The organism is Bacillus sp. PK3_68, from assembly GCF_003600835.1.
Classification (GTDB): Bacteria; Bacillota; Bacilli; order Bacillales; family Domibacillaceae; genus Pseudobacillus.
The window spans coordinates 1,630,001-1,685,751 of the sequence record NZ_NQYC01000001.1 but is presented as its reverse complement, the minus strand read 5'-3'; the positions used below and the strand labels follow the sequence as shown (position 1 = coordinate 1,685,751).

At 38.8% G+C, this 55,751-nt stretch carries 72 protein-coding genes, 1 rRNA gene and 1 pseudogene (1 of these 74 cut by a window edge); 66 read left to right on the top strand and 8 right to left on the bottom strand.

The features are described 5' to 3' along the window. The 4 genes from CJ483_RS08840 to CJ483_RS25410 all read right to left on the bottom strand — a co-directional run. On the bottom strand, positions 1-335 hold the 5' portion of the coding sequence (locus tag CJ483_RS08840; RefSeq protein ID WP_120034103.1) for a helix-turn-helix domain-containing protein. 49 nt of this gene lie to the left of the window's left edge; 335 of the gene's 384 nt are visible here — the first part of the coding sequence; the start codon lies at positions 333-335; its stop codon lies beyond the left edge, outside the window. Positions 336-352: 17 nt separating this feature from the next. Beyond that, entirely contained in the window at positions 353-898 is a 546-nt protein-coding gene (locus CJ483_RS08835) for an ImmA/IrrE family metallo-endopeptidase (RefSeq protein WP_120034101.1), read from the bottom strand. A 73-nt stretch (positions 899-971) separates the two neighbouring features. Next, complete coding sequence (locus tag CJ483_RS08830; RefSeq protein WP_120034099.1) at positions 972-1,616, bottom strand: DUF3862 domain-containing protein; 645 nt, start codon at positions 1,614-1,616, stop codon at positions 972-974. Between the two features lie 126 nt (positions 1,617-1,742). Continuing rightward, a complete protein-coding gene (locus CJ483_RS25410; RefSeq protein ID WP_120034097.1) occupies positions 1,743-2,090 on the bottom strand; it encodes a helix-turn-helix domain-containing protein in 348 nt (115 codons plus the stop codon). A gap of 154 nt (positions 2,091-2,244) precedes the next feature. On the opposite strand from CJ483_RS25410, the gene CJ483_RS08820 reads away from it, so the two are divergent. Together CJ483_RS08820 and CJ483_RS08815 are read left to right on the top strand one after the other, a co-directional pair. Further along, on the top strand, positions 2,245-2,478 hold the full coding sequence (locus CJ483_RS08820) for a helix-turn-helix transcriptional regulator (RefSeq protein WP_120034095.1): 234 nt from the start codon (positions 2,245-2,247) through the stop codon (positions 2,476-2,478). Between the two features lie 12 nt (positions 2,479-2,490). After that, the gene (locus CJ483_RS08815) at positions 2,491-2,763 is read left to right on the top strand and encodes a hypothetical protein (RefSeq protein ID WP_120034093.1); all 273 of its coding nucleotides are present in this window, start codon (positions 2,491-2,493) and stop codon (positions 2,761-2,763) included. Here the strand turns inward: CJ483_RS08815 and CJ483_RS25715 are convergent. Continuing rightward, the gene (locus CJ483_RS25715) at positions 2,756-2,950 is read right to left on the bottom strand and encodes a double zinc ribbon domain-containing protein (protein WP_120034091.1); all 195 of its coding nucleotides are present in this window, start codon (positions 2,948-2,950) and stop codon (positions 2,756-2,758) included. The genes CJ483_RS08815 and CJ483_RS25715 overlap by 8 nt on opposite strands. 65 nt (positions 2,951-3,015) lie before the next feature. On the opposite strand from CJ483_RS25715, the gene CJ483_RS08805 reads away from it, so the two are divergent. The 17 genes from CJ483_RS08805 to CJ483_RS25010 all read left to right on the top strand — a co-directional run bounded on the left by CJ483_RS08805 (position 3,016) and on the right by CJ483_RS25010 (position 10,506). Beyond that, positions 3,016-3,195: a helix-turn-helix domain-containing protein gene (locus CJ483_RS08805; RefSeq protein WP_120034089.1), complete on the top strand. Its 180-nt coding sequence runs from the start codon at positions 3,016-3,018 to the stop codon at positions 3,193-3,195. 69 nt (positions 3,196-3,264) lie between these two features. Beyond that, on the top strand, positions 3,265-3,792 hold the full coding sequence (locus tag CJ483_RS08800; RefSeq protein ID WP_120034087.1) for a helix-turn-helix domain-containing protein: 528 nt from the start codon (positions 3,265-3,267) through the stop codon (positions 3,790-3,792). After that, the gene (locus tag CJ483_RS08795; protein ID WP_120034085.1) at positions 3,793-4,029 is read left to right on the top strand and encodes a hypothetical protein; all 237 of its coding nucleotides are present in this window, start codon (positions 3,793-3,795) and stop codon (positions 4,027-4,029) included. Positions 4,030-4,316: 287 nt separating this feature from the next. Beyond that, positions 4,317-4,523 carry a YqaI family protein gene (locus CJ483_RS08790; protein WP_120034083.1) on the top strand — a complete coding sequence of 69 codons (207 nt, stop codon included), beginning with the start codon at positions 4,317-4,319 and terminating at the stop codon, positions 4,521-4,523. A 98-nt stretch (positions 4,524-4,621) separates the two neighbouring features. Beyond that, positions 4,622-4,816 (top strand): hypothetical protein, encoded by a 195-nt coding sequence (locus CJ483_RS08785; RefSeq protein WP_120034081.1) that lies wholly within the window; start codon positions 4,622-4,624, stop codon positions 4,814-4,816. Further along, entirely contained in the window at positions 4,816-5,742 is a 927-nt protein-coding gene (locus CJ483_RS08780; RefSeq protein WP_120034079.1) for a hypothetical protein, read from the top strand. Before CJ483_RS08785 ends, CJ483_RS08780 begins: the two co-directional genes overlap by 1 nt. Beyond that, complete coding sequence (locus CJ483_RS08775) at positions 5,684-6,493, top strand: PD-(D/E)XK nuclease-like domain-containing protein (protein WP_259455596.1); 810 nt, start codon at positions 5,684-5,686, stop codon at positions 6,491-6,493. The genes CJ483_RS08780 and CJ483_RS08775 overlap by 59 nt, the downstream gene beginning before the upstream one ends. Then, positions 6,490-6,651, top strand: a complete 162-nt coding sequence (locus tag CJ483_RS24475) for a hypothetical protein (RefSeq protein WP_182917006.1) — start codon at positions 6,490-6,492, stop codon at positions 6,649-6,651. Before CJ483_RS08775 ends, CJ483_RS24475 begins: the two co-directional genes overlap by 4 nt. A gap of 8 nt (positions 6,652-6,659) precedes the next feature. Then, positions 6,660-7,088, top strand: a complete 429-nt coding sequence (locus CJ483_RS08770; protein WP_120034075.1) for a winged helix-turn-helix transcriptional regulator — start codon at positions 6,660-6,662, stop codon at positions 7,086-7,088. A gap of 68 nt (positions 7,089-7,156) precedes the next feature. After that, the gene (locus CJ483_RS24470; protein WP_182917005.1) at positions 7,157-7,594 is read left to right on the top strand and encodes a hypothetical protein; all 438 of its coding nucleotides are present in this window, start codon (positions 7,157-7,159) and stop codon (positions 7,592-7,594) included. Next, on the top strand, positions 7,479-8,384 hold the full coding sequence (locus CJ483_RS08765) for an ATP-binding protein (RefSeq protein WP_259455595.1): 906 nt from the start codon (positions 7,479-7,481) through the stop codon (positions 8,382-8,384). Before CJ483_RS24470 ends, CJ483_RS08765 begins: the two co-directional genes overlap by 116 nt. Then, positions 8,384-8,569 (top strand): hypothetical protein, encoded by a 186-nt coding sequence (locus CJ483_RS08760; protein ID WP_120034073.1) that lies wholly within the window; start codon positions 8,384-8,386, stop codon positions 8,567-8,569. Before CJ483_RS08765 ends, CJ483_RS08760 begins: the two co-directional genes overlap by 1 nt. After that, positions 8,569-8,736 (top strand): hypothetical protein, encoded by a 168-nt coding sequence (locus CJ483_RS24465; RefSeq protein WP_182917004.1) that lies wholly within the window; start codon positions 8,569-8,571, stop codon positions 8,734-8,736. The genes CJ483_RS08760 and CJ483_RS24465 overlap by 1 nt, the downstream gene beginning before the upstream one ends. Before the next feature lie 2 nt (positions 8,737-8,738). Continuing rightward, positions 8,739-9,437, top strand: coding sequence for a dUTP diphosphatase (locus tag CJ483_RS08755; RefSeq protein WP_120034064.1), 699 nt, complete (start codon positions 8,739-8,741; stop codon positions 9,435-9,437). After that, positions 9,437-9,889 (top strand): DUF1064 domain-containing protein, encoded by a 453-nt coding sequence (locus CJ483_RS08750; RefSeq protein WP_120034062.1) that lies wholly within the window; start codon positions 9,437-9,439, stop codon positions 9,887-9,889. Before CJ483_RS08755 ends, CJ483_RS08750 begins: the two co-directional genes overlap by 1 nt. Beyond that, positions 9,867-10,343, top strand: a complete 477-nt coding sequence (locus CJ483_RS08745) for a hypothetical protein (protein ID WP_120034060.1) — start codon at positions 9,867-9,869, stop codon at positions 10,341-10,343. The genes CJ483_RS08750 and CJ483_RS08745 overlap by 23 nt, the downstream gene beginning before the upstream one ends. 34 nt (positions 10,344-10,377) lie before the next feature. Beyond that, positions 10,378-10,506, top strand: a complete 129-nt coding sequence (locus CJ483_RS25010; RefSeq protein ID WP_259455594.1) for a hypothetical protein — start codon at positions 10,378-10,380, stop codon at positions 10,504-10,506. A gap of 54 nt (positions 10,507-10,560) precedes the next feature. On the opposite strand, the gene CJ483_RS08740 is transcribed toward CJ483_RS25010, so the two are convergent. Continuing rightward, the gene (locus CJ483_RS08740) at positions 10,561-11,010 is read right to left on the bottom strand and encodes a CBO0543 family protein (RefSeq protein ID WP_120034058.1); all 450 of its coding nucleotides are present in this window, start codon (positions 11,008-11,010) and stop codon (positions 10,561-10,563) included. Positions 11,011-11,555: 545 nt separating this feature from the next. Beyond that, entirely contained in the window at positions 11,556-11,750 is a 195-nt protein-coding gene (locus CJ483_RS08735; RefSeq protein ID WP_259455593.1) for a hypothetical protein, read from the bottom strand. Between the two features lie 126 nt (positions 11,751-11,876). Between CJ483_RS08735 and CJ483_RS08730 the strand changes: the two genes are divergently transcribed. The 41 genes and pseudogenes from CJ483_RS08730 (at position 11,877) to CJ483_RS08525 (ending at position 47,720) form a co-directional block, all read left to right on the top strand. After that, positions 11,877-12,059 carry a hypothetical protein gene (locus tag CJ483_RS08730; RefSeq protein ID WP_120034056.1) on the top strand — a complete coding sequence of 61 codons (183 nt, stop codon included), beginning with the start codon at positions 11,877-11,879 and terminating at the stop codon, positions 12,057-12,059. 177 nt (positions 12,060-12,236) lie between these two features. Continuing rightward, complete coding sequence (locus tag CJ483_RS08725; protein WP_065410758.1) at positions 12,237-12,434, top strand: XtrA/YqaO family protein; 198 nt, start codon at positions 12,237-12,239, stop codon at positions 12,432-12,434. Then, positions 12,431-12,796, top strand: coding sequence for a hypothetical protein (locus CJ483_RS08720; RefSeq protein ID WP_120034054.1), 366 nt, complete (start codon positions 12,431-12,433; stop codon positions 12,794-12,796). Before CJ483_RS08725 ends, CJ483_RS08720 begins: the two co-directional genes overlap by 4 nt. A gap of 154 nt (positions 12,797-12,950) precedes the next feature. Next, complete coding sequence (locus CJ483_RS08715; protein WP_120034052.1) at positions 12,951-13,151, top strand: XtrA/YqaO family protein; 201 nt, start codon at positions 12,951-12,953, stop codon at positions 13,149-13,151. Positions 13,152-13,170: 19 nt separating this feature from the next. After that, positions 13,171-14,523, top strand: a complete 1,353-nt coding sequence (locus CJ483_RS08710; protein ID WP_120034049.1) for a hypothetical protein — start codon at positions 13,171-13,173, stop codon at positions 14,521-14,523. A 322-nt stretch (positions 14,524-14,845) separates the two neighbouring features. Further along, the gene (locus CJ483_RS08700; protein WP_120034045.1) at positions 14,846-15,352 is read left to right on the top strand and encodes a sigma factor-like helix-turn-helix DNA-binding protein; all 507 of its coding nucleotides are present in this window, start codon (positions 14,846-14,848) and stop codon (positions 15,350-15,352) included. Between the two features lie 80 nt (positions 15,353-15,432). After that, the gene (locus CJ483_RS08695; protein ID WP_120034043.1) at positions 15,433-16,380 is read left to right on the top strand and encodes an AlbA family DNA-binding domain-containing protein; all 948 of its coding nucleotides are present in this window, start codon (positions 15,433-15,435) and stop codon (positions 16,378-16,380) included. A 122-nt stretch (positions 16,381-16,502) separates the two neighbouring features. Then, positions 16,503-16,697 carry a hypothetical protein gene (locus CJ483_RS08690; protein WP_120034040.1) on the top strand — a complete coding sequence of 65 codons (195 nt, stop codon included), beginning with the start codon at positions 16,503-16,505 and terminating at the stop codon, positions 16,695-16,697. Between the two features lie 83 nt (positions 16,698-16,780). Then, positions 16,781-17,941 carry a HEPN domain-containing protein gene (locus CJ483_RS08685; RefSeq protein ID WP_120034038.1) on the top strand — a complete coding sequence of 387 codons (1,161 nt, stop codon included), beginning with the start codon at positions 16,781-16,783 and terminating at the stop codon, positions 17,939-17,941. A 141-nt stretch (positions 17,942-18,082) separates the two neighbouring features. Then, a complete protein-coding gene (locus CJ483_RS08680) occupies positions 18,083-18,451 on the top strand; it encodes a hypothetical protein (RefSeq protein WP_182917003.1) in 369 nt (122 codons plus the stop codon). Positions 18,452-18,529: 78 nt separating this feature from the next. Further along, positions 18,530-19,312: a phage terminase small subunit gene (terS, locus tag CJ483_RS08675; RefSeq protein ID WP_120034036.1), complete on the top strand. Its 783-nt coding sequence runs from the start codon at positions 18,530-18,532 to the stop codon at positions 19,310-19,312. After that, positions 19,305-20,599 (top strand): annotated as a pseudogene (locus CJ483_RS08670) (PBSX family phage terminase large subunit). The gene terS and the pseudogene CJ483_RS08670 overlap by 8 nt, the downstream one beginning before the upstream one ends. Before the next feature lie 56 nt (positions 20,600-20,655). Beyond that, on the top strand, positions 20,656-22,680 hold the full coding sequence (locus tag CJ483_RS08665) for a phage portal protein (RefSeq protein ID WP_182917002.1): 2,025 nt from the start codon (positions 20,656-20,658) through the stop codon (positions 22,678-22,680). Between the two features lie 4 nt (positions 22,681-22,684). Beyond that, positions 22,685-23,020 (top strand): hypothetical protein, encoded by a 336-nt coding sequence (locus CJ483_RS08660; protein ID WP_120034032.1) that lies wholly within the window; start codon positions 22,685-22,687, stop codon positions 23,018-23,020. Beyond that, positions 22,977-23,738, top strand: a complete 762-nt coding sequence (locus CJ483_RS08655) for an HK97 family phage prohead protease (protein WP_182917001.1) — start codon at positions 22,977-22,979, stop codon at positions 23,736-23,738. The genes CJ483_RS08660 and CJ483_RS08655 overlap by 44 nt, the downstream gene beginning before the upstream one ends. Before the next feature lies 1 nt (position 23,739). After that, positions 23,740-23,967, top strand: coding sequence for a hypothetical protein (locus CJ483_RS08650; RefSeq protein ID WP_120034027.1), 228 nt, complete (start codon positions 23,740-23,742; stop codon positions 23,965-23,967). A gap of 111 nt (positions 23,968-24,078) precedes the next feature. Then, positions 24,079-25,329: a phage major capsid protein gene (locus CJ483_RS08645; protein ID WP_120034025.1), complete on the top strand. Its 1,251-nt coding sequence runs from the start codon at positions 24,079-24,081 to the stop codon at positions 25,327-25,329. A gap of 46 nt (positions 25,330-25,375) precedes the next feature. Beyond that, positions 25,376-25,615, top strand: a complete 240-nt coding sequence (locus CJ483_RS08640; protein ID WP_142927220.1) for a hypothetical protein — start codon at positions 25,376-25,378, stop codon at positions 25,613-25,615. Between the two features lie 29 nt (positions 25,616-25,644). Next, positions 25,645-26,214: a hypothetical protein gene (locus tag CJ483_RS08635; RefSeq protein WP_120034021.1), complete on the top strand. Its 570-nt coding sequence runs from the start codon at positions 25,645-25,647 to the stop codon at positions 26,212-26,214. Beyond that, positions 26,211-26,654, top strand: coding sequence for a hypothetical protein (locus CJ483_RS08630; protein WP_120034019.1), 444 nt, complete (start codon positions 26,211-26,213; stop codon positions 26,652-26,654). The genes CJ483_RS08635 and CJ483_RS08630 overlap by 4 nt, the downstream gene beginning before the upstream one ends. 4 nt (positions 26,655-26,658) lie before the next feature. Further along, positions 26,659-27,177 carry a hypothetical protein gene (locus CJ483_RS08625; RefSeq protein WP_120034016.1) on the top strand — a complete coding sequence of 173 codons (519 nt, stop codon included), beginning with the start codon at positions 26,659-26,661 and terminating at the stop codon, positions 27,175-27,177. Next, entirely contained in the window at positions 27,177-27,620 is a 444-nt protein-coding gene (locus CJ483_RS08620; protein WP_120034014.1) for a gp17 family tail completion protein, read from the top strand. The genes CJ483_RS08625 and CJ483_RS08620 overlap by 1 nt, the downstream gene beginning before the upstream one ends. A gap of 20 nt (positions 27,621-27,640) precedes the next feature. Beyond that, complete coding sequence (locus tag CJ483_RS08615; RefSeq protein ID WP_259455592.1) at positions 27,641-28,471, top strand: chitobiase/beta-hexosaminidase C-terminal domain-containing protein; 831 nt, start codon at positions 27,641-27,643, stop codon at positions 28,469-28,471. 53 nt (positions 28,472-28,524) lie between these two features. Beyond that, a complete protein-coding gene (locus CJ483_RS08610; RefSeq protein WP_120034012.1) occupies positions 28,525-29,004 on the top strand; it encodes a hypothetical protein in 480 nt (159 codons plus the stop codon). A 44-nt stretch (positions 29,005-29,048) separates the two neighbouring features. After that, entirely contained in the window at positions 29,049-29,369 is a 321-nt protein-coding gene (locus CJ483_RS08605; RefSeq protein WP_120034010.1) for a hypothetical protein, read from the top strand. A gap of 19 nt (positions 29,370-29,388) precedes the next feature. Beyond that, positions 29,389-30,111 carry a hypothetical protein gene (locus CJ483_RS08600; protein ID WP_120034008.1) on the top strand — a complete coding sequence of 241 codons (723 nt, stop codon included), beginning with the start codon at positions 29,389-29,391 and terminating at the stop codon, positions 30,109-30,111. Positions 30,112-30,182: 71 nt separating this feature from the next. Next, positions 30,183-34,556 (top strand): hypothetical protein, encoded by a 4,374-nt coding sequence (locus CJ483_RS08595; RefSeq protein WP_120034005.1) that lies wholly within the window; start codon positions 30,183-30,185, stop codon positions 34,554-34,556. Positions 34,557-34,565: 9 nt separating this feature from the next. Next, the gene (locus tag CJ483_RS08590) at positions 34,566-35,255 is read left to right on the top strand and encodes a hypothetical protein (protein WP_120034003.1); all 690 of its coding nucleotides are present in this window, start codon (positions 34,566-34,568) and stop codon (positions 35,253-35,255) included. Then, on the top strand, positions 35,252-36,823 hold the full coding sequence (locus tag CJ483_RS08585) for a hypothetical protein (RefSeq protein ID WP_120034001.1): 1,572 nt from the start codon (positions 35,252-35,254) through the stop codon (positions 36,821-36,823). Before CJ483_RS08590 ends, CJ483_RS08585 begins: the two co-directional genes overlap by 4 nt. Next, on the top strand, positions 36,823-37,209 hold the full coding sequence (locus CJ483_RS08580; RefSeq protein WP_120033999.1) for a hypothetical protein: 387 nt from the start codon (positions 36,823-36,825) through the stop codon (positions 37,207-37,209). Before CJ483_RS08585 ends, CJ483_RS08580 begins: the two co-directional genes overlap by 1 nt. 12 nt (positions 37,210-37,221) lie before the next feature. Next, on the top strand, positions 37,222-37,611 hold the full coding sequence (locus tag CJ483_RS08575) for a Low copy number virion structural protein (RefSeq protein WP_120033997.1): 390 nt from the start codon (positions 37,222-37,224) through the stop codon (positions 37,609-37,611). 12 nt (positions 37,612-37,623) lie between these two features. Next, a complete protein-coding gene (locus tag CJ483_RS08570; RefSeq protein ID WP_120033995.1) occupies positions 37,624-39,000 on the top strand; it encodes a hypothetical protein in 1,377 nt (458 codons plus the stop codon). Between the two features lie 3 nt (positions 39,001-39,003). Then, on the top strand, positions 39,004-40,725 hold the full coding sequence (locus CJ483_RS08565; protein WP_120033992.1) for a hypothetical protein: 1,722 nt from the start codon (positions 39,004-39,006) through the stop codon (positions 40,723-40,725). Positions 40,726-40,733: 8 nt separating this feature from the next. Beyond that, the gene (locus tag CJ483_RS08560; protein WP_142927219.1) at positions 40,734-43,040 is read left to right on the top strand and encodes a hypothetical protein; all 2,307 of its coding nucleotides are present in this window, start codon (positions 40,734-40,736) and stop codon (positions 43,038-43,040) included. Between the two features lie 10 nt (positions 43,041-43,050). Continuing rightward, positions 43,051-44,106: a hypothetical protein gene (locus CJ483_RS08555; protein WP_120033988.1), complete on the top strand. Its 1,056-nt coding sequence runs from the start codon at positions 43,051-43,053 to the stop codon at positions 44,104-44,106. Between the two features lie 4 nt (positions 44,107-44,110). Continuing rightward, entirely contained in the window at positions 44,111-44,668 is a 558-nt protein-coding gene (locus tag CJ483_RS08550) for a hypothetical protein (protein ID WP_120033986.1), read from the top strand. 51 nt (positions 44,669-44,719) lie between these two features. Beyond that, positions 44,720-45,955, top strand: a complete 1,236-nt coding sequence (locus tag CJ483_RS08545; RefSeq protein WP_120033984.1) for an SPRY domain-containing protein — start codon at positions 44,720-44,722, stop codon at positions 45,953-45,955. Between the two features lie 33 nt (positions 45,956-45,988). Then, on the top strand, positions 45,989-46,219 hold the full coding sequence (locus tag CJ483_RS08540; protein WP_120033982.1) for a hypothetical protein: 231 nt from the start codon (positions 45,989-45,991) through the stop codon (positions 46,217-46,219). 56 nt (positions 46,220-46,275) lie between these two features. Further along, positions 46,276-46,623, top strand: a complete 348-nt coding sequence (locus tag CJ483_RS08535) for a hypothetical protein (RefSeq protein ID WP_120033980.1) — start codon at positions 46,276-46,278, stop codon at positions 46,621-46,623. 4 nt (positions 46,624-46,627) lie between these two features. Further along, positions 46,628-46,906 carry a phage holin gene (locus tag CJ483_RS08530; protein ID WP_182917000.1) on the top strand — a complete coding sequence of 93 codons (279 nt, stop codon included), beginning with the start codon at positions 46,628-46,630 and terminating at the stop codon, positions 46,904-46,906. A gap of 4 nt (positions 46,907-46,910) precedes the next feature. After that, a complete protein-coding gene (locus CJ483_RS08525; RefSeq protein WP_120033978.1) occupies positions 46,911-47,720 on the top strand; it encodes a glycoside hydrolase family 25 protein in 810 nt (269 codons plus the stop codon). A gap of 51 nt (positions 47,721-47,771) precedes the next feature. Here CJ483_RS08525 and CJ483_RS08520 read toward each other — a convergent pair whose 3' ends face one another. Continuing rightward, entirely contained in the window at positions 47,772-48,116 is a 345-nt protein-coding gene (locus tag CJ483_RS08520; RefSeq protein ID WP_120033976.1) for a DUF3889 domain-containing protein, read from the bottom strand. 629 nt (positions 48,117-48,745) lie between these two features. On the opposite strand from CJ483_RS08520, the gene CJ483_RS08515 reads away from it, so the two are divergent. The 6 genes from CJ483_RS08515 (at position 48,746) to CJ483_RS08490 (ending at position 55,720) form a co-directional block, all read left to right on the top strand. Beyond that, positions 48,746-48,991 carry a helix-turn-helix domain-containing protein gene (locus CJ483_RS08515; RefSeq protein ID WP_120033974.1) on the top strand — a complete coding sequence of 82 codons (246 nt, stop codon included), beginning with the start codon at positions 48,746-48,748 and terminating at the stop codon, positions 48,989-48,991. 112 nt (positions 48,992-49,103) lie between these two features. Then, positions 49,104-49,358, top strand: a complete 255-nt coding sequence (locus tag CJ483_RS08510) for a hypothetical protein (protein ID WP_120033972.1) — start codon at positions 49,104-49,106, stop codon at positions 49,356-49,358. Between the two features lie 384 nt (positions 49,359-49,742). Beyond that, complete coding sequence (locus CJ483_RS08505; protein ID WP_120033970.1) at positions 49,743-50,810, top strand: nucleoid-associated protein; 1,068 nt, start codon at positions 49,743-49,745, stop codon at positions 50,808-50,810. Between the two features lie 6 nt (positions 50,811-50,816). Then, positions 50,817-52,313 carry a hypothetical protein gene (locus tag CJ483_RS08500; RefSeq protein ID WP_120033968.1) on the top strand — a complete coding sequence of 499 codons (1,497 nt, stop codon included), beginning with the start codon at positions 50,817-50,819 and terminating at the stop codon, positions 52,311-52,313. 589 nt (positions 52,314-52,902) lie between these two features. Next, positions 52,903-53,817 carry a DMT family transporter gene (locus CJ483_RS08495; protein ID WP_120033966.1) on the top strand — a complete coding sequence of 305 codons (915 nt, stop codon included), beginning with the start codon at positions 52,903-52,905 and terminating at the stop codon, positions 53,815-53,817. Between the two features lie 349 nt (positions 53,818-54,166). Beyond that, a 16S ribosomal RNA gene (locus CJ483_RS08490) occupies positions 54,167-55,720 on the top strand. Positions 55,721-55,751 lie beyond the last annotated feature (31 nt).

The window sequence follows — 55,751 nt, the reverse complement described above, 5'->3', positions numbered from 1 at the left end:
TACCATTCCATATAAAGAGAGTCATCGCTGGCTATAAGAGAAATTTTCTTTATTTCTTCTTCTGATAAATCTTGAATTCCATTGATATGAAAGCTTTCAAATTCATTAGAAATGTCAATGATTTCAGTTGGATTGTCTGTTTTGCCTATGAGGTAGCATAAAGAAACATTAAAAAACTCTTTCAACTTAAATACTTGCGAAAGGTCAGGAATTCTTTTGCCTTGTTCATAGGCTTCCAAAGCATCCCGGCTCAGGTTCACTTTACGGGAAAGTTCTATCAATGAAAGGTTTTTTTGTAGTCTTAAATCTTTTAAACGTTTTGCAAAAATAGTCATTTTAAAACACCTCTAGATTATTTTTTTTGATTGATAGCTTCGACTTGGTAATGCCAAATGGGGTCAAAGATTCTCTCATAGAATAAAGAGCTCTCTTTCTGCAATATCCAACGTTCAAGCCTTTGAGCAGCAAATTCATATTCAACATTGAAGGTCTTTGAAATCAACTCAATAACTTCGCTTTTTCTCCAAGGAAAGGATAATAGCTCCAACATAAAAGTAGGTATGCAAAAGTGATACATAAAATTAGTTGCTTGCCTCTCTTGTAGTAGCCGGAAAGAAGAAGGGATACCATACTGCTCTCCAACATGCCTTAAGATATGGCAAAGTTCATGGCCGAAATCTTGCCATTGCTGCTGTGGTGTTAATCTTTCATCAAGTATAATTCTGCTACGTCCAGCATACACAGAAGCTTCGCTTGGCATATCCTCGTAGTAGATACGAATTCTTAGTTTTTCGGCGATTAACTTTAAATCAAGTTGTTCAGGCCGATAAATCGACAGTGAATAATATAAATCTTTTACATAAGTTTCTAATGGTGTGTAAGAATAGCAATTTTCCATTGGCCTCACCTCTTGAAGAGAATATATGTTCGGTTGTGAGTTAAAAGAAAGCCCCACAGAAGTGGGGATGATATTATTTTAAGCCCATTTGAGCTTTATTCATTAATTTTCCGCCTTGGAAAGTAAAGTTGGCATTTGCTCCAAGTCCACCTTCTCCATTATAGCTATAAATAACAGTATGGAATTCAGAACCTTCCTCGCCAGATTCAGATAGCTTTTCTCCTTCTCCGCCTATGATTTGCGTTACTTCATCATAAGACATTCCATTTTCAATTTTACCAAATTCATCTAAAGAAACAGTCACATCTGAGTCTCCACCGAGTCCCATTTGAGCTTTATTTATTAACTTGCCACCTTGGAAAGTCATATTTGCGCTAGAAAGAAAGCCATCTGTTTCAAACTCATACATTTGAGTGTGAAACTCTGTTCCTGAATCTCCAGTTTCAGATAGAAGAGTTCCTTCGCTACCTACAATTTTAACAACTTCATCATAAGACATTCCATCTTTAATTTGTTCAAATTTTTCTTTTGTGAGTTTGGTAGTTTCTTTTTTTGATTCTTCAGCAGGCTTTGGATCAGCAGCTGTAGTTTGTGCATCTTCATTACTGTTGTCTGATGTTTGTGTAGTAAAATCTCCACCAATCATTACTATCCCAATAATCGCTAATACAATTAGTCCTACAAAGCCCAGACAACCAAATGCAAAAAACTTCTTCATTTTCTATCCCCTCTTTGTGCATATTTATAACAAGTACATTTCTACTATTTGCAGAAAGTACTATTTACCTCTTAAAATACTAAATTTTACCGTAAAAAAGTTAAATAAATACACGCACAAGGCGTGTTATTCTTCATCCTTAATGATCTCCCATAGTTTCTTTAATTTACGTAAACGATCCTCTGGGCTTTTTGGAAGCTCTTTATACCAGTGTTGAAGTTCTGGATCATTTGTAAAAGCAATGAAGGCAGGATCGCTTAAGCCATCTAGATCAGGGTTGTCACTTCTACCAAGAAGGTAGTCTGTGGATACCATATAGTAATCCGCTATCTTACGAAGTGTTTCATAATCTGGTTGGCGTGTTCCCCGTTCATAAGCTGTATATGCGGGTCTGGTTATCCCTAAAAAATCCGCTATTTGTTGTTGTGTTTTTTTGTTTTCTTTTCTTAATTTTATAAGCCTTTCTGGCAGCAAAGGTTTCACGCCCTTTCAAAGACCATTCTACTGTAACAGATAGTTACTTTAAACTATATGTAACAAAAAGAAACTTTTTTTGCGTATTAGCTTGACTATGTAACATATCGATACTATAATAAATGTAACGAAACGATACAAAGGGGGTGGCAAATTGAGAGTTTGGCTTAAAGAACTTAGGCTTCAAAGAGGCTTTACACATAATGATGTAGCCGAAGAATCAAATGTAAAACGTGCCTACTATACAATGATTGAATCAGGAAGTAGAAATCCTAGTGTAAATGTAGCAAAACGAATCGCTAAAACTTTAGGTTTCGAGTGGACAATTTTTTTTGAAAACAAATGTAACGAAATGAAACATAAAAGCGGTTCAAAAGAAGTCAGCTAAGGAGAAACCAAGTTGAATCAGGAACAAAAACGCCTCATTGAAGATACTATATCCACATTGTGCGTTTGGATTAATCGAACAATTGAAGCGCCCACCAGCGAGAAATTGGGCGCTCTGCCGGAGGTCATTAAAGCTACTGCTGAATTGATTAATGTTACAAGGGAAGCCACCGCGGCAACGGCGGCTAAAAATAAAGTGAATTGTCAGTCATGTGAAAGAGAAATTCCTCAGATCGGTAAACCAGCAAAATTTTGCGTATATTGTGGGACGAAGCTAACTATTTGACATATTTCTCGCCGCAATGAGGGCAGAACTTCTGATTTAGTTTATCAATCGTTTCATTGCATTTTGGACAAGATTTTACTAGTTTAGCTCCATCTTCTGGACAAAACTCAACTGTGGAAGGATAGGAACCCTGAAAGCCGATTCCGTAATTTTTTTCACAACTTGAACAAATATAGTAGTAACCCATTTTTACACCTCCCTTCCTATGAAAATATTACCGCAGGAAGGGGAGTCAGGTAAGGAGGTGAGCTAATGTCCACTCAACGTCTTACACCACAGCAAATGGCAGAATATCTTGGTGTCACTAGAGAAACGGTTTATCGCATGGTGAGAAAAAATGAAATTCCTCATTTTAAAATCCGAAGCCGGATCTTCTTTTCTAAAGAGACTATTGACGCTTGGATTCGCAAACAGGAGCAACAAGCTATTTAACTATAAATCTAGCATACTACCAATTTATGTATTGCGAAATTAACAATTAAATACAAAGGGGGACGGATCATGATAAAGAAATCAGCCGATGTTGGAAGTGCAGTAACTAGTTTGTTAGAGGAAGAGGGAATGACGAATGGTCAAATGGCATTTGATTTGAACGTTTCTCCTCAACTGATCAGCCACTATAAAACTGACAGACGGCCTATGCAACAGGATATTGCTAAACAATCCATTGAGGTTTATGGCGACAGTCCAGAATTTAGAAGCGAGTTACTTTATGAATTTAGTAACGGTTACACATCACCAGTACTTAAAGGACCAACTATTGAGCGTCACCGGCTGGCAATGGAAGCCAATGCAGAAAGAGAAATCAAAGAAGCTTTACAGAAGATCGAGGAGGTTTGTCTTGCTAAACCTCCCGGTGTTACTACAGCAGAGGAGCGAGAGAACATTGAAAAACTAGTGGATGAACTAGTCGAAGCAAGAGCATTTATTGACAACCTAGTTATGATGCTTGAAAGAGAATATAACATTCCAATCATGAAGCGAATTCAGCGGTTACTACCTAAATGGAAAGCGAAAGGGTGGATTTGAATGTCAACAGAAATGAAGGAAAAACAATGTGCACATACCTGTCTTTATCGTATCGAGGAAAGCTTAGTAAATGGAGATTTAAAAGAAGCAGAAAGAACAGCAATTGATCTTTTAAAATCTCTTAGGGAATTGCAAAGACTTGAAGAAGAAAGAGCAGATCAAGCGCAGTTAGAAAAAATGGTACAACGTTTGAAAGAGAAAGGGATTCCAGCAGAACTAATAGCCAGAGTTGGTTAGGAGGATGAAAAGTGGATATAGCGTTAATTATTTTGATGTCATTTGCAGGTGGATACTACTGGTGTTTAGCAACAGAGGACTTGAAAAAAGAACAAAAATAAAAGCGGCAAGCTCTAGGAAAGCCTACCGCCAAAGGTAATTAGACAACTTCATTATAACACATTTTCCCTCTGATGGGCACTTATTTAGGTGCTCATCGTCAGCGGCCGGAACGGGCTTCTCCCCTGTGCCTGATCAGTTCGGGCTGCTGACGATGGACATCATCCGTCAGAAAGAAGGTGAAAGAAATGGAACATCCAGCAATTACTCAGACAATGAAAACGGGTTATGCAAATATGATCAGTCAGCCAGAACACGTTGGCATTGATGCTATGGGTGATGAAATTCTTGTAGGGGATGAAATCATCGAAATTAACGGCGAAATCATTCTGGAAAGTAACTTGGAGGATTATCTAATTGAATGTTGCGGAGCGCAGTATAAAACAGCGGAATGAAAAAAGACTCGCTTTGCAGAGCGAGTCAGGGCTTAAAAAATATTTGATACGTCAATTTTATCGAACTATGAAAATTAAATCAAGGGGAGTGAATCCAAATGAACATCTGTTTAGAGGCTAACTTTACCAAGGTAAAGCGGACTTTCCCGGATATGGACGATAAGAGAGCATTGGATTCCGTGTATATAGGTGTAAGCCAAGCCGTTGCTGGAGTGGGGACACACGAGGATTTGAAGGAACTGGTGAAGCAATATAACGATTTACTATCAACAGTTACTAAGGAGGCCATTTAATGAATCAGTTAACTGAACAATTTAATCAGCAGCAACAGCCAAGCGTACTTGGACAGGCATCATCTTCCCGTGAAATGGAAGAAGTAAAGGGTCAGATTTTCATGGCCCGCCAATTCCCCAGAAATGTCTTTCAGTCTGAACAGCGCATTTTAGATGCATGCAAGCGTCCTTCATTAGCACAAACAGCTATTTATAGATATCCAAGAGGAGGGGCAATGGTTGAAGGGCCGTCTATTCGACTAGCAGAAGTTTTAGCCCAGAATTGGGGGAATCTCGCTTTTGGAGTTAAAGAACTTGAACAGCGCGAAGGCGAGTCGGTTGCTATGGCCTATGCTTGGGACTTAGAAACAAATGTGCGGCAAGAAAAGGTGTTTACGGTTAAACATTCTCGTAAAGCAAAAGGGAAGATTAATAAGCTGGACGATCCGCGAGATATTTATGAATTGGTCGCTAATAACGGGGCTAGAAGACTCCGAGCATGCATACTCGGCATCATTCCTGGAGACATAGTTGAAACGGCGGTAGAAGAGTGCAACAAGACACTGGCAGGAAATAATAAAGGACCGTTAAAAGATCGTATCGCCAATGCACTGACAGCTTTTAAAAATCAATATAAGGTAACTCAGGAAATGATAGAAACTCGGTTTGGGTATAACGCCGATGCTTTCACAGAAGTTGATTATGTAGATCTAATTAAGATCTTCAATTCGTTGAAAGACGGGATGAGCAAAGTGGAAGACTGGTTCGATAAGGGTGCTTCTAAAAAGAACAAGCAAAGTGATCTGGCTAAGTCGTTCGAAAGCGAGAACAAGGAAACAGCTGCTTCTGAAAAAGAAGAGGCTAAACCAGAAAAAGAGGTGAAGCCAAGTGCCGAAGACACAGCAATGGACTTTGACCAAGGAGAACTATCATTCGAACAAAGCTGATCAGGAATTTTTCTCCGTTTCACAATTTAAAAACTTTATAGAGTGTGAAGCAAAAACAATGGCAAAACTGAGTGGGGCTTATACAGAGCCCTACTCCAACGCCTTATTAGTTGGCTCCTATGTTCATGCAGCTTTTGAGAGTAATGAGGCATTTGAAAAATTTCTTGAAGAAAACAATGGAGCAATCTTCAAGGCACGCGGCGGCAAGTATTCCGACTTTGAAACAGCTGATCGAATGATTGAAACGTTAAAAGCAGATCCCTTTGCCATGTTTGCTATGGAAGGTGACAAAGAAGAGATTTATACAGCTCATTTATTCGGAACAGATTGGAAAATCAAAGTGGACAGCATTCATCATGGCCGCCGGACATTTAGTGATTTGAAAACGACACAGGACCTTTATAAGCGTCACTGGTCAGTTAAATACGATAACTGGGTTTCTTTTGTGGAAGCTTGGGATTATGTGCTCCAGATGGCGCTGTATAGACGTGTTTTACAGGAGGTCACAGGAAACACTTATACACCTTATATCGTTGCTGTGACAAAGGAAAACCCGCCGAATAAAGCAGTGTTGCACTTCGATGCAACACGCTTCGATTTCGAATATGAATACATCGAAATGAAAATAGAACGGATGCTTGAAGTGAAATCAGGGAAAGCAAAGCCAATCCGGTGCGAGAAATGTGATTACTGCCGAATGACTAAGCAACTCAACGACACCATAGAGATTGGAGAGTTGATCTGGCAATGATCGTACAAACCCGCGTTCTTCTTCCTCAACGATTATGGAAAGAAGCTCAAAATAAGGAGCAGCTGAAACAATTAATCTTGCAATATATGAAGACTTGCTATCCAGACTACATGATTAAACGAGTAGAAAACGGATTTGCTGTTTGTGAAAGGAAGTAGGTGATACGATGCCCAGCAGCTTTTACTTTCCTGTATTTTCTGGACTATTAACAGCGGAACACAGAAAAAAGATAGGACCAGCTTTGTGGGAGTTCCTTTGGTGTATCAGTACAACAACGAAAGAAGTAATGGAGGACGGTGAGCTTTTGGGCATCGTTCTCGGTGGAAAGCCGGTTTCATATAACGATGTAGCCAAAGAAATGGGTGGCAGCAAATCAACCGTTAAACGGAACTTTGAGAAGCTCGAAGAAGAAGGATATATCTTAATGACCCGAACACCATACGGGCACATTATCAAAGTGAGGAATTCAAAGAAATTCAAAAAGAGTGCCGAAAATGACACGGGTGCTAAATATGGCACGGGTGCCGAAAATGAATACAGGGGTGCCATATTTGGTAGGGGGGTGCCGAAAATGGTCACTCTAATAAAGATATAGAACTTGATATAAAACAAGATATAAATACTGCTTCTGCTGATAATGCGCGCGAAGAACCAACTGGCGGGGTGCCTACAACCGAAATCGTTCAGCTGCCCAATGGGAGTGTGGGACAAATACCAGGTAATTCTCCGAAAAGCGATTATGAGCGAATACGTAATTATTACATGGAGTTAGCAGGGATTGGCGGCTTTGATGTCAATGTGAAAGACCAGCAAAGCATCCGTGAGCTTTTAAGCTATGGAGTCAATGTAGATAAAGCATTGGAATGGATTAAATTATGCTTTGACAGCTATGCTCCTAAACATCCTAGAGACAAGATTAATAGCTTTAGTTATTGCCTTCCCAAAATTTTAGACAGGCATTTTGCAGAAAAGGAGGCTAACACCGATGGCCAGAAAGTTTACCAGCATCGCAGAAGTTATGGCGGATCTACAAGCAAAGGCAAATCAACGGATGATGTCTATCGAGAGCTCGAAGAAGCCAGAAGAGCTTGGGGCGGATGAATATGAATGTCCCATTTGTAAGGATACAGAGCTAGTTTATTACCAAAAGAACGCAACTAATGACTTGTTATATGACTATTCTAAGCCTTGTGAATGTCGGGAGAGAAAAGCTTGGAGACGACGATTTAAACAGTCTATGATCCCAGAGGAATTTACACAAGCGAACTTTGAAAACTATGAAACTGCCTCACCCATTCAGAAGAAAATGTTGGAGTTAACAAAGGAGTATCGAGCACTTTTTAAGATCATCAAAGACGGTGACAAGAAAGAGAAAGTGATTCCGCCTGATAACTTTGGTCTAGTCGCCGTTTTTGGAGAACAGAGATTGAAAGAAATGCCTGCTGCAGAACGAGCCGCATTGAAACAAAAACACAACAATTACGGAATTGGTAAAACTCATTTGCAAATTGCTTTGGCTAAACAACTGATCAAAGAAGGGTTTAATGTGCTGACAGTATCGGATGTAACCTTCATGGAAGAGCTTATGCAAGCAAAGCAAATGGATGACGGTGGAGAAACGTACAACCGCCTTTTAAACGGTGCTTTATCAGCAGATGTACTCATTTGGGATGATATTGGAAAAATCAATTGGACTGAGCCGCGAGAGCGAATGTACTACACGATTATCAATGAGCGATACCGGAGACGAAAACCCATTGTGTTTAACAGTAATGAAGATCGCGGCACTCTCGCTGACAAGATTGGACATGCAGGGGGCAGCCGACTAATCGGGGAATGTGGGAAATATCTGCTGGATGCAGAAGGAATTGACTGGAGGTTGAAAAGATAATGTGTGAATTGTGCGAAGGTACTTATGTTGATAAAGGTGGTAGCGGCTCTTTGAGTTTTGTACAACCTTGCCCGAAATGCGGACCAATGCCGAAAGAAATTTGGGAGAAAAATTGGGCGGATTTTAAAAAGAAATTTCAGGAAGTTAAACGTCAAGCTGACCTTGCTAAGAAGGAAGTGAGCTGATGAGAACTAAAGAAAAAGTAACTGTTCAGAAATTGAAACGACAGTCTGTCATTGAACAATTACAAGACATGGGGATCAGTCAAAGTGAGGATGTTTCTATCTACGAAATGAGATACATCGAACTACGGCGATTACTTACGGTAGCGGTATTAAAAAGGGGGATTTGATTATGAATTTAGAAAAGTTGGTTGCTATGCAGCAAGAGTTGGATGCGCATATCACTAAAGAAAAGGGGCTTGAAGAAACAGGTAACACCTCGTGGAAAACACTTGCTTTGGTTACTGAAATCGGAGAACTAGCAAACAATTGGCGTGGCTTTAAGAAATGGAGTAATGATCAGGAGCCGAGAACCGAAGAAGATGTTACTTGTTCTTTATGTAACGGAACCGGTGATTTGAATTATGAAACAGTACAAGAAGATGCCGAAGGGAATGGCGTTCATGAGTATATTGATTGCCCAGAGTGTGAATGTGGCGGGATAAGTGATGTAAGAAATCCACTCTTAGAAGAATATGCAGACTGTCTCAGCTTCTTCTTATCTATCGCCAATGAAAAAGGCTGGCAAGAATCCCTTTATATTCACCAAGAAGCAGTACTGGATATTCAACGTGAAGGATTCCAAGGTGGATTGACAGGTGCATTTAATGAAATGACTTACCTTCTTCTAAAGTCGTACATGGAAATTGATCGAGACAAAAAGATCGAACAGTATTTTGCTATTACAAAGCAAGAATTTAACTTCAAAAGTGCTTGGTTCCTATTCGTTGCAATCGGGTTGGTTGGCTTTAAATTCACAGAAGGGCAGATCGAAGAAGCGTACATGAATAAGAATGCCGTGAACCATGCCAGACAGGAGAACGGATATTGATGGCGGTTAATCAAAAATCCAAGTATGGAAATAAAAAGGTGGAGCGAGACGGTCATGTTTTTGATAGTCTCGCAGAAGCTAAATACTATGATCAATTGAAATGGTTGCAAGCAAATAAGCAAATTCTTTCCTTTCATATCCAGCCGAGGTACTTGCTGCAGGAAGCTTTTAAAAAGAACGGTGTAACACATCGGAAAATTGAATATGTAGCAGATTTTGAAGTGCATAAGAAGGACGGAAGCATTGAAGTAGTGGACATTAAGGGAGTCGAAACCGAAGCCTTCAAGATAAAGAAAAAGCTGTTTGAGTTTAAATATCCTCACACATTGAGCCTGCTTACATACAGCCAGGACCACAAGGGCTTTTTACCAACGAAAGAGTATCAGGCTTACAAAAGAAAGAAAACGGCGCTGAGAGGGGGAAGAAAGCGTGCTACAAGGAAGGTGCGTTGATCTGGAGCTGTCCGGTGAGTTTCCTAAAACCGTTTATCTTTTTCCAAACGGACCGTTAAATTATTATGTTTCTCGCTTTCCAAACAAAGAGGCTCACATGGGATGCTTTCAGGCTGATAAATTCCAGGTTGCTGAAGAGTGGCCGCCTGAGCCGGATGCTGCTGATCTTCCCTCATTAGAGCCAGGTAAGATGTACAGCGCGCAGTTTATCTGGAAGCCGGAGAAACAGTTTACGTATCACATACTAAAGAATCGGTATTTTATCCTTCCGAAAGCCAATCAGAAAAACGCCATTTTTTATAAAGATCGGGAACGGAAGCAGCTGGGTGGATGTTTCCCTCTTCATTGGTTTACTGATTTTCAACTGATTGAAGAGGAAGCATTGGAAGAATCTTTTGAGGTAGAGCTTGTTGAGGAAAAGGCAGCTAATTTTGAGCAGATGTCGTTGTTTTAATAAATAGTCTCTGAAAATAAGGGAGGGCTCACTGATGGGGAAGGAAGTCCGGGAATATACCAATTTAACAATAGTGGACTTAGCAGAATTGAAACAGCTCTGCATCAATATGGCACGGGATATGAATAACTGGGAATGGACAAAAGAATTAAGGAGAATGTGATGAGTAACTAATGCATCTGTTAGTGGGAAATATCTAATTCTAGGGGCTACTTACTTATAAAATTTTGAGCTTTATTAATAAGCGATAATAGAAAAAGACCATTATGTAAGCAAGTAAATAACTACAAGCAGTCAAAAAAATATTCCACCCATTTCTATAAATAACTTTATTTTGTAATACAGAAATAAACTCAAATAGTGTCGTACCTAATATAAACAAAAGAAAGGCAGTTCTTAAATTTAACTTTTTATAGTGAATGGCAGTTATAAATAAACAAAATAAAATTGGATAAATTCCTAAATCATAAGGGATTGTAGTGATGAAGGTGGCTTTAAAAGAAGGCTTTAATTCCCAAAAGTGATTAAGGCCCAGATCATTAAATAAAAATGCTATTGCTGAACCCACTGGGAGGAAAAGAGCCGTTAACTTTGTGTGTTTTTTGCATAAATAAACTCCTGCAATTGTCCATGGGAGAACAAATCCTAAAATAATGTGATAAATCATTTTTTATTTCTCCTATTTTTGACATTAATCTTATCATTCTCGATAGTAACTTGTTTAATACCTCTTTCACGAAAGAGAACGCTGATTGTAAGTAGTCAGAAATGCTGGTGGGCATCGTTCCAATGAAGGCGTGCCCTCAGTGCGAATACCTTATGGAAGCTGTGAGTATGAAGAGTGATCTTTTAGAACCATTTAGATAAAAACGTGTCGTAGATTACAAAGCCTAGCAGACACAAATACACCGCAAACCCAATGGCTAGTGCTATATATTTTAAAACTTTCACAAGAGTCACCTGTTTTATTTTTTTGATAGCTATTCTTTAGTGTTTCGTAAATTTTGAGGAATATACAAAATTTTCAAGGAGGCTCATCATGATCTTAGATGGCTATGTATGTAGCTGTGGCAATAAGTTCGCTGTACAAGACAGAAAAAGCCTGCCAGTTATCTGTTCTATAGCGAGCAGGACATGGAGTTTAGTCATGAGTTTAGGGAGCTGTACAAAAACAGAACTAACCTTTTACATCTAAAAGGTTAGTTCAGCCTCCTACTCTGAAACTTCACTCCAGATAATGGTCAACAAAACGAATAAAATGCGTATTAAACGATCTTTTGTAACAGTATTTAAAAGAACGACAAGAACAGTTTTTAAAATTTGATGGTCTTTACTTTGAATAATTACCAGTATATCTAACAAGGAAATAACAGTATCAATAACATAATCCTTGTGATGATTATCCATTATGACTTTCCCCTTTTTTATATAAAGTATGACTTTACTGTAAAAATAGTGTGGGGCTTTGAATATAGGGAATTTCAATTAAAAAGTTATTGTAAAGAACGCTAAAAATGCAAAGGAGGATTTTAAATGAGCATTTTACTAGAATCGCAGATTAAGAGTCTTCAGACTGAAGGGCTGCTTCTCCTGGTGGAAGATGCAAAAAGGCGTATTGGTTCCCATGTTGCCGGTGATGACCCAGTTGAAGAATATATGCAGCATCAGCGCTACATACTGGATTTGGTTCAGGAAGAATTGAAAAGAAGACAATAAAAAAGCCAGGAAAACTCCTGGCAGACTTATTAACCTGTATATGTTCTGGGGGAACGAACAGGTGACTCTCTAAACAGTGTTTCCAATTTGCGCAAAAATATACAAAAAAGCCAGGAAAGCTCCCGGCCTTTTAAAAAGTATCGACACTACTATTTTAACAGATCGGGAGGTTTTTTTGTGAGATTAACAGATTTAATAATTGATCCTAGTACAATGCGACTAGAGTTGGATATAATGGAATTAAATAACAAGGCTATTGTCATTTGTGATGGCAAAGTCAAAGTTGCTGATTTACCACAGCATGGCGAGACGAAAATTATTACGCACCAGGGGAAAGTAAAACGGGTGAAGTGGGACGAGGGGGAAGAGTTTTGACAAGCAATCACAAATTAATTTCATCATTAGCAGCCTTTATATTTTTTTTAGCACTTTTAAGGTTGAGTACACCTCTTCACCCGAAAGTTATGTTGAGCTGCTCTATATTTGCTTTTATTATGGTATTAGTAGATTTTTTAAAGTTAATTTCTGACGCCCCGATTAACCCGGAAAAATACGTTGGAATTCAAAAGTTAATTCAAAAAGTCAGCTACGAGGCAAGAGATTATATACTCATGGCCTCTTTCCCACTGACAGCAGTAATTACATTAAGTGTAGATGGAAACGTTCAAATGATTGCTGATATAACGACGCTTTTTGCATTAAGCGCAACTTTGTTTGTTATTTCAATAAGAGAATAGCTTAGTTCTACCAGCAAACTGGAGGACACCAAAACTTTAGAGCAGTATTGTAGCTGCTTTATTGTTTGGTGTCCTCTTTTATTTTTATAGGGGGGTAAGAGATATGAATTAAAGAAGCAGAACATCTTTATTTAAAAAATTGGGAGGGGTTTTTGTGAGATTAACAGAGATAGAAATTGACTCTAGTAAAATAGTGCTAGTGTTGGATATAATGGAAATGAAGGAAAATTTTGTGGTACTGGTCTGTGACGGGAAAGTGAAAGTTGCTGATTTACCGCAGCATGGTAAGACGAAAATTATCACGCATCAGGAAAAAGTGAAGCGTGTGAAGTGGGATGAGGGAGAGGACTTCTAGTGAATGGAGTGACAAGGGGATGTCAAAAGTATTTATCTCTAAAAAGCAAAGAAACCTATTATTGAATAGTAGCGTTATTTCAAAAAAAGAGTTTACGAATATTAAATTGTTTCTTGAGGAAAACCAGAAAATATCCTATGAACTGATTGAAGGTTCACCAATAGGCCAGTCTCTTCAAACTATTTTACCTAGTCTTCTTCCTGTAGCACAAAGTGAATGGATAGAGGATGAAGATTCTCCAGTCATAGATCTAGGGAATGAGTATAAATCACTTGGACAAGCTTGTTCATTATGTGGAAAAAAGCCGTTGAGATGGAAGTGCCCCATAAAAAACCAATACAATGGCATTACTCTCATCGTAGGTAGTGAGTGTGCTAAAGAGTTTGGAGAAGTGATGCATTTACGCTTCAAACATTATATGAAAGAGGCAGAAAGAGCAGCTCGAATCAAGAGATTGAATGAAGAGTTTCCTGGTATTAGTAAAAAGATCGAAAATTGGAATAAAAAAATTGATGATTTCCCAATCGTGATTGCTGAAGAGCTTGATTTAAAATGGAGAGAAATTGGTCGGAGGTTAGCGTTAATTTATCAGGATTTTTTGAATGGAAAAAATAAAAAAGGGACATATAAAAATATATCTGAACTAATACAAAAAAGTGATAAGTTACTCATTGAGATAGAAGAGTTTGTCAAAACTAATCAATCAAAATTATTTATTACTTCAAGAGAACTCGCTACATGGTTAATTGCTAATCAAAAGAAGTCAGTTCTAGAACTTATTAAAAAAGATAGCGGAATGATTACATGGAAAACAGCTCACCGTATTACAGAGGAAACTTTTATGTCTGATTTAGCTCAAAAGTTTAATCATTATTTAAAATCTAGTGGTCTAAGGATAGATAGACTAGATAAAAGAGGGAAAATAGACTATATTTTTTCAATGCTCGATTTTAATTTCAAACACATTAAATTTACTTATAGTTATTCCGAATTTGTTTTAAATTATGGAGGACTTATATTCAAAGAAGAACTAGATATGCCAGTAAGTCTATACGAAGTGTTTATGGGAGGGAATTTATATGGGCGGAACTCATATGAAGCAGTTCTTGAACAGGTATCGGAACTCATTACTTCGTACAACTTAGTATTTAAGTCACTTTCTGACAATGAAATTATTTTTGAAAATAATGGAGAGTACCTGCTTGTTTCATATAAAGAAATAGCAGAAAAATTCAAATCATTAGTTCTGCAACAAAACATTAATGAACAGGATATAACCCATTATCTGGAGACCTCTTCTAAGAAAATGAATAAACGTGTATATAATTTACACCGTGAAGCTAAGCAAGTTGCTCGGGAAGAAACAAGATAATAAATTATTTATGAAGTTCTACCAGAAAACTGGAGGACACCAAAACTTTAAGACAGTTCAGAGCTGTTTTATCGTTTGGTGTCCTCTTTTTTATTTTCATAAAGGGGGTAAGAGATATGAATTTAAGTATGAGGGGTCAGTTGCAACAATGGAAGCGGAAAAATCAGGTAGTTAAAAAGAAAGGGCAGTCGAAAAAGAGGCCGTTAAAGAGAAAAGAACAGCCTGCCAGAAAACCACACCCTTTGTCTGATAGCGATTTGCGGTACTTGATGAGGATCAACATGCAGACGTTGAAAAGGGGACGAGGAGGCGCATATAAGCGATGAAAGATATTAATATGAGAACTCTTATTTTTGAATACAAGCAATCTCTTCGTGCATTAAAAGAAATGAAAGCGACTATTGAAGTAAAGGAAGAATTAACAGAGTTAGATTTACAGGATAAAACACTAATTAATAGCATGATTAATGAAATGGAATTTGTGATTCAGTGGATGGTATCGGGCCGTTATCCAGATGCAAGACGTGGAGCGGACAGGAGTGGTGCCTATACATTGGACCCAAAGTTACTTGAAGCTGTCGTTCCTAATCGAGCGGTTATTGAAGATCGGAAACTGACTACAGATGAACAGTGGCTGTTGGAAGATGTGCTTGGGGATCTAACAAAGAGAGAGAGGGATGTATTTACATTAATCAGAGCGGAAGGATTGTCCTATGAGTACACAGCAGAATTATTAGGTATCACTAAATCTTCAGTGCAAACGTATTTAGAACGGGCAGAACTTAAAATTGAAGATCGTAAAAACGGTAGTCTCTTTCTAGTTTCATGAAAGGGACTCTTTTTTTGAAAGGATTAACTTAAATTGGTGTATAATTGTAACAAAATGGATCATTTTCCAAGGAGGCAAGTATGTCTAAAGAAATTTATATTGAAGAAGAGAGTTTTGATGTGGAATATAAGTTAAGTATAAAGGGTCTAGATGCGGAAGATTTAGTTTCTTTTGCGAATTCACGACTAGGGGGTTGCATTTATTTAGGGGTTGAAGAAGCGAAAGATAAAGAAGGAAAACAAGTTGGCCGAGTAGTCGGATGTAAAATTAATGACGGTATCAAGTTATCCATATTAGATAAGGCGCAGAGTTGCATACCGCCAGTCAATGTAAATGTAGAAGTAGTCCAATTTTCTGACAAAGAAGTGTATAAGATATATATACCAACAGGGATATTTAAACCTTACTGTACGAAGAGTGGAACTTATAAAGTCAGAGGAGATGGTCAAAACCAGTCGCTAACACCAAACCAGCTTCTTAGCTTATTCATGGAGAATGAAAGAGAGAAATTTATTGAGAAGTTTAAAGAAGCTACAATTGAATTAGAGGATATATTGTTAAATCTAAAAAATGATATCAGTATCCAAACCAAAAAAATAGCACAAGATATTAAAGATCTCGAATCTGACTTAAAGTACCAGATGGATTTAGTGGGAGACACCGCGGATAATGTTGAATCCAATTCAAGTAATATAGAGAGTACTGTAGATGATATTAAATCGACTGTCGATGAGATATGGGAGTTTATTAGTAATACAGTTCATCGAATTCCAAGGATTGAGTCAAAGGTAAATAATTTAATGGGAAACTTCGGCGTAGTAGATACATATGAAGAACGTAAAACAGAGATATTAAGCGAAATTATTTACGATCTCCTAAATACCTCCCCCAAAAAAACCTATCTTAATGAAAGAATATTAAATAGTAGAGTTATAGCTTTGAAAAAGTCATTTCCAACTATGAAAAAAAGTGAGATAAAAGAAGTCTTTCAAGAAATTATTAGAAAAGAAAAAGCATTTTTTGAATAATTTTTTGTCGTGCATAAGATATATATATGAGAAATACAATTTCGTCATTCGTACGGTGATGTTTTTATTTGCAGGTAAATGCCTCGGTTTTTTTGAAATATAGGACAAAAGGAGGTATTAAAATGGTATATAAAGTAATGTTTTGGGATGGCAGCAAGCGAACAGCGGATATTGAAGCTGTCTTAGTAGATGTTAAAACTGGGTATTCTGAAGATAGAGAAAAAGAATTTGAAAGAGAAGTAATTGAGGCTGTTTCATCCGCCACAGGTATTTTCACACAACATGTTAGGTTAGATTCTTATTCTTTATATAGATAGCGAGCATCCCTCGGGATGCTTTTTTCTTTGGAGGAAAATATCTCCTTTTGTCGAATTGATATTTAGCAGAAGGAGCGGATTTCATGAATGATAAATTAATTATGGAACAAAAAATTAAAGAGTACTTAGAAGTACTTTCTAAAATTCAATCAATCCACTATGTAACCAAAATTAAAGTAGACGAGGATGGTTCAATTACAGAACTGAATCCAACCCCAATGATAAATATGGAGTTGCCAGGTTATGTACAGCCATTCTTAGAGAACTGTCTTAAAGATATTGATAAAGAAACTTTGATGTTTTTAAAAGCTTATTTGATTAAAGTGAAAAAGTATGAGTTTGTCCAAAAAGACTTCGATGAACTTTATCTAGAGTACCTTAAGGGTAGTGAAGAAAATGTATACGTAAATAGAACCTTAACTCTTCTGCATGGATATAAATTAATTGGAGGAGCCTCGGTTGAAGTTGATGGGTTAGTAATAAAAAACTTAGACAGTGAATCAGCGGAATACTACTACAATCATGTTTACGAAGGCAAAATGGCACTTTCATACAATATTAACGATATCTCTAGTATAATTAATCCTAAACCTACTTTGGTTATTGAATATAAAAGTCATTGCGAAGAAGAAGTAAAAACTAAAGTCCGAGGTAAGATTTTAAATTTAGGAAAGGCTATAATCCTCTCAAACGGAGTTATAAATAAACTCGGTTTCTCACCGGCCATCACATATTCCTATTTTACAAACATATATGCTAAGTCGTTTTTTCCAGAATTTCCAACAGTGGGCTTTAAAAAAAACGTAGAACTTGAAAACATCGAGGTAATTAAGCGAATTTATAAAAAGTTAGATAAATTAGACCCAGGCTTAAAGTTTATTCCCATTGATAGGATATATTCTGCACATAATAAAAATGATTTAGAAGATAAGTTTATTGATCTAATGATAGCTTTAGAAGCTTCTTACCCATCTGTTAAAGCTGAAGTAACATACCGCATTTCTCTATATACAACTAAATTGTTAAATGGGGATAAAACTCTTTTTAACAAAGTCAAAAAACTATATAATTTGCGATCTGACATTGTTCACGGCAATAAAATAGCTAAAGAAAAAATGTTAAGAAGTCTTTCGGAATTAGAAAGTATTGTTTTGCAAGTTGCATTAACTGGTTTAGATTACATTGCTAATAATAAGACCTTAGAGGATATGGAGGAAGACATAAACAAGAAAATATTTGGCTAATTGTGCATCTCACTAGAGGTGCTTTTTCTATTTTTAAAAATCATCTACCTATATAGCTAAATGTGTAAATTTTTGTCGAATTATTTATGGTTAAAAATACCTATTTTTTATGTATAATTTAGTAGAAAAGGAGGTGTTATTGTGTTGATTGTTACACATATGAATTTTTTACAGGCTGACTTAGAAAAGAATCCAATTGTTCAACTTAGCGTATCACCTGATATACCTGCACAAGATGAGACTATTAATCATAAAGTTTTAAAGTATGAAGTCTTGGATACTAAAACAGGTTCTTTATTGTTACTGCAATTACGCAATCTGGAAACAGGAGAGGAATATACATATTCTTTTCCTGATATCAAATACGTAGAGCAAATAAATAATAATAAATATTATTTACATTGCCTGAATCGAAATAAAATAGATGAATTTAATCAAACAAAGAAGATTACGGATTCTGATTTCTTCGAATCAGCACCGACTTTCATTTATCGTATTTTAATCTTTTAATGTATAAGGCACCTTAACAGGTGCTTTTTTCTTTGCTCCAAAACAAACACAAATATAGGAGGTGGCAGGTGATGTAGTATGGCTGAAAAATACGTATTGGCAGAAAAAGATTATGTCAAAGGCATGAAATATAAAGACATTGCGGCAAAGTATGAGGTATCGATTAACACGGTAAAGTCCTGGAAAAAACGCTACGGATGGAACCGTGATAGGGGTGCACCCTCTGAAAAAAGTGTGCACACAAAAAAGCGTGGTGCGCCAAAAGGAAATATCAATGCTAAAGGTAATAAAGGCGGCGCCGCTCCAAAAGGAAATCAGAATGCTGTTACTCACGGCTTTTTTTCTAAATTCCTTCCAGCAGAAACACTGGAGATTATGAACAGCCTCAATGAACGGTCACCCGCTGATTTAATATGGGATCAAATTCAAATACAGTATGCTGCTATTATTCGAGCTCAAAGAATTATGTTTGTTGAATCGAAAGAGGAAATGATCAAGGAACTCAAAAAGGCAAAGTACGATCACTTTGAGAAACCAAAAGATCAAGGTGGTGAGCTTGAAAAAGCGGTTACCGAAGAAGAGTACGAATTCCAGTTTGCTTGGGACCGACATGCTACTTTTTTAACTGCTCAGTCGAGAGCAATGGGTGAGCTTCGCAGTTTAATCAAGCAGTTCGATGAGCTGGCTTATATCGATGATGAACGCCGCTTGAAACTTGAACAAGTGAAGTTAGGAATTGAAAAGACTAAAGCAGAAATTGCGAAGATTCGCGGTGATGATGACAGTGAATATGAAGATGATGGATTTATAGAAGCTTTGGAAAATAAGGCGGAAGATATTTGGAGTGAGGAAGATGATTAAGAAAAAGAAACCTGCTCCCTTTAAATTTCAACCTTTTTCAAAGAAGCAGCTACAAGTATTAACGTGGTGGCGTAGTGCATCGCCACATGCTAATAAAGACGGCATCATTTGTGATGGTTCTGTTCGTGCCGGAAAAACAGTTGTTATGTCCCTGTCATTCGTCATGTGGGCTATGGAAACCTTTGAGGATGAAAACCTTGGGATGGCTGGAAAAACGATTGGAGCGCTACGCAGGAACGTTATTAAGCCGCTCAAAAGAATGCTAAAGTCTCGCGGCTATAAAGTGAAAGATCATCGAGCTGATAACATGCTAGCCATATCATTCCGAGGAGTAACCAATTATTTTTATATCTTCGGTGGTAAAGATGAAAGCTCACAGGACTTGATCCAGGGGATCACGCTTGCCGGCATGTTTTTTGATGAGGTTGCCTTAATGCCAGAAAGCTTTGTATCACAGGCGACTGCTCGTTGTTCAGTCAAAGGAGCTAAGTTCTGGTTTAACTGCAACCCGGCTGGACCATATCACTGGTTTAAAGAGAAGTGGCTGGATCAATTAGAAGAAAAGGCAATGTTACATATTCATTTTACAATGGATGACAACCTTTCTTTGGATGAAGAAACAAAACAGCGATACTACCGAATGTACAGCGGTGTTTTCTTTAAACGGTATATTCTCGGATTATGGGTGCTGGCTGAGGGAGTCATTTACGATATGTTTGATGAGGACACTCATGGCATCGATAAATGGCCGGAGAACATACGTGAATTTCAAGTAGTAATTGACTATGGAACAAAAACCCGACAGCATTCATTTTACAAGGAATCTCCTACGATCAGGAAGGCAGACGACTATACTATGATTTAAAAGAGTATTATTATGACGGCCGTAAAGAAGGGCGCCAGAAAACGGATGAGCAATATTACAGAGACTTGTTGGAGTTTTGCGGGAAATACACAACAAAAGTGATCGTTGATCCGTCTGCTGCTTCTTTGATTGCTCTGATTGAACAAAAAGGAAAATTAAGCGTAACACCTGCTAACAACAGTGTTGTTGATGGAATACGAACGGTAGCTGCCACTTTATCCGAGGGGCGGCATTTTGTGCATCGTTCTTGCAAAAACTTATTACGAGAATTTAGTTCTTATGTATGGGATGAAAAAGCAGCTCAACGTGGTGAAGATAAACCCATTAAAGAATATGATCATGCGCTGGATGCTATCCGTTATGGTGTTTATACACTAGAAGTAGAAGCTGCACCAAATATTCGTGATCCATTCAATGATTAAAGGAGGTGAACAATATAAATAAGAATATCCTGCTAAACATGCAATACAAGGCGTCAATGATTTCTAGTGCTATCATGATGCTTTACAATGGTCAGCCTGCTCAAACTCCAGCTAGTTTTGACAAATTAGCTAAAGAGGGGTTTGAAAGGAATGTATGGGTTTATCGTTGTGTCATGGCAGTTGCTCGCTCAGCTGCTTCCGTTCCTATTATTTTGTATCAAAAAAAGGGAAAAGAGCTTGTTGAAATTGAGCAGCATCCACTTTTGGATTTATTAAATAAACCGAATGAACATGAATCTGCAATTGACTTTAGAGAAAAGTTAATTGCTTTTTTGTTGTTATCGGGAAACACGTATCAGGAAATGAATGGGCCAAATCGAGGCGCACCAACTGAGCTATGGACCTGGCGGCCTGACCGGGTAACAATTATACCGGGCGGCGATTATATCAAAGCATTCAGATATTCAGTAAGCGGTAAAGATGTGGATGTGCCTTATGAGAAAATCATTCATAGCAAGTTCTTTTCTCCTTTAGATGATTTTTACGGATTGGGCCCGATCCAAGTGGCTAGGCAAACCGTAGATATGGACAATGCTACAGCAGAATGGAATACATCATTAACGCAAAATTATGCTGCTCCAAGTGGTTTTTTAAAGACACCTAATTCATTATCAGATCCTCAATACAATCGTTTTAAAGCAGCAATTCGTAAAATGTTTGGTGGCACTAAAAATGCGGGGAAGCCACAGTTGTTAGAAGGCGGAATGGAATGGCAGCAACTCGGTCTGTCTCCAAAGGATATGGATTTTATCGATAGCCGCAAAATGACCCGGGAAGAAATTTGCGCTGTCTTTGGGGTACCGCCTCAGATTGTTGGGATTCAAGACAGCTCAACGTATAACAATTACAAGGAAGCGAGGGCAGCATTTTACATGGAAACTGTGCTGCCTACGCTTGATAAAGTCATTAGTGGTTGGAATCACAAGTTAGTTCCTTTATTTGGTGAAAATTTAGTAGTTGGTTATGACACTGATCAAATCGAAGCGTTGCAGGAAAACTCCGACAAAAAGTGGACTCGACTCAGTGAAATGAAAGATGTACTAACAGTCAATGAAATCCGACAGGCTTTAGGGTATGAAGACATTGAAAATGGTAATGTACGCTACGTACCGTTAAATGTTTATCCAGAAGGCGAGGATGCAAAAGGGAATACCCAGATTCAAGAAGAGCCTAATACTGATGATGATCCGCTAAAGAAAGCACAGGCTTTTTTTATGAAAGCCGCTGCTGACATTGAACACAAGTCATTAGATGATGAGTATATAGCTGAGTTTGAAAAACAGCGTGCGGGATATGAAAAATCCGGTGAGCGACTTATCCGTAAACGATTTGAAGAAGAGGGCAAAGCAGTAGTGGCAGCTTACTTAAAAGATGGAGAAAAGGGCTTATTAAAAGAGCTTAAATCACAGGAAAAAGAATGGGTAAAGACCATGACTGCTGTTTATTACGGAACAATGGAGCATTTCGGGCAATGGAATTATGACCGCTTAAAAGCGGAATATGAAGGCAAAGGTACTTTCCCGGGTGAAAAGAAATTCTTTCAAAGCCTTTTTACAATGGCCAAGAGGAGAATCCAGAAGTTCATTGGAGAGACAGCTGTTTTTCTTGTAACTAAAATCAGTGAATTTACCCGCGAAACACTACGCATGGAGATTAGCGAAGGTGTAGAGAATGGGGAATCACTTCAACAAATCGCCAAACGTATTGAGAATATATACGGTGACGATTTTGGACCTAAACGTGCGATGAATATTGCTCGTACAGAGGTCGTTTCTGCATCAAATGCTGGTGCAAGAGAAGGGGCTATTGCTACAGGATTGGATCTCGAAAAACAATGGGTAACCACTATTGATGGCCGAGAAAGGGGAAGCCATTCTGAGTGCAATGGTCAAACTCGTGATATGGATGAGCCATATGATGTTGGCGGTAGTGAAGGGATGTTTCCTGGTGATCCCAAATTACCAGCTAAAGAGCGTATTAAATGCAGGTGCGCAGAAAAACACATACCAAAGGGATGGTGAGTAAGTGGAGACTGAATTAGAGCGATTTATCAAAGTTAGCATTCTTGAAAAGGTTTCTAAAGTTGCTGGGACTGAAATCTTTGATGAGGAACTGAGGATAAAAAAATTAGAAGAAGAACTTAAAGATGCAAGAAAAAGCCTCGCTGATAAACACGAGTTTGTGAAAGAAGCATGTGAGAGATATGGATTTGTTTTAACTGAGAATAAAATTAATCTTAAAAAAGGACACTGTGAAAAGTATCTATTCTTTGAATCGGCAGAAGTATATCGAAATCTTAAGGAAAGGTATGGATACGATGACAAAATCATTTATTGCAGAGCCTCAGATTTCACCGATTGAATTAAAATCTGTAGCTGCTCCAATCGATGTGGAGAAAAAAGCACTGAGCTTTGAAATTAAAGCTGTGGATGATGAAACAAACATTATTGAAGGCTATGCCAGTACGTTTGGCGGTGAACCTGATGCTTATGATGATGTGATTGTAAAAGGCGCCTTTGCTAAAACGATTCAAGAGCGTGGCGATCGTGTTAAATATTTATGGCAGCATGACTGGAATCAGCCTATTGGTAAAGTTATTGAACTTCGTGAGGACGAAATAGGCCTTTATTTTAAAGCGAAGATAAGTGAGACACCAAAAGGGCAAGAAGCCATGCAGTTGATGAAGGATAAAGTCATTGATCGGGTATCCATTGGCTACAACACAATCAAGGCTGAATATGACAGTGAGACCGGGATTCGATACCTGAAAGAAATTCGTTTATTTGAAATCAGTGCGGTTACATTCCCTGCTAATGACCGGGCTATTATCACATCAGCCAAACATGCACCGGAACAAAAGGCAGGTCGTGTACTGTCAAAGCAAAGTGAAAAAGCTGTGCGAAGTGCGGTTCAGGCCATGAAAGCAGCTGTCGAATCACTTGAATCATTATTATCTGCTGTAGAGCCTGATGATCCAGAAGAAGATAACGAAGGTAAAGGCTTTACAGAAGATGAGCAAAAAGAGATTGCTAGTCTTGTTGAAGAAATAAAGAAATTTGCAATGGAGGCTGCTGATTAATATGGAATTGAATACAATTCAAGAGCTTGAAAACATAACTAAGCAATGTATAGAAAGGGGAGTAGGGTTAGGGTTATTTGTAGAAATGCCAGGATTTGAACAACCTGAGTTGATTACTAATCCGCCTGCTAATTTGTCTAAAAAGCTGGACTACTATAAAGCAACGTATGATGAAAAATTAAATCATAAACATGCTGAAGGAGTTCGCATCATCGGATATACATTTTAAGTCGCTCAGTTGAGGGGCTATTTTTTATGCACTCATTGCTAGTAACTGAGCTGCAGTAATGTACTTGGTGAACGATTGAGCCGCAAAATTATTTAAATCTAGGAGGATAACATGGAAAAAATCAAAATGATTCAATCAAAACAGGAACTTTTACGCTTAAACATTCAATTCTTTGCTGGTGGAGATGATCCCAAAGGTTTAGCTGCACAAATTCAATCAGGATTTGAAGAGCTTAAAAAAGTTGCTACCAAACAAGAAGATGAAATTAAAAAGTACGGTAAAGCAACAGAAGAAACGAAAACAGAGCTTCAAAATATTAACGAGGCCATGAATGAAGCGAAAAAGCGTCTGGATGAGCTAGAGGCAAAAGCCAACCGCGCCTATCAAGCTGGACAGGGAAATGGAGAACTAGACAAAGAGGCGAAAGCAAAGAATGCTGCTTTCTATGAATTCATGCGCAAAGGCCGTGCGGATATGAATCCAGATCAGCGTAAAGCACTTGTTGCTGATCAAGACGGACAAATCCTTATTCCAGAAGAACTCGACCGGGAAATCCAACGTCAACTGCCTGAGACAGCTATTTTCCGTTCTCTTGTAAATACACGAAATACGTCAGCTGATCGTATCCGTAAACGCCGTATGAATGAAGTAACAGTCGGATGGGGGAAAATCGAAGTCAACGCCAAAACTCTAGCTAACTATGAATCAGAATTAAATCCAACTGATTACTATATCTACATTGAAAACCTAAATGGATTGACAAAGATCGGTACAGATGAGCTCGAAGATACTGACATTCAGTTGCAACAATACCTTTCCTCTTCATTTGCTCAGGCTGCTGCAGAAGAAGAAGATAAAGCGGTACTCGTTGGGCGTGGCCACACACAAGAAGAACCAGAGGGCATCTTAACTGCTGCTAATGTTGAACGGGTTATGTCTGCCAATGTAGGAGCGGTTGAAGCAGATGACTTAATCAGGTTAATGTATGCTCTTAAATCAGCACATCGGAAAAATGGTGTCTGGGTAATGCCTTCTTTCATGGAAATGACTATTCGTACATTTAAAAACAGCAATGGAGATTACATTTGGCAGCCAGCATTAACAGCAGGAACACCAAACCAGTTATTAGGCTTTGCGACTTACACTCAGGACGACTTCCCTGATTTTGCAGCTGGTGCTGATCAGGTTGTATTTGGTGACTTTAAACGAGGCTATACAATTGCTGATCGCTCTGGTTCTACTATTCAACGCTTAAATGAACTTTACATTGAAGAGGATTTAATTGGTTTCAAATTTAAGAAGCGTGTCGGTGGTGGTGTGGATCGTCCAGAAGCATTTAAAGTATTGAAAGTTAAATCCTAATTTGAAGGGAGGAAGCGGTATCTAGAAGTGGATGCCGCGTATTTACATGAAAGTGAAAATGCTACGTAGTGTTGGCAGTGCCAAGGGTGTTCATCAGCCCGGGCACATTGTTGATCTGGAAGAAAAAATGGCAGTCGCTTGGATTGAGGCAGGGTTAGCTGAAGAAGTAAGCAAAAAAGAATCAAAAATAAAGTCCTCACATGAAACGAAAGTGGTGGCACCCGAGGAAAAGAAAACGGGCAGCCGTTCTGCAAAAAAGAAAACAGATAAGGATGTTACTGAATAACAGTTTTCCTTATTTCATGAGGTGAATCTATGCTGGCAGATAATGCATTAACAACAGTTGAACAGGCACGAAAAACATTAGAGTTAGCCAGTGAAGATAAAGACAGATATGTTATTGGTGCCATAAACATGGCTAGTGCCATTATTGAGCGTTACTGCAACCGTCAGTTTAAACGTGACGAATATACTGATTTGATTATTGAATCAACAGATGAGATTATTCTGTCTCAATTTCCCGTACACCGCATTATTAGTGTGAACGGTAAGAGCATTAAACCTTGTTTATTAGACGAAGAGGCAGGCGTACTGTATCGGTACATCTCCAGTCGTTCTAAAATCGTTTTTGAAGCAGGCTATACTTTGCCCAAAGACGCTACAATAGATTCGCCAAGAACTCTTCCTTTGGACATAGAAAGGGCGTGTTTAAAGCTTGTACGTCACTTATATGAAGATGATGAACAAGTAGCTGCTATTGATATGGCTGGCCTTAAATCTGTTGATATGGGAGATATGAAGGTTCAACTCGCTGAAGCGTCCGTCGAGTCAATTCCGGCAGATATACAGCAGCTGCTTATCTCCTATAGGAAGATGAATCTATGAATTCAATGTTAAGAAAGAAACTAAAGCAAATCGCCCGAGCAAACATAAAAGATGATGTGATGGTTTTTCGTAACAAACGTGTGCGTGTGGGATTTGAGTGGAAAGAGTGCTTTATTCTTGTTGCAACGGGTAAGGCGCACTTTTATATGGTGGATTCCTCTGATACGAAGCTTCAGCTCATTGAGAGTGGGAAAGAGAGTTCAGAACCTATCATGAAAGGGATGTTTCTAGATAACATTGTGAAAAATGGTGACCGCCTTGTTCCTGTGATTGATGGGAAAGCCGGTGGCTTGGAGGGTGATATGCTTGTAGAAGTTATGGCTAAACCCTTATCACCTTCCATGAAAGGAATCCATTATGAAGCCCCACTGAAAGCTATGGATCTTTCCTATAAAATCGTGGATCGTGAAGGTTCAACCTATTTGGAAATAAAGGAGTGAGAGCATGTTCAGAAGTGAGGTGCGGTTCAAGTCTAATTTGCCTGAAGTAATGGCAGAACTTCGAGCACGGTCTCAGCGAAATGTACAAGCAGCCACGCTCCATATGAGAAATGAGCTTATTGATAAGGTCAACAGTGTCGGAACTGGTCAAGAATATCCCATACGGCCAGAAACGGGGCGTGTTGAGGAAGTGGAAGTCATTAATAAATTAGGTCAACGCCAAACAGTACGAAAGATTGTAGGTGCCACAGTTCATAAGGCGTCGAGTCCTGGTGATCCGCCGGCTGTTCTTCGGGCTCAGTTGAAAACCTCCTTTCAGGTTGAATTTGAAGAGGAGGGAGATACGTACCGAGGCTATGTTGGTCCTGTAAACGTTCCTTATGCTAAAGCCCTCGAATTTGGTTTTGTGGGCAAAGACAGGAATGGAAAGCAGCACAATCTATTGCCGCGCCCTTATATGTTTCCGACTTATCATGAGCAACGTGAAAACTTGATAGACATTTTGAAAAGAGGAAAGGTTTAATGAGTGCTGAACCGTTGGATATTATTCAGCAGATTATTGAGGCTAATTCGAGTATCACAAGCCTATTAGGGTCTACTGCATCAGGAGATGGAAAGGTTTATCCCAATGTGGCACAAGAGGACGTTCCAGATGACATGGAGCGTCCTTATATTGTTTTACGCCTTGAATCTGATGGAATGGAACAAAATGATTTGCTGGGGAGTGCCCTCGTCTCAGCAGATATTTTTACGGAGGGTGATAGAACATTGGCAAGGCAGATTGCGCGGAACTTAGAGAGAGCAGTTCACAACAAGGCTTACACACTTGGTAACGAGCAGGTGACAGGGGAAGCAGTGCAAACATTTCGTCGTTTCAAATATGAGCCGCCTCAACCTGATCCGAGTGTGAAATGTGTGAACGTTAAAATCTTCCTACGTTATTACCGCGACGATTTACTTGAATAATTTATGAAGGAGGAAACAGCATGTACCAAATGCTAAACGGCGCGCGTCCTGGATCATCTAGAAACTTAATGATTGGCCCGGGGCTTATTACAAAAAACTTTGATTTATCCGTTTTTAAACCGGAAGATCGTTCTACCTGGGGGGAATTGCTGGGAGCAACCAAAGGGGGAAATGAAGTATCAGTCGATACAGAGTGGCATAAAGTAGACGTTGACGGAGCTCTTGGAAGCGTTGAAGGGATGGAATGGCTAACTAAAGCAGAGGCTAAGTTATCAACGAATATTCTTGAAATGACGCCTGAGAATCTACAGTTGAAATTGCCGGCATTTGATATTGCGAGCCACGATGAGAATTACAATATAATTCGTCACACAGGTTCTATTGCACCAACCGGTTCTACCACTCTAGCACTCTTTGGAGCGATCACAGGCAAGTCTATCCCTGTTGTCATCGTGCTTGAAAATGCAAGATGCACAGATTCGTTCAACTTACCTTTTGGAAATGGAAAAGACGATGTGGTGTTAAAGGCAGAATTTGAGGCGAGATATGCTGAAGATGAAATGACACGTATTCCGTTTTATATTCTGTATCCGAAGGGTGGTTCAAATGTGTTAGCTCCAGCAGCTTCACCGGCACCAGGCACTTATGATGCTCCGCAAAGTGTTGTATTAACAGCAACAGCCGGACACGATATTTACTACACAATGGACGGTTCTTATCCAACGCCTATCAACGGAACGAAATACACAGGTCCAATTAGTGTGGATGCGACTGTCACAATTAAAGCGGTGGCTGTAAAAGGACAGGATACATCGGCTCCTGTTTCATTTGCTTATACAATTAATCCGTAATTGATCCCCCTAACAAGGGGGTTTTTTATTTTATCTTTTAGGAGGAATTATACATGGAAGCACTTATTCGTGATGAAAAGAAAGTTGTTGTTAATGGAGAAGAAATTAAGGTCAAATCTCTAGGGCTACAGCATTTATTTAAATTTATTAAGATTCTAAAGCGTGCTGGAGTTGTCAGCTATTTCTTAAAGCTTATGCGAGATTTTCAGGAGGAAGAGCCGACGGAAGGGACAGAAACGGATCAGGAGACAAAAGCTGAGGAAAGACAAGGAAAGATGCTGGGCATTGTCTTTGATCTGGTATTTTCCCTCGTAGAATCAGAAACAGAAATTTATGATCTGATTGCTACGTTAATAGGTAAAGATGAACAAGTGGTAAAAGACCTTCCTCTAGATTCATTTGTAGACATTGTGGAAATGATCTTCACTTCGAAGGACTTAAAGGCTTTTTTCAAGGCAGTCCAGAGAATTCTGGGCAAACAAGATCAAGTAATCAAAGAAGCAGCAGCACCAATGGCCAACCCAATTCAATAAATCCGTTAGAGGACGAAGCAGGATTCTATAAAGCTATTGATCGTGTGCAGCGTCGTTATGGCTGGACGGATGAATATATTCTTCAATTGCCGTATATGCGGTTGAAACAATTAATGATCGATTCAGCTCAGTGGGAAGCGGATGAAAACCGTGAGTCCTTTCGCCAACATGCTTTTGTTGCTTGGCATCATTCAAATTCTATCAATGGTGTGTTTGGTGGAGGAAAAACGGAACCTCCTACTTTTATTGAATTTCTTGATGCTGTGGGATTGGGTGAAGGCACAACTGAAGAGCCTGACTTCGAAACGGCAGATGAAGTGGTTGAGTACATTGATAGCCTATTTGGGAACCAATCAGAAGAATGATAGAGAAAGGAGGTAGAACATGGCTAGTAACGACATTTTGGAGTTATTTGAAATGGTAGGAACTATTGCTGTAGATGTGGCTAAATCGCTTCAAGATTTAAGTATTTTGGAACGTAAAGGGCAGGAAACGGCTGATTCACTTCAGAACAAATTTGAAAGAGCCTTTCAAGCAATTGACAGAATGAGCATAGAGCCGGATATTTCGGTTAATAGTGATCAAGCACTTCGAGATGTACGAGAATTTAAGCAAATATTTTCATCTATGCTAAATGACTTGAAAGCAAATGCTCAAATTGATTTTGATACAGATCCCGCTGCACAAGAATTACGCGAGTTAAGCAGGCAAGCTGAGTCCCTTGAACGGGCTTTCTCTGGCTCAGAAGGTTCTTTAGAAGTAGATGGAGAGGCTGCCAGACAAACGCTTTTAGAAATGAATCAAAGAGCTTTAAATCTCCGGTCTACCTTATCCGGCCAACAATACAAAGTGAACATAGAAACAGGACAAGCTCAGGCAGCTTTGCAAAAGCTACTTGATATGATTGAACGAGCAGGTCAGTCATTAGAAAATCTATCAAGACGCTTTGGAAATCTTCATCTTACCCAAACGCTAGATTCTGTAGTGAATCGAGTGATTCGAACCACTTATGACAATGTGGGGGCTAATGGAACGATGGGGCCACAACATACGCCAAGTGGTGACGCTCAATCTAATGGCCCTCCCCCACTGGCGGTGATTTTCTAACAGAAGCTTCAGCCTTTGCAAGTGCGGGACTAGGAGCAGTTGGGGCAGCTGGGTATCAAGCTGGTCGAAGGGTGAACTTATTTGGACATGATCTTAACCGCACTCAAAAAGCTTTAGAATCCTATCATCGTCGGATGATGCAATATGCGATGCGGTTGAATCCTCAAAACGTCTTGCAGCGTGCGACGATGCGCTTAGACTTTTCCAATCAAATGTTCCCTCACTTTCTTGATTCAAAAAATATGTTTCAACTGCAAGCGAGTTTTTCAGCCATTGAATCTGGAATCAAGAATGCTAGAACTCAATTGTCTCAACTAGGATTCGGTCGAACTAAAGCAGAGATTAAGGCCATTGAAGGACAGATGCACTCAATGGCCAATATTCGATTAGATACTTTGAAAGACCAGATCAAGCTAACTGAAAAAGCCTTATCGGATATGAAGAAAAGTGCCAATGCTGATGAATTTAAAGATGAAATGAAGGAAATGGAAGAGGCACTTGCTAGGTATAAGAATGAGTTAGCTAAAAGTAATCCAGTAGATACAATTGCAAAAGCGAACGGTTATAAGGCTGACAAACTATTCGGTAAGGATGTCATCTATAAACCCTTTTCTAATGCATTAGATAAAGTAGGCGGTCGAATAGTTGAATTTACAAACAAGGACTTAGCCTACTTGCAAAACAAGACGTATGAAGCATTAGATAAAGCAGCAAAAGCAATTATCGGGCCACAAACGAGCAAAGCAGAGGAAAAAGCTAAGATCGGCCAGCTAATGACCAAATATCAAACATTTGGCACTATGTTAACTGGAACTCTTACACCTGCTGTTCTAGGTTTAGCGGCAGCTTTTGGAATGGTAGGGGCGAGTGCTGAAAAAGGTTGGGGGAAATTTGAGGCTCAGACGCTGCAGGCGAATGAGTCAATGGGTGAGTTCAAAAACCTCATGGCTGATACAGCAGCAGAAACAGGCACATCCATTGATGAAGTCGGGGATCTATTTTCTGTCCTTCATAACCAAATGGGACGAACGAAAGACAATATTCAAGAATCTGCTACGCTCGGTTTAAACTTTGCTAAAGTTTGGGGCGTCGATGCAGTAGATGCTGTTAGTACAGTAGATGAGATTTCTAAAAAGCTTGGTGTATCACAAAAAGAGGCGGCTGATATTTTAGCCTTATCCTTAAAGAAACATCAAGGAGACATTCAGGCAGCGACCAAAGACGTTATGTCTAACGAGCAGGCATGGAAAAAGCAATCTAAAACCATGGTTGATGGCATGTCAGCTTATGAAAAAATGGTTGACGGTATGGAAAATAACGGGGTGGCGAAGTCTGAAAGAGCTTTCCGTAAATTAGGAAATTCCCTATTAGAATTGTGGAAAGCAATAGAACCGACCGTGATTAAAGTGGCTGATGCTATTTCTAGTGCAGCAGACAAAATGACAGCATTTCTTCGAAATAATCCCGGGATGGCTAAATTTGTGGCTCACTTTGGAGCCTTCGCTGTTATTGTGCTCGGTTTATTGGGTCCTTTGTCGGCGGTAGCTGGTTTTCTATTGATGAACCGGAACTTGTTTCAAGCGTTAGGACAAGCCATAGGTTTTGCTGGCAGAGGTATGGTTGTTATGTCTCCGGCAGCACGGGCACTATATGATAATTTGATGCTAACTCGTAACGCTGTGGCGGGGTTACCGCGTATGTTTCGCTCATTTGTTCCGGCAATTTTATCTTTCTTACGCGGATTGCCGGGCATGGTAAGTGGGTTTATTGTTCAATTTGTTAAAATGAATCCTATTCTTACAGGGATTGCTGCCATATCATGGGTCATCTATAAAAATTGGGATCGATTTGAACCTGTTCTTAAACGTATTTGGAACAGTTTGAAACGGATTGGAAACTCAATTCTTGAAGCTTTTGTAGGACCAGGTAAAACAGGAGCAGAGGGCTTTGGTTTATTAATGGATAAGGTGGCGAAAATAGCGGGAGATGTGCTTTTACCTGCTTTCGAAGCCCTAGCGGATATTCTTGAAGTAGTTGCAGGGGCTATGGAAGGCGGTGGTGGAAAGTTCATCGCTTATGCTGTGGCGGCCACTTTTGCACTCTCAGTAATAGGAAAGCTTATTCCTAGCCTTGGCATCGTCGGAAATCTCTTTGGATTAGTAGGTGGTCGAGCAAAAAAAGGAGGCGCCTTAGTTAAAGGATTTGGCTTGGTTTTTGGTGGTTTACCAGGGATGATTTCTAAAGCTGGTCCTTCTATCGCGCGGGCAACAACAGGACTCTTTGGTTTTATTCCTCGTTTGTTTAGGGGGCTAGGAGGCACGATTGCTCGTTTTGGTGCTATGTTGGTTCCTTTGCTTAGCAATCCCTTTGTTCTGCTAGGAGCAGCCATTGTAGCAGCCCTTGCAGGCGTAGGTTACCTTATTTATAGCCAATGGGATAAAATTGAATCTTTCTTTAAAAAGATTGATTGGAGTGGCATTGGCAAGGGGATCATTGAAGGATTAATCAAAGGGCTGGAATTTATATTTAATTGGTCGCCGATCGGATTGATTTGGAACTATCTAGTTAAGCCGATTATGGAACTCTTAGAAATTAACAGTCCTTCTAAACTGTTTATCCGTTTTGGACAATGGCTGTTAGAAGGTCTTGCTATTGGTGTTAAAAATGGCTTTAAATTTCTAACAGGCATATTTGATCCACTTGTCGATTTATTCAAGGGAGATTTTGATTCCTTATTGTCTAAAGTTGCCAATCCTAAGAAGCTAGCAGGGCTTGCTGATGCTTTTTCTGGATTAACAGGTGGCTTTTCAAATAAGAAGGGCAAGAAGGATAGCGGGGATGATGAAGCCGAAGATTCAGCTAGTTCGCTTGGTGTACTCGGCAATGCAATAGGTATGTTTGTTCCTCAGCTAGACGGATTAGGTGACAAGTTTGATGAAGTGATGGAAGTAGTAGGGACTTCTAAAGAAGTATTTGATCAAACGAAAGAAAAGCTCCAGCAATATCCGGGCGTAATGAACAAAGTCTCAACAGCAACGGATAAAGTGAAGGGGTCAATGGATAAGACAAAAACAAAAGTCTCTTCGCTTGGAGGAGTTATCAAGTCACTGTCATCCCGTATATTAAGGTCAATTCCACAGTTATTTAGTGGGATCGGCGGGTTAATGGCTCGTCTAGGCCCTATGCTCATTCCATTACTAACAAATCCATTTGTTTTAGCAGGTGCAGCTATTGTAGCGGCTATCGTTGGAATTGGCTATTTGATTTATAAAAATTGGGATTCCATAAAAAATGGGACAGTTCGGGCGATTAAACGAGTGGGATCAGCAATTCAATCAGGAATAAAAGTAATTGGCTCGGGGTTCAAAAGTGCAGGGCGTATAATCGGGAATGTTTTATCTTCAATAGGTCGAGTAGTCACTGGGAGTTTAGCGAGAATTCGCCGATCCTTTAGCTCAGCGGGAGCTTTTATTCGTCAAGTCGCTGTTAGGATATTTGGTTCTATAGGACGAACAATTGCTAATTCTATGAATAGGGCGGCTCGTTTCGTTTCCTCTGCTTGGGCGAAAATTCGTCAGGCATTCAATGCAGGAGCAAATTTTATCAGGCAAAAGGTGGCCAGTTCTTTTCGGGCAATTTGGCAAAGCATCTCTACACGGATGAGGCAAGCTGCCAATCTTATCTCTTCAATTTGGGCCAGAATTAAGAGGATTTTTTCTTCCACTCTTCAATACCTTTGGAGAATTGTATCTTCGACGTTCACAAGAATTTACAACAAAATAAAAACAACGCTAACCAATGCCTACATCTTTATCAAGAATATCTTTGGAAAAATCGGCAGGTTCTTTGCTGGACTAGCCAAAAAAGCATGGAGCTGGGGAGCGAATGTTGTAGACGGTATTGTTAATGGGATTAAAGATAAAGCAGATGATGCCATTGCCATGATTAAAAAATTGGGCAACGATATTGCCGATGCCTTCCAAAAGGCGATGGCTATTTTCTCTCCTTCTAGACGTATGAGAGCTATCGCAAAATGGATTCCAGTTGGAGCAGCGGTAGGGATTGATGATGGAAGGAAGGACGTTGTAAAGGCGACTCATAATATGGCCGATGCCATTGAAGATGAATTTAATCCTACTTTAGACGATCTTTCTGCCAATAGCACCTTATTCTACGATACAAAAATAAATGAAGATCCATTGGATTCTATGCGTCAAGTGATGCAAACATCTTTGCAGCCGGCTTTTGATATAGCACCAGTATTTAGGGGTGGAGATGCACGGACAACGATTGATAAAAGCAATAAAGCACAAATTACGAAAATTGACAAAGTTGAGGTTCATGTACAAAAGCTGCAAAGTGATCAAGATTTTGAAAACATGGAGCAAAGGCTGCAAAATATCGCAACAGATAAATTCTTTACACGAGCAACACAAATGGAGTAGGTGATATGAATGGCAAAGTTATATAGGCGTGGGACTAACTTTTATACACAGAGTGGCTCAGTTTTAGTTGGTCCCGGTCCTAATCAATCGTATACTGTTAGGCAAATTTTTGAGCGGCCCGGATGGGTCGCTTTTGACTTTCTTACTAACGTTGCTTTTACAAGCTATGGGGAAATTGGAATGGGAAAGTTCGTTGTAGAAATAAACGGTAAAGCACGATTTAGTGCTCGGGCCTCTTACACTTGGACACGCCACTATATCTTTGTAGATGAAGGAGAAAATATAATTACCTTCAAAACGGATGAAAACTATCAAAGTGGCGATACAGCTTATATACGGCACTTAGTCTGTACAGTTTTTCATGAGCAAAGTTACATTGATGGTATTGGAAGCATTACACCGCCAAAGCCTTTGCAGGAGATTCAAAGTTTTAATGTTCTTGACGGTTATACACGTTATCAACGGACAGGGCCTTCTGGTTCAACCATTGAATTTGAGGTTGTTTTAACAAAAACTCAATCGTTTAATCAATTTATGGCGGACATTGATAATTTTACTATTATAAAATATAGCGCTGGTGTTTTTGGTGGGGTTATCATCCCGCAAGACACAGAACCAACAAGGAAAGGGCCACTTTATATTGTAAGATGCCGCATGCATAGTTCAGAAAGGTCAGGGGTAGGAGTAAACGGCATATGAGGTACATCAGTGATAGGCTATTTCAAGCGATAACAAACCAATTTCAGATTGATTCTCACGGCCGACAACCGATGCAATATGTTATGGTTAAAAATCGCTTTTGGGGGCAACCTACTCCGCCTAATAGTGATTTTAACATTGAGTGGGCTCGGCTGCCGAATGTTATATCTATTGAGCTAGATGAAACAGTTGAAAGTCCAGCTAAATCATTTTCTATTACCTTAGAAAATAAGGATGGCTTATTTGCTCCTGATTATGCAAAAAACAAACGACCTACTAGCTTTGTTTGGCGTGGGAATGCTGATAGTTCATGGTTTAGGCAATTATATCCTAATACAGAAATCCAAATTCATTTAGGATATGGTGATGACATTCAAAAGGTTCTTACAGGCTACATTGACAATGTTAGAATCAATGCTGAAGCACAAACAATCACAATTACTGGACGCTCTAAATATAAAAAAGCAATTACGAATACTATTTTCCCGCCAAAAGGCAGGGAGTTTTTTATAGAAAGAAAAGACATCAATATTTATCATGCTGTGAAAGCCCTCTTGGAGGATGCTGGATTAGAAGTAGAAGGAGCGCCAGTACGCGTTCCGATTACCGGTGAACTGTATGAAACAGGAGTGAAGCTGGGGAAACGCACGCAAACCTACGATGAAGTTGTGCGAGAAGTAGTTAATAGTTTGTTCCATACGTTAACTGAGAATGCTCATGGCGTGATCCGGTTTCGCCATTTGCCGCAATACTCCCGTTCAGATCCAGCCGACTTTATTGTTGATGATTTTCTGCATATCAAAGAATTAGAATATGAGTTAGATGATGTGGAGCTTTATGGCAGAGCCCTTGTTAAATATGATAAATACGCTAGTTCTTTTATTTCGGGCTATATTGAGCGAGATATTTTGCTTGGACAAAGAAGGGAAATAGAAATTGAAGTTCCTTGGGCTAATACTCCTTCAAAAAGACATTTGGCAGCTAAAACACATTTCACTCAGATGTTATATAAGTGGCGCCGGTCATCAATTGCTATTCCTGCTAATCCAGCCATTGAGCTATGGGATATTGTAGGAATACGAGAGAAGATTTCAACAGCTACACAAAATTATCATGTGCGAGCTATCAGAACCAGCTTTTCAGAAGCTGGTTTTTTTCAGATTTTAGAGGTGTCATCTAACATTGGCTTTTCACCGCAGAAAACACCGCCGCCGCCCTCTGATTATCCTGTGATTACTAGGAAGGCCGGCACCGGTTACTTTACTGTGAGTGGCACAGTTGGAGACCGTATTGCTTTAATTATCAACGGTCAACGGACAGATGAAATTAAACTAGGTACGAGCTTTAATATACCTGCTAACCTTAAGATGGGAACAAACATTATTATCGTTGAAGGGATCTCAGCAGGCCCTAAAGATGGGGTGTCAGCTAATATACGTTTCACAGATTCGGCAGGAACGACCACAACAGTACAAACCGTTAAATACGAGCGCGAAGAGGTGGATGAACCAACAGGGTTTTATAGGGTTAGGCCACGTTCAACATGGGTGATTGAAGGGGTGTCTTGATGAGTGGAGTCATTGTACGTAATTTATATGATCCTGTCCTTTACATGCTTAAACGTCAAAAGCGACGCATTACCGGTGGTGCTGGAATCGGCGGAGACATTAATTTAATTAAACAAGATAATGTTAAAGAAGGCGGACAACTGATCCGGCAAGGAAATTTTCTTGTTGCAGTGGAGGGCGATGAAGTATATAGATATGAGCTTTACTACAATGAGAAAGGGATCTTGCATTACTTTATTGTGATTAATCGAAAAACAGGAAGAATTGAGAAGTGGTCGCTTGAATGGACACCGAATTTTACAATGTTAGTAAGGTACAACTACGATTTAATCTATGATGGGAATGATTCCCCTGATATTGATGAGGATATAGATGACGGTTTATAAAGGAGAGGGCCTATGTCACAAGGTTTTCAGGTTAATTATATAGGTGGGGGGCGGCTTGATGCTCCTTTTTTTCCAACCAAAACAAATCCTTATATCAAAGGAATTCGTGTAGAAGTGACAGCTGGTTTGCCGGCTGCTATTCATACACACATAATTGACCGTGAGTCCGAATTAATCAGTATTTCTATTGCTTGTTCTAAATATGATGATCTGGACAATTGGGATTTACTCATCAATGGCCAAGAGATCGTTGAATCAGTGTATACAAAAGAGCTCCCAGAGGGGCTTTTTTTGATGGTTGCACATCAATTATTAGTTGGTGATCAAATCGAATTACGCTACAAAAATGAGTCTGGACGGTCAAAGAGTGTATGGGTGAATTATCAATTTTTAACGGATTAAAGGAGGGTTTTTATGCCATATGTAAAAACAACATTTACAGAAGAAACGATGTTAGACGACTTTGTTAACTTAGCAGTAGAGAATGGATGGACACTTGCTAAAAAATTTCGTAAAGCTTCTTATAAATTTACTGGTATTTTTTATGGAACACCGTGGGGAAGTGAACAAATAAAGCAGCCTTTCCCCCTGAAAATAGCCGAGCATGCTATTTTGAAAAACAGGACAGGAGATTTATATGGGATTGCGCGCGTGTGTGAAAAACCTTTAACAGTGGGAGACATTCCAGATAAGTTCAAGCTCAATGAATTACCAGATCAAGTAAAGCTAGAATCAGATGATATACTACGCAAAGAATTGCATGATTGGATGCATGAACAGTGGGATTCGGTCATGATCGATACATCGAAAATATATTTTTATATGCTGGATAAAGAGCCAAACATTACAGCTGAAGCAAAAATTATTTATCCTTCTGCTAATGCAAATGTTCGTGATGTGTTGGATATTGAATTGATTGACTATGTGCCACGCAAAGCACTTAACACTCCAGGATATGAGTTTTTGCCAACTGATGAGCAAGCAATTATTAAACAATCACCTATGGTTCCAGTTTCAACAAGAGACGTAGGCGGCGATGATAATGGATGGTTAACCAATTGGTGGCCAGATTCTAAATTAAAGGTGGAAGGGTTTATTAACAATGAAACTCTTACTCTTATTATTCGTGCCGATGCAACCGCAGCTTATGATGCTAACCAGGTTCCGTCCTTTCCCGTGTATTTTGGTCGTCTTGTGCCACTAGATCCAACAGATACGCAAAATGCTTCTTTGTTTGCTGGGAGTGCGGTACCGAGTGGATCGTATAAATATGATGGAACAACACCATTTATCCCGAGCTCATCTATTCTAATGCCAACAAATAAAGCTTACCCGCAAAACCCGGGCAATGGGATTGATAACGTTATTGTTAAACGTGCCGAGCAAGGAGCTTATTATCAAGCATATTATCTAACTGGCTATATGGGGCCTGAAAAAATGCCGCCAGATCGTCAGGATGATTCAGGACGACAATTCCCATCAGCTTGGAAAAATGAAGCAAATGATGAGTACACGTATCCTCCTGTGAGCTCTTACAGCAACAAAGCAGCAGTCAGCAGGGCAATGGTGATGCATCCAGAGGAAAGACAGCGCGGCTATTTGAAAAATATTATTCTAGCTGAATCTGTTGGCCCGCGAAATAATACGCGCCTAAAAGTTAAAAAAGCAGCTTGCCCTGATGTATTCGAGTTTTATAAATATTTTGTTGTGGATGCAGTATCGCCAGTCACCAAGAAACCTGCTGTTGCTTATAGGCCCATGGCGATTGGCATTTTTGAGAAGGAGGAATAATCAATGACAACACAGTGGATTGACGAAAAGATGATGCTGCAACGTTTCCCTAATACCATTTCACGTATTATAGAAAGTGCAGGTTGGGAAGAGTTTGCGAAATACCGAGCGAAAAATGGTCAGAAGGCTGCTGAGGTTCGTTTGTTTCAAGCGATTGGATCGGACAAAGTAAAACGGAAATTCGGTTTGATTCATGCATATGACTTAGCTAATCCAACTTTTCCAGATAATCGATATGTGCCTGATACTTCTAATCTGGCAGTCATTGGCGTGGGAAATGGAACTCAGAAAGTGTTTGATTTTCCGGCTGAATATATGCTTCCCGGCACTGAATCAGTAACTATTGATGGCGCACCAGTTGAGAAAAGTGAATATAATATTGATCCAAAAGGACAAAGCATTTCATTTAATACAGCACCAAGCGGGTTAATTAAATCATCCTATTATTTATCATCTAAAGCGTTCGAACCAGCAAATGCGTTCGGCGTTTTTTTATTTGATGAGGTATCTTTTGACTTAAAAGAAACAGCGGTCCTTATAGGGGCTGGAGATGGTAGCACAACGGTTTTTAATATTGATCAGACGAATCTTAAGCCTGGTTCAGTGACCGTTTATGTGGATGGTAGGGAAGTAGATGAGTTTGATTATATTGTTGATCATGCTGCTGGCATTGTAACCTTTCATTCAGCTCCAGCTTTAGGTAATATCACGGCTGATTTCTCTTATTCACGCACACCTATTGACGGAATAGATTATGGGGATTTAGCTACTACAGGGGATGGAGGAATCAATTCGGCTGAAGGAATGGGAAACCTCGCTTACGGAGCTGCCACATTCTTAAGACCGTCCATTCCTACAGTAATGACGCTAACGAATGAAGATAATTTCAATTTATCTTTTAGCAGAGATTCGTTGCTGCAAGTATGGGGATCAATCAACAAAGATAGATTAGCAATCTTTTTCCGTGTTGATGCTGCCTCTAATCCTGATGATGTGTATTATGTGCCTCTTTATTTAGGGCGTATTAACAATAGTGGAAAAAAGCCACGGCAAAACACTGTATTGATCGGCGGGGCAAAAGAGGGAGTAACTGGTCAATGGCAAAGTAAAAAGAAGCTTGGCGGTACACTAGTCGATTATGGAGAACACACATCCAATGGAAATGATTTTGTTTCTTTGCAGCAATCTATTGGTGGATCTTATTATCAAAAACATTACTTGGCCTTTATTACACATGATCGCTTAGTAGATAAGCATGAGGCTGGTGATGGGCCTTCTGTTTATTCGGACAAATATCATCATTCTTTCATGTATATAAAACATCCATTTGATAAAGAGGTTGGGGTGCTAGATGGAATCTATGCTGTGCATCCTAAAGGTTTAGAGCAAGATGCAGAACTGGAAGTAGAAAAGACAGTGGTCCATGATTTAATCGGCATCGGGGATGGAGAAACAAAGATATTCCACTTATATCATCGATGCAAAGAAGTGAAGCCGAAGATTTATCTAAATTGTAATGAACAAACGGCATTTACTTATGATAACGATTATAAAGTTGTTGAATTTGATACTGCTCCAGCAAGCGGGGTGGAAATAACATCTTCTTATACCGTGAATGAATTGTATCAATTCAACGTGCCAAGTACACCAAGGACACCAATGAGAAGGGAAGAAGCTTCTCCATATGCTCCCATTGGCTGGGGCATCTATAAAGAAATTTTGTGAGGTGATTAATGATGAGAACATACGCCTTTTCTGTGACGGTCACTGACCAAGGTGATTCGCCTGTAGCGGAGAAACTTGGGGAAAGTAGCTATGATTCGCAAGTACAGCTGCCAAGTATCACAGGGCGTATGTATCCATTTGTCACTGAACCTGAAAAGTGGAAAGAAAAATATTATCCGGTTGTTGTTCATAATCAAATCAAACGGCCGGCAGTCACATATCCATTTGAAGTTATAGCAGATGATATTTATGACGCCATAATGATGCCGATTGATCTTGGCCAAGAAATGCAAGTGACATTGACCGTAGTCGATGTGACCACTGAATATATTGCACAAGAGACAATTATTAATGCGTACTGGTATAAGGAAGATAGCTTTATTCAAAATGATGTAATTAAAGCTGAGGTTATCCATGAAAAGGCTCTTTTCTCAGAAAAGTTACACCAAGCGTTAGTTATTAATGAAGAGACGTTTACTTCTAAATCAATAAAAATGGTTGAGCTTAATAAAAGTGAGGCTATATATGTGTGTGAACGGCCTGAATATGTTGAGTTTATCTTAGAAACAACAGAACAAAAAAGAAATCTCATCATAGAAGCTGATGAATTCATTACAGGTCGAAGTGAGTTACAACCGGCATTTCTTTCTGCTGAGTTAGCTGCTATTCAATCAACAGAAGGGCGGCTGAATACTTATGAGGCAAGCCGAATTGATTTAGAGAAAGAAGAAGCTATACCAGCAACTGTAAGCAGCCATATAATTAATATTGCGAACTCAACAGATGTAAGAGTGGTTCATATTGAGCAAATAGAGCAGCAACCAGCCTTAGAGTCTTTTCAATTACTTGATACAAAGCTTTTAGTTCCAGACGAGTTAGAGTTGTATGCAACAGAAGCAAAAGAAATCCTAGATGACATGTCCAATTTTTCATTCATAATGAGTACTGGAGATCATCTGGTTGATCATTTTGTTACACCAGATAGTTATGAAACAGAAGCTTTTGTGCTGTTACAAGATGGATCAAGTCAATCTGATGCTATTTTAATGAGCAATTTAGAAAAAGAATCTTTGTTAGAAAAAGAAACTGTTTTGATTTTAGCAGAGAACCTTATACCTGATGAATCAATATCAATGGCCACTACTATAGACATTGAACAGGCTTCTCAATCTATGTTTATTCTAGGTTTCTCTGATGTATCAGCTGTAGTTGAAAGGTTTGATAAACAGGTATCTCATGATTTATTTGTCGAATCTTTTGAAATACAAAATGATAGGACAGAGGCCGTTACAATTATTGATGCAGATAAATATTCAACTGATACGGCTTTCAGTTCTGTAAAAGAGGAGCTTTTCACTTTTGTCGAATCGGATTATTTAGAGAGTGGAACAGAACCACTTGAAACTATAGTGATAACTGACAGTCAACATAGCAAAGAAGTTTCAATGAAAGAAGCTATGGTAATAACTGACGACCAACATAGCAAAGAAGCTTTGATGAAAGAATCCATGTTTGTGGTGGAAGATCATTTCTACCCAGAAGAAGAGGAATCAAAAGAAGCAATATTAATCAAAGAGACTTTATTTGATGAGAGAGAAACAGAGATCAAAGGCAGCTTAACTGAACTGGACGGAAATCAACAATATGCACTTCTGGTTGAGGAAATTAAATTTGAAGGTATGAGTCCTCAAATAACTCAATATGAGATTCAGGAAATAGTAGAGGCTTCAATTAAAAGCACAGCTAACGAAATTAATTCCGTTGGTGTAATGGGTGAAGAAATTTCAGGCCAAGACAACACGTACTTAGTCGAAAATACTTCTTTTGAACAACTAACCTTTGATGATGTAATAGAACTAAATCAAACTTCACCTGATTTATTTGGGTCATCCAATACGCTTACCGTTCATATTTCAGAAGCAGATAATCAATTAACAGAAACTATGATTGATATACTCATAAACCAGGATGATACCATTCGGAATGAAATAGAACTTGATACAGTTGTAACGGTACCGGACGATGTAACATCGAATCCGGTTATTTCAGTTTCATTTAGCAGCATGGATAACTTTGCAAAGAACACCGTATTTTCTGTATCTAGTATTGAAGAAGATCATATAACATTTAAACCGATTATTGCTGCAGAAGCAGTCCAGTTAACAGAGGCCGAATGGCTAAGTGATGTACCGGCAGATGTAGTTGACATTGGCAATGGCGACGAATTTGAAGAGATAAACAGGAAAAAGAAAATATGGCTCATTCCTGCTCGAGCAAATTGGTATAGCAAATGGTTTACTAAGAAAACAAGATAGGGGGCTTCCAGTGCGTATTCATAAATATTCTGGTGGGCTGGTTTTCGATGAAAAATTTGATGCAATCGGCCCAGAATGGAGCACTTCTGATCCAGCTAATATAAAAATTGAAAACAATGCACTTAAACTAACACATTCTTCTTTACGGGATGTGTTTATTTTGCGTGATATACCGGCATCAGCAGGCGCATTTGAGGCAGATATAACCTATAATCCAACAGCTATAAATGACCGAGGAGGATTATTGCTGTTCAATGCCACAAATGAAACAGCAGAATTGTTGGAAAGCGAGGATGCTGCACTTTCAGCGCTTGAAAACATTAAGGTTATTCGAAATAATGATACATTCAATTTTTATATGCAACGGAACGGGTTATTTGAATTGATTGATTCCGTATCCTATCCGTTTAGCAAAATAGGGTTTGTATTGAAGCAGGGAGATGCAGCAGAATTTGTACCTCTTTATGTTGAACGCTTTATTGCTACGAAAAGCAATTGTTTGCAGGTAAAGAATTTGATGAGTGGATATAAAGTGGAATTGATAAGCGGTATGGATATAATCACCGGAATGTCTGATGTTAGTGGTGTGGTTGAATTAACATTGCCTCATTTAATTATGACGGGAACATTGAGAATCTATGATGAAACAAACAAGTTGATTGACGAAAAAACAGCCGATTTTGCCGGTGGGGATATTTACTATTGTGGAACATTTCTTGAAATTAGAAAAGAGGGAACGCCATTAAATGAGGCAAATCCTAATGGGTTGGGCCGGATGGAAAATGGTGTTTTGGAAGTAAAGTTAGATGTTTATAATCCAACAAGCATTATAGCTAATAACATTCAATTAGCTGTTCAACAATATAGCGGACAGTTTGGCTATGAGTGGGCAGATATAGCAGCAGATATTGAAGGAGTACCGGGCATATATCAAGACACTTTGCATATTCCAAGCATTGAGGGGAACAGTATGGTTTCCTTCTGGATAAAGGTTGAAAAGGTCGATACAAGCATAGATAGTGACTCTGTATCTTTCGCTATAAGTATGGAACATGCCACGGGGTGATTAGATGACAAAAGCTCGTATGCATTTGAATTTGCCGAATTTAGATAAAGTTACCTTTGTAGAAAGCCGTTACTTGTTGCCAGCTATTGGACAGTCAAACACAATTTATGTGGTAAAAGAAGATGAAACAAATGGGAGAATGCCAACGCTTTATTATTTTAATGGTAACGAATATATCATGCTCAATAGCGGCTCAGGTGGCGGCGGAATGCAAAGCTATCAACAACTGACAAAACTAGGTGTGACGGCTAACCCTTCAATGCCGCGTACTTATAATATTCCTATTGAATACACCACAACTTTTCTGAGAGCACCTGTAGAAATTTTGAAATTCACTGCTGGGGTACAAGACATAGTTAAGACTGAAATTTCCTTCGATAATGCAGATGCCTCAGATTTTACTACATCGGACTATATCAGATTTGATGGAGCAATGAGCTTGAAAACGAATTATACGGAGACAATGACGCAGGAGGCTTCATGGACAGATACTGGTTCGCTTTTAAGAAAATCTATCAATCTAGATCATTTCAAGAAGATAAATACAATTGGAGTAGGGTGAAAAATATATTAGAGTGAAGCTCAAATTTCGTTGATATAAGAAGGTGAAAAAATGGCAGGGGTAACATGGGACTATGCGAATAAAGGTATGGGCACGATTGAACCGGATGGGCTAAAGGCGACTGTTCCAAGTCATTCTGTTGCTATCCGAGCATCCGAAGGAAAAGAAATAGGTAAGTGGTATTGGGAAATAGATTTAATTAATACAGGACACAGTGCCATAATCGGAGTTTATGATGCTACTTTGCCACTTCCATCCAGTATTTATACTAACAAAAAGTCTCGCTTGGTATGGGGATATGTAGGATCGAAATGGAACGGCACTAGTGCTCCTTATGGCCAGCCGTTTACAGATGGTGATACGTTAGGAATAGCCTTAGACATGGATATAGGAACCATTGAATTTTATAAGAATGGAGTTAATCAAGGTGTAGCTTTTTCCGATTTAAAAACGCTTGGAAAAGTTTTTCCTGTATTCTCTTCTGGAAGTTCAAGCGTTCCTGTTACAGTTAGAGCAAATTTCGGAGCCACTCCCTTTAAATACCCTGTTCCATTAGGGTTTCAACCATACCAACTTTTAATTAAAACGCTTATTTCATCAAATGATAAATATTTAAAGTGGAATGACGCTGTTAAAGCTTGGGAAACCGTTTCTGTTGGTTTACCGTCAAAATCACAATTTGAGCAGGAAGGCATGGAAGACTTATCCGTGCTGAATAGGGTAAATGGATACTCTCCTTTAGATGAACTCACAGGGGAAATAGAAATTGTTGTATGGACAGAGGAGATCAATGCACAAAAAAACTTAAATATGGCTGCTATTCCGCAGGATCAACTTGTTTTGCCAACGAAGGATATTAATATTCGTTCAGTTGAAAATATTGATTCATTTATATTGAATGTGACACAAGCAGGACAAGGGGCAATCAAAACAGTTGTGTCATTTGATAAGGGAACAACTTGGTACACACGCTCTTCTGGTTCATGGATTGAGACAGATTTAGCCAATATAAAGACAGAAGGAATAACGCCTGCTGCATTGAATACAATCACATCAAGTGAATGGGCTGCTTTGCGCGGAACAAGCAATACAGTGCGGTTTGCATATCATCTTTCAATAGAAGAGATAACAGATATTGCAACAGTAAATGATCTAATCAGTCAGATGGATATGAAAGGCACTTGGAAAAAAGCCGTGCACGGTATTGACTATGATTATGAGTATCCAAATAATGATCAATTGTCTGTAACCATTTACCAGAATGGGGATTATAAGATAAACTATTAACAATAGTTCAATAGTTGTTAGTAGGAGGGGCCTATGAAAATTGTTTCGGGAGCATTATGGGTGACGCTTATCTGTATAGGACTAGATATTTTAATTTATGGTGCGATGTCCGGCATAGCAGCAGCTACAGGGGAGAAATACTGGGAAGATCTTTTCTTTAAATTAGGCGTAGACTTGGGAGTGTTTTTTACTTTCGTTGCCATGGCTATAGCGATTGTTTGGGGAATTATGAAAATAACTTTAAAGAGAGCTAGAGACCTATAATGATAGGTCTCTTTTTTATATAAGAAAAGGGATATAAGTTGTGAGGAGGGATCAGTGTGGAGGCGGAAAACACAATGGCAGACCGGATTGATAATCATGAAATGCGTATCAGCCAACTAGAGACAAATTACGGAGAAGTCATCAAGAAAATTGACAGCATGGAAATGGGGCAAAAAGATATTCAAAATGTTGTTTTAAAGGAGTTCAGTTCTACCAAAGATATGTTGAATACTCAAAGTGCTATGAACCAAAAATTGCTGGAGCAAATGTATGGCATTAAAACTTTGAAAATTACTACACGAAAAGACATCTATATTGGATTACTGGGAGGTTCAGGAATTATCGGCATTCTTGCTCTCATTATTTCCAGTTGGGATCAAATTTTGAAAATATTTGGAGGTTAAGCAAATGAATATTAATTGGAAAGTGCGGGCAAAAAACCCGCTTTTTTGGTTTCAACTATTTTTGTCCGTTGTCGTGCCAGTCGGTGCATATTTCGGTTTAACAGGTCAAGACATTACGTCTTGGCCTATTTTATTTGAAGTTACATTGAAAGCATTGTCTAATCCATATGTGCTATTTATCGTTGGTGTCAGCGTGTTTAATGCTTTGAACGATCCGACTGTAAAAGGCGTAGGAGACAGCAATCTAGCCATGAAATATAAAGAACCGAAGGGGAGGGGATAAAATAATGAGTAAAATTGCAGATTTATCTCATCATCAAGGTGTAATTGACTGGGGTAAGGCATCAAAGGAGCTGTCTCTTGCTATTCTCAGGGTACAAGATGGAAGCAGGGTCCGAGATCGCCAATATAAAAGCTATGTAGCAGGTGCGAAGAAGCATGGTGTACCATTTGGAAACTATGCTTTTTGCCGGTTTATTTCCATTGCTGATGCCAAAAAAGAAGCACAGGACTTCTGGAAGAGAGGCGATAAAGACGCTCTGTTCTGGGTAGCTGATGTAGAAGTTAAAACTATGAACGATATGAGAGCTGGAACACAGGCTTTCATTGATGAATTGCGAAGGTTAGGAGCAGAAAGAGTCGGCCTATATGTTGGTCACCACACTTATAAGCTGTTCCAGGCAGATAAGATCAAAGCGGATTTCGTTTGGATTCCTCGTTATGGAGGAAAGAAGCCAGATTATGATTGCGATCTTCATCAATATACCGAGACTGGCCGTTTAGCTGGTGTAAAAGGAAATGTGGACTTGAACCAACTAATAGGAAACAAACAACTGTCATGGTTTCTAAATAAGGAAGAAACAAAGGCTGCTGTCATTACAAGAGGGAAATATCGTATCTATACTGGTGTATTTAAAACGAACGAGGAAGCGGAGAAGCATGCTGAGCGGATCGGCTCCAAATTAGGTTACAAACCATTTGTTAAGGAGAAAAGAATTTGGACAGGCGTATTTAATACACTGGAATCGGCTATGACTGCTCAACAGAACATTAGTCATGAGTTTGGTTTTAACCCTCAAATAAGGCAAGAAGAGTAATAAATGAAAGCCTCTATCCGTTTGGATAGGGGCTTTTTTCATTTTGTACACTCATTCAACAGTTTCTCTAATTGTGATTCTTATTACTTGTTCGGTTTTAGAATTATATTTAATCTCTACAAGAGCCCAAAATTCTCTGCTGTTCTCTTTCAACCACAGCTTAAATTTTTCTGTAGAATGATCCGGGCTATTGTATCTGCCAACATGAAGATAATCAATGACTGCCGCATTCGGATATTTTTGTTTGGCCTTTTGTACAGCGAAGGCTCCCCATTTTGCATAAGAGGGTGCTTGATCTTTTGCATAGACTATATTATCCAAGCTAACTTGGACTGAAGCTAAACCTATAGGAATCAATACCATGCAATACAATAAGCTAAGAAGTAATTTATACATATTAAAATCCCTTTTAGGATAGCTTTAGCAAGCTTATCGACATTATTCATAGTTCTTCCCTAGATGCTAAGAGTTTGATTTTAATCGGCAAATTAAACAGAAATAAAGGAAAGCCCCTGTCCTTGATGGATGGGGCTTTTTTTATTTATTTAAAGTACATTTTATTAATAAGAAAAATAGAAAAAAGTGGATTTTTTGTCTATTATCTGTTTACTTAAGTTAATAGATTTGTTATAATAAGAGTATAGAAAGGAGGTGAACAAGGTGGAGGAATTCAAAAACATCGTCCTCACTATCGCGGCAATCTTAGCAAGTGTCAAAACGGCGTTGGAACTGTTCGACCGAGTTAAGAAAAAAGATAGTAAGAACGACTAAACTAAGGGGAGGAAAGAGCGGGGCAACGCTCTTCCTCTTCTAAAAATTATATCACATCCACCTTTAAATTATGAAAAGAAAGAGCAGAGTATCAACAACCGATCTTTTGTTTTTCATCGTCTTTGCCGCATGGTTATCTGATATGAATTTTGATGAAATGAATCTAATTAAATGGATTGGCTTTTCAGCAGCTATATTATGGGTCATTTTGTTTGTTGTAAAGTTGTTAGTACCAGAAAGGAAACGGTGAGGAAATGGAATATCATTTAAAAAATCGTGAAGAAGTAGAACGGTTCGTTATTGAACAAGTATTGACCACTTCAGAAGCAATAGAAATTCTGGGGGTTACCAGGCAAAGGATGAATTCATTAATTTCAACTGGAAAGATTACACCAGTGAAAAAACTTAACAGAGAAACCTTATTTTTAAGAAGCGATATTGAAGCCCGGAAAGCAGAGCAGGATGAACTGCGCAAAAAATATCGCCCGTTTGATAGCTAAAATACTTTTCCCGCTTCTATTAAGCGGGGCTTTTTTATTTGTTAACACATGGAAGGATTTCGTAATTTTTTATGGAAATATACCTATGCAATGATAAAAGGGGGAGAGTAGAGTGATTCGCTCACTAGAGGGTGTAAGCACGCTTGATGAACTAGAGGATTTGGTGTTTAAGCAAGGTTACGAAATTAGATGTAGAAATACTGGGTTGATGGTCGGTGTCGCACAGCCTGTGCCAATTGATAAAATGGCTCTTCATCTCTCAGATGGAACGCCAGTCTTTTCTCTAATCAGCGAATTACATCCAAGGTTCGAACTTGTGGAAGCAGGAAGAAATAGAAGGGGATCACATGCAATAAAACAGTCTTGATAAACGCAAGCCCTTGTCCTTAGCGGACGGGGGCTTTTTGTTCATGTAAACAATTAAAATAAAAAAGCTTGATATATATTTAAATGTTCTTGAATCTGTTTTGACGGCCCCATAGAAGATGCAGAAAGACTTTAATTTTAAGACATGAATAAGGAAAAAACGACAAAGGAACAACCCGAACGATTTCATTTTCCCTAATAAAACAAATAAAATTTACCAAATTCAACATTTAATGAGTCTTTTGGTTTAAAATGGGGATAAAAATCATAGTGAGAGCCCAACGTGACAACTACTCTATACTTTTATAATTACGGAATATATTTATAAAGGTATCTATTACTAATTAATACATGGGTTTTCTGGATATCGGGGAGGAAATTAAACATGAGGACTCTTGAAGTTAAAGGTACACAATTATTTACAGTTCACAAGATTGATGACGAAAACAACACAATTAGTCAAGTAAATATTGAAACTAAAGATTTTAAAGCTTTCGTAAGTAAATTATTGGTTCAAAGTACAACAGCTACTAATAAACGTAGTTTTAAATTTGCAAGGGAGTCCTCCGAATTTGCACAGATAATTAGCAGTCTTATTAGTAATTCTGATCAACATGATTTTGAGTTTATTTTTGAGACAAAAACGAGAGAACTATCAGAAAAATTATTAGACGTACAAAAAAAATCTGCTAAAAAACATTCAGGAATAAATCGACCAAAAAAAGGTAGCTTAGTAGTAGCTTGTTTAAAGGAAGAGAATAAAATTGATTTTTTAATTTCTAAAATAGATCAAGCAATATTTTTAAACCTTGAAGATTCATTATATAAAAATGGTTTACCTGAGGAAAAAGCAACTCAGAAGTCATGCAGTATTTCTTATCAATTGGTAGGCGATGAATATCAATTAGTAGACATAATTGTATCAGATACACAAGCGAAAATTGCTTCTTTTTGGTGTGAGGATTTCTTAGAGCTTAAAGAATTAAAAACAAATGAAAAAAATACTAGAAATGCATTTAACGCCATTGATAATGTTCTTACTACCTATGTTAAAAAGAAATCTTTACACGATTACACAGAATTAAGAAATAGCTTGGTAGGATATTTTAGGAAAAGGACCTCTTTCAAATTTGACGATATGATAGAATATGTTGTAGGTGAATATATTCCAGAAAACGAGAAAATTAGTATACCTGATTTGAAAAATCGCTTAAACTCATTGCCGGAGAAAAAAGATTTTGATACAGCTTTTGACATTGTTGTAGATGAAGTAAAGGCCAGGTTTAAAAGAAGTTATAAAGTTTCAGACAAGATTGAATTAAGAACTTCCGATTATATAGAGGATTTAAAAAACACAATAGTAGCAAAAGAAGATGAGTATGGAGAAAGAGTATTAGTCATTAAGAATATTAATGAAGATCTTTACAACACATTTAAAAAAGAAGAGGAATGAAACTAAATGAGAAGAGTATTGGAGAATTTTAAAAAGTATTCATCAAATATAGTCTTAAATAAAGAATACGAAGATTTTTCTTCCTATACTCTTTCAGTTGAAATAGCAGATATAAAGATGAATTTTCAATGGGAGGACTTAGAGTATTTCACAACATTTATCAATGATCGAGACAGAACTTCGCTCAACGTTACTGTTAATGATGGAGAACCCTTTCTCTTTAAATTTACAGATGATTTTGAAGGTCAAGACGTTACATCTATATTAGAAAGTATCAATCAAATAGTTGATGAGGAAAGTATAGTTAAAATAGAGTATACAGTTTTTAAAGTAAGAGAAAACTCTGTGCTCTCAATATATAACATAGGTCGTTTTAATTCTTATCTCGGTAGTTTAAAGATACTTCCTCTTTTAAAGCAATTACAAAAGAATCTTGACTTTACAGTTCTAAATAAGTTTGAAATGCAGGAGAATAAAGAATCTAAAATTTATTTTCAAAGTTCTTTAATGATTTTTGCACCAAAAGAAAAACTACATAGTATTGATATTCATCCTGAAAGAGAGTTTAGAAGAGATGTATTAAAGAAAAGGCAATATAGTACCAATCCGCAAAGCTTTTCTGATTTTGAAATTATTCCAAATGATTTTGATAATGTAAATTCTGATAAGAGTGCTCCAAACGGTATTGTAACAATCTTTGATAAATTAAAAATCATATTTTCAGCTTCTTTTCTTGCAAATACGTCTGATATAACAAGAGATAACTTGATTAAGTTAGGGGTTATTGGGCATAAATATATTGATAGTACTGTTAGCTTTCAGAACTTTAGAGAAGACTCTGCTGAAATTTTTTATCATATATATCAATGGGTTTATGAACAAGGCGATACTCACGATAAGCTTGATTTATCGAGAAATATAATTTCTAGATATTTAACTACTTCTGGAGATAGTTGGATATTACCTAAAGATACATTAAGTTCAATCCAATCTGCTCACGCGATATACCTTAAAGAAAATGTTGAGAAATACATTGAAACCAAAAATAAGGTGTCAGAAATTACGAATGAATTGTCCATAAAGAGTAAGGAAATTTCCCAACACTTTATTTCAAGTTTTAAGAACAATAATATTACGATAATGACTTATTTTATCTCGATCTTTGTTTTTAATTCATTAGCATTTAATAGCATTCAAAAAGTTTTTTCTAAGGAGAAGTTTTATTTATCTGTTGCCTTTTTGTTCGTATCATGTATTCATCTTGTCATAACTAACTTGCAAACTAATAGAGATATCAGATTGAACATTAAATACTATTTTGCTATGAAAAGAATATATAAAGATATTTTTGATGTCCATGAATTAAATGCTTTATTTCACAAGAGACAGTTAAAATACAACATCAAAAATATAAAAGATACAATGCATTTCTATACACTTTTATGGGTGATTGAAATTTTCCTGCTTTTTGCATTAACTATATTTCTTACTTTCTTTATTTAAGATATAAATAAAATTGATTAAACCAGCAGTTTTTGACAGCAGAAAGTTTTTATTTTTGGGGCCCAAATGGGGACCAAATCTGTATATATTCAATCTAATTCAGTATTAAAGGCGAGAGAGGAAGAGCGGCAAAAGCTTTATATATTAGGGATTGGCGCGTATTAAGTATTATGCAGTTTTATCCGCTCACCACACTGGCAGTGTAGAGGTCAGCGGTTCGAGCCCGCTATGCTCCATTATGACCAAGAGCCTGCAGACAAGCTTGTCTGCAGGCTCTTTATTTGTTTGACTGCTAGTAACTACTCATCCTGCAATAAACATAACGGTGATAATGATAGCTGATAAAATAAGTCCCCCGGTAATTCTTGTCCATTTTGTTGTCATGCCATTCTCCTCTCTACCTTTAAGCGCCGAAAATCTCTTTTTTTGTATTATTCCCTCCATCTAAAAAAATATGCCTGTTTCTTAGAAAAGTATCCTGATCTCTTTTACTTTGTTTATTAACTGGAAATATCGCCTGAGAAGATTTAAAATGATAGACGGTTTTTACTTTTAAAAACCATCTAGATTTACTCAAAGGAGAACATCTATGGATAGTCCAAAGCTCAATCCTTATGCCGTGTTGATTATTGGAGTTTTTTTTGTTTCTACTTCAGCAATATTCGTCAAGCTGTCGTCAGCTGATGCTGGTGTAATAGCATTTTACCGCCTGTTATTTACTGTTTTGCTCATGCTCCCTTTATTTCTTTTTAAATATGTAGGAGAACTTAAAGCTGTTTCAAAGAAGGATTGGTTTTTCTCTCTTGTCGCTGGCATCTTTCTGGCTTTTCACTTTATTCTATGGTTTGAGTCCTTGAACTACACTTCTGTGGCGAGTTCCACTGTGCTGGTTACTTTGCAGCCGCTTTTTGCTTTTGCTGGTACATATTTTATCTTTAAGGAACGGTTTACGTTGGGAGCGCTAATTGGAGGCGGCGTAGCCATTGGAGGGAGTTTTATTATTGGATGGGGCGATTTCCAGGTTAGTGGAAAAGCGCTTTACGGAGATATCCTTGCTCTTATTGCTTGTGGATTAATTACAGGCTACTTGTTGTTTGGACAAATAATCCGCAAAAGGATGTCTTTGATAACCTATACGTTTATTGTCTACTTTAATTGTACAATTGTTCTCTTTTTTTATGTGTTAATGAAAAAAGAATCATTTTATCCTTATCCTGCAAGGGAATGGGTCTATTTCTTTTTATTAGCTGTTTTGTCTAATTTACTTGGGCACACCTTATTCAACTGGTCTATCAAATATATTAGTACTTCGGTTGTGTCAATGGCTATATTGCTCGAGCCGATCGGTGCAAGCATTCTTGCTTGGTGGCTGCTTAAAGAAAAGTTAATAACGCCTCAAATAGTTGGAGGAGCTATTGTGCTTGTGGGCCTCTTATTATTCGTAGCTGACCCAAAGAAGATAAAAAACATTATTCATAATCGAAAACGGCAGACAGACTCGTAAAGCAAGGAACTAAATTAGTTCCTTGCTTTTAGTTTGATAAAAAGCAGTAAAGGAAAAAGGTATTTAAAAGAGTTGGGAAGCAGTGGTAAAATAGAGAATGATATTCTTTAAGTGAAAGAACATAAAAACTATATTTTTTTAAAAAAACACTTGTCACTTTTAATAGAGCATGATATATTATTACTTGTCCGAAAGACAAAAACAAAAAGATGAAGTTAAAATGTTTTTGACAGGACGAAGCGAGTGTGCTATTGTTGAAAAGCACTTAAAAATTGATCTTTGAAAACTGAACAAAATACATGCCAGTAAGTTAATTCTTATTTTTAAATTATGAGCAAGTCAAACAATCTTTTTGGAGAGTTTGATCCTGGCTCAGGACGAACGCTGGCGGCGTGCCTAATACATGCAAGTCGAGCGGACTTGACGGAGCTTGCTCTGTTCAAGTTAGCGGCGGACGGGTGAGTAACACGTGGGTAACCTGCCTGTAAGACTGGGATAACTCCGGGAAACCGGGGCTAATACCGGATATTCTTTTTCTTCGCATGAAGAGGAATGGAAAGGCGGCTTTTAGCTGTCACTTACAGATGGACCCGCGGCGCATTAGCTAGTTGGTGAGGTAACGGCTCACCAAGGCGACGATGCGTAGCCGACCTGAGAGGGTGATCGGCCACACTGGGACTGAGACACGGCCCAGACTCCTACGGGAGGCAGCAGTAGGGAATCTTCCGCAATGGACGAAAGTCTGACGGAGCAACGCCGCGTGAGTGAAGAAGGTTTTCGGATCGTAAAGCTCTGTTGTCAGGGAAGAACAAGTACCAAAGTAACTGTTGGTACCTTGACGGTACCTGACCAGAAAGCCACGGCTAACTACGTGCCAGCAGCCGCGGTAATACGTAGGTGGCAAGCGTTGTCCGGAATTATTGGGCGTAAAGCGCGCGCAGGCGGCTTCTTAAGTCTGATGTGAAAGCCCACGGCTCAACCGTGGAGGGTCATTGGAAACTGGGAGGCTTGAGTGCAGAAGAGGAGAGCGGAATTCCACGTGTAGCGGTGAAATGCGTAGAGATGTGGAGGAACACCAGTGGCGAAGGCGGCTCTCTGGTCTGTAACTGACGCTGAGGCGCGAAAGCGTGGGGAGCGAACAGGATTAGATACCCTGGTAGTCCACGCCGTAAACGATGAGTGCTAAGTGTTGGAGGGTTTCCGCCCTTCAGTGCTGCAGCTAACGCATTAAGCACTCCGCCTGGGGAGTACGGCCGCAAGGCTGAAACTCAAAGGAATTGACGGGGGCCCGCACAAGCGGTGGAGCATGTGGTTTAATTCGAAGCAACGCGAAGAACCTTACCAGGTCTTGACATCCCGCTGACCGGTCTGGAGACAGACCTTTCCCTTCGGGGACAGCGGTGACAGGTGGTGCATGGTTGTCGTCAGCTCGTGTCGTGAGATGTTGGGTTAAGTCCCGCAACGAGCGCAACCCTTGATCTTAGTTGCCAGCATTCAGTTGGGCACTCTAAGGTGACTGCCGGTGACAAACCGGAGGAAGGTGGGGATGACGTCAAATCATCATGCCCCTTATGACCTGGGCTACACACGTGCTACAATGGATGGTACAAAGGGCTGCAAGACCGCAAGGTTTAGCCAATCCCATAAAACCATTCTCAGTTCGGATTGCAGGCTGCAACTCGCCTGCATGAAGCCGGAATCGCTAGTAATCGCGGATCAGCATGCCGCGGTGAATACGTTCCCGGGCCTTGTACACACCGCCCGTCACACCACGAGAGTTTGCAACACCCGAAGTCGGTGGGGTAACCCTTACGGGAGCCAGCCGCCTAAGGTGGGGCAGATGATTGGGGTGAAGTCGTAACAAGGTAGCCGTATCGGAAGGTGCGGCTGGATCACCTCCTTTCTAAGGAACTTGTGAACCGTGTCAGGCTTTT

Bases quoted from the DNA above. Each gene is read 5' to 3' on its own strand.
- CJ483_RS08835 (WP_120034101.1), bottom strand. From the start codon at position 898: ATGGAAAATTGCTATTCTTACACACCATTAGAAACTTATGTAAAAGAT.
- CJ483_RS08830 (WP_120034099.1), bottom strand. From the start codon at position 1,616: ATGAAGAAGTTTTTTGCATTTGGTTGTCTGGGCTTTGTAGGACTAATT.
- CJ483_RS25715 (WP_120034091.1), bottom strand. From the start codon at position 2,950: ATGGGTTACTACTATATTTGTTCAAGTTGTGAAAAAAATTACGGAATC.
- CJ483_RS08805 (WP_120034089.1), top strand. From the start codon at position 3,016: ATGTCCACTCAACGTCTTACACCACAGCAAATGGCAGAATATCTTGGT.
- CJ483_RS08800 (WP_120034087.1), top strand. From the start codon at position 3,265: ATGATAAAGAAATCAGCCGATGTTGGAAGTGCAGTAACTAGTTTGTTA.
- CJ483_RS08795 (WP_120034085.1), top strand. From the start codon at position 3,793: ATGTCAACAGAAATGAAGGAAAAACAATGTGCACATACCTGTCTTTAT.
- CJ483_RS08790 (WP_120034083.1), top strand. From the start codon at position 4,317: ATGGAACATCCAGCAATTACTCAGACAATGAAAACGGGTTATGCAAAT.
- CJ483_RS08785 (WP_120034081.1), top strand. From the start codon at position 4,622: ATGAACATCTGTTTAGAGGCTAACTTTACCAAGGTAAAGCGGACTTTC.
- CJ483_RS08780 (WP_120034079.1), top strand. From the start codon at position 4,816: ATGAATCAGTTAACTGAACAATTTAATCAGCAGCAACAGCCAAGCGTA.
- CJ483_RS24475 (WP_182917006.1), top strand. From the start codon at position 6,490: ATGATCGTACAAACCCGCGTTCTTCTTCCTCAACGATTATGGAAAGAA.
- CJ483_RS08770 (WP_120034075.1), top strand. From the start codon at position 6,660: ATGCCCAGCAGCTTTTACTTTCCTGTATTTTCTGGACTATTAACAGCG.
- CJ483_RS08765 (WP_259455595.1), top strand. From the start codon at position 7,479: ATGGCCAGAAAGTTTACCAGCATCGCAGAAGTTATGGCGGATCTACAA.
- CJ483_RS08760 (WP_120034073.1), top strand. From the start codon at position 8,384: ATGTGTGAATTGTGCGAAGGTACTTATGTTGATAAAGGTGGTAGCGGC.
- CJ483_RS24465 (WP_182917004.1), top strand. From the start codon at position 8,569: ATGAGAACTAAAGAAAAAGTAACTGTTCAGAAATTGAAACGACAGTCT.
- CJ483_RS08755 (WP_120034064.1), top strand. From the start codon at position 8,739: ATGAATTTAGAAAAGTTGGTTGCTATGCAGCAAGAGTTGGATGCGCAT.
- CJ483_RS08750 (WP_120034062.1), top strand. From the start codon at position 9,437: ATGGCGGTTAATCAAAAATCCAAGTATGGAAATAAAAAGGTGGAGCGA.
- CJ483_RS25010 (WP_259455594.1), top strand. From the start codon at position 10,378: ATGGGGAAGGAAGTCCGGGAATATACCAATTTAACAATAGTGGACTTA.
- CJ483_RS08740 (WP_120034058.1), bottom strand. From the start codon at position 11,010: ATGATTTATCACATTATTTTAGGATTTGTTCTCCCATGGACAATTGCA.
- CJ483_RS08735 (WP_259455593.1), bottom strand. From the start codon at position 11,750: ATGGATAATCATCACAAGGATTATGTTATTGATACTGTTATTTCCTTG.
- CJ483_RS08730 (WP_120034056.1), top strand. From the start codon at position 11,877: ATGAGCATTTTACTAGAATCGCAGATTAAGAGTCTTCAGACTGAAGGG.
- CJ483_RS08710 (WP_120034049.1), top strand. From the start codon at position 13,171: ATGTCAAAAGTATTTATCTCTAAAAAGCAAAGAAACCTATTATTGAAT.
- CJ483_RS08700 (WP_120034045.1), top strand. From the start codon at position 14,846: ATGAAAGATATTAATATGAGAACTCTTATTTTTGAATACAAGCAATCT.
- CJ483_RS08695 (WP_120034043.1), top strand. From the start codon at position 15,433: ATGTCTAAAGAAATTTATATTGAAGAAGAGAGTTTTGATGTGGAATAT.
- CJ483_RS08690 (WP_120034040.1), top strand. From the start codon at position 16,503: ATGGTATATAAAGTAATGTTTTGGGATGGCAGCAAGCGAACAGCGGAT.
- CJ483_RS08685 (WP_120034038.1), top strand. From the start codon at position 16,781: ATGAATGATAAATTAATTATGGAACAAAAAATTAAAGAGTACTTAGAA.
- terS (WP_120034036.1), top strand. From the start codon at position 18,530: ATGGCTGAAAAATACGTATTGGCAGAAAAAGATTATGTCAAAGGCATG.
- CJ483_RS08665 (WP_182917002.1), top strand. From the start codon at position 20,656: ATGATTTCTAGTGCTATCATGATGCTTTACAATGGTCAGCCTGCTCAA.
- CJ483_RS08655 (WP_182917001.1), top strand. From the start codon at position 22,977: ATGACAAAATCATTTATTGCAGAGCCTCAGATTTCACCGATTGAATTA.
- CJ483_RS08650 (WP_120034027.1), top strand. From the start codon at position 23,740: ATGGAATTGAATACAATTCAAGAGCTTGAAAACATAACTAAGCAATGT.
- CJ483_RS08645 (WP_120034025.1), top strand. From the start codon at position 24,079: ATGGAAAAAATCAAAATGATTCAATCAAAACAGGAACTTTTACGCTTA.
- CJ483_RS08640 (WP_142927220.1), top strand. From the start codon at position 25,376: ATGAAAGTGAAAATGCTACGTAGTGTTGGCAGTGCCAAGGGTGTTCAT.
- CJ483_RS08635 (WP_120034021.1), top strand. From the start codon at position 25,645: ATGCTGGCAGATAATGCATTAACAACAGTTGAACAGGCACGAAAAACA.
- CJ483_RS08630 (WP_120034019.1), top strand. From the start codon at position 26,211: ATGAATTCAATGTTAAGAAAGAAACTAAAGCAAATCGCCCGAGCAAAC.
- CJ483_RS08625 (WP_120034016.1), top strand. From the start codon at position 26,659: ATGTTCAGAAGTGAGGTGCGGTTCAAGTCTAATTTGCCTGAAGTAATG.
- CJ483_RS08620 (WP_120034014.1), top strand. From the start codon at position 27,177: ATGAGTGCTGAACCGTTGGATATTATTCAGCAGATTATTGAGGCTAAT.
- CJ483_RS08615 (WP_259455592.1), top strand. From the start codon at position 27,641: ATGTACCAAATGCTAAACGGCGCGCGTCCTGGATCATCTAGAAACTTA.
- CJ483_RS08610 (WP_120034012.1), top strand. From the start codon at position 28,525: ATGGAAGCACTTATTCGTGATGAAAAGAAAGTTGTTGTTAATGGAGAA.
- CJ483_RS08600 (WP_120034008.1), top strand. From the start codon at position 29,389: ATGGCTAGTAACGACATTTTGGAGTTATTTGAAATGGTAGGAACTATT.
- CJ483_RS08590 (WP_120034003.1), top strand. From the start codon at position 34,566: ATGGCAAAGTTATATAGGCGTGGGACTAACTTTTATACACAGAGTGGC.
- CJ483_RS08585 (WP_120034001.1), top strand. From the start codon at position 35,252: ATGAGGTACATCAGTGATAGGCTATTTCAAGCGATAACAAACCAATTT.
- CJ483_RS08580 (WP_120033999.1), top strand. From the start codon at position 36,823: ATGAGTGGAGTCATTGTACGTAATTTATATGATCCTGTCCTTTACATG.
- CJ483_RS08575 (WP_120033997.1), top strand. From the start codon at position 37,222: ATGTCACAAGGTTTTCAGGTTAATTATATAGGTGGGGGGCGGCTTGAT.
- CJ483_RS08570 (WP_120033995.1), top strand. From the start codon at position 37,624: ATGCCATATGTAAAAACAACATTTACAGAAGAAACGATGTTAGACGAC.
- CJ483_RS08565 (WP_120033992.1), top strand. From the start codon at position 39,004: ATGACAACACAGTGGATTGACGAAAAGATGATGCTGCAACGTTTCCCT.
- CJ483_RS08560 (WP_142927219.1), top strand. From the start codon at position 40,734: ATGATGAGAACATACGCCTTTTCTGTGACGGTCACTGACCAAGGTGAT.
- CJ483_RS08550 (WP_120033986.1), top strand. From the start codon at position 44,111: ATGACAAAAGCTCGTATGCATTTGAATTTGCCGAATTTAGATAAAGTT.
- CJ483_RS08545 (WP_120033984.1), top strand. From the start codon at position 44,720: ATGGCAGGGGTAACATGGGACTATGCGAATAAAGGTATGGGCACGATT.
- CJ483_RS08540 (WP_120033982.1), top strand. From the start codon at position 45,989: ATGAAAATTGTTTCGGGAGCATTATGGGTGACGCTTATCTGTATAGGA.
- CJ483_RS08530 (WP_182917000.1), top strand. From the start codon at position 46,628: ATGAATATTAATTGGAAAGTGCGGGCAAAAAACCCGCTTTTTTGGTTT.
- CJ483_RS08525 (WP_120033978.1), top strand. From the start codon at position 46,911: ATGAGTAAAATTGCAGATTTATCTCATCATCAAGGTGTAATTGACTGG.
- CJ483_RS08520 (WP_120033976.1), bottom strand. From the start codon at position 48,116: ATGTATAAATTACTTCTTAGCTTATTGTATTGCATGGTATTGATTCCT.
- CJ483_RS08515 (WP_120033974.1), top strand. From the start codon at position 48,746: ATGGAATATCATTTAAAAAATCGTGAAGAAGTAGAACGGTTCGTTATT.
- CJ483_RS08505 (WP_120033970.1), top strand. From the start codon at position 49,743: ATGAGGACTCTTGAAGTTAAAGGTACACAATTATTTACAGTTCACAAG.
- CJ483_RS08500 (WP_120033968.1), top strand. From the start codon at position 50,817: ATGAGAAGAGTATTGGAGAATTTTAAAAAGTATTCATCAAATATAGTC.
- CJ483_RS08495 (WP_120033966.1), top strand. From the start codon at position 52,903: ATGGATAGTCCAAAGCTCAATCCTTATGCCGTGTTGATTATTGGAGTT.